Origin of the sequence: Burkholderia sp. PAMC 28687 (assembly GCF_001577465.1) — a bacterium.
Lineage (GTDB): Bacteria > Pseudomonadota > Gammaproteobacteria > Burkholderiales > Burkholderiaceae > Caballeronia.
In genome coordinates this window covers 685,378-741,259 of sequence record NZ_CP014507.1, presented here as the reverse complement: position 1 = coordinate 741,259, position 55,882 = coordinate 685,378, and the positions used below count along the sequence as shown (strand labels likewise).

57 protein-coding genes and 5 pseudogenes (2 of these 62 running past the window's edge) are annotated in these 55,882 nt (G+C 58.2%); 34 read left to right on the top strand and 28 right to left on the bottom strand.

Annotated elements, in window-relative coordinates; genetic code table 11:
- From AX768_RS26260 to AX768_RS26205, 12 genes are all read left to right on the top strand, one after another.
- Positions 1 to 696, top strand: partial view of a Zn-dependent hydrolase gene (locus AX768_RS26260; RefSeq protein WP_062003009.1) — the 3' portion only. 594 nt of this gene lie to the left of the window's left edge; 696 of the gene's 1,290 nt are visible here — the last part of the coding sequence; its start codon lies off the left edge, out of view; the stop codon is at positions 694 to 696.
- A 4-nt stretch (positions 697 to 700) separates the two neighbouring features.
- Entirely contained in the window at positions 701 to 1,636 is a 936-nt protein-coding gene (locus tag AX768_RS26255; RefSeq protein ID WP_082779094.1) for a phosphotransferase, read from the top strand.
- Positions 1,637 to 1,649: 13 nt separating this feature from the next.
- The gene (locus AX768_RS26250) at positions 1,650 to 2,591 is read left to right on the top strand and encodes a choline/ethanolamine kinase family protein (RefSeq protein WP_062003688.1); all 942 of its coding nucleotides are present in this window, start codon (positions 1,650 to 1,652) and stop codon (positions 2,589 to 2,591) included.
- Positions 2,592 to 2,799: 208 nt separating this feature from the next.
- Positions 2,800 to 4,032 carry an urea ABC transporter substrate-binding protein gene (locus AX768_RS26245; protein ID WP_062003007.1) on the top strand — a complete coding sequence of 411 codons (1,233 nt, stop codon included), beginning with the start codon at positions 2,800 to 2,802 and terminating at the stop codon, positions 4,030 to 4,032.
- An 84-nt stretch (positions 4,033 to 4,116) separates the two neighbouring features.
- A complete protein-coding gene (locus tag AX768_RS26240; protein ID WP_062003006.1) occupies positions 4,117 to 4,986 on the top strand; it encodes an ABC transporter permease subunit in 870 nt (289 codons plus the stop codon).
- A gap of 60 nt (positions 4,987 to 5,046) precedes the next feature.
- Entirely contained in the window at positions 5,047 to 6,063 is a 1,017-nt protein-coding gene (locus AX768_RS26235; RefSeq protein ID WP_231941645.1) for an ABC transporter permease subunit, read from the top strand.
- Complete coding sequence (locus AX768_RS26230) at positions 6,060 to 6,773, top strand: ABC transporter ATP-binding protein (RefSeq protein ID WP_062003004.1); 714 nt, start codon at positions 6,060 to 6,062, stop codon at positions 6,771 to 6,773. The genes AX768_RS26235 and AX768_RS26230 overlap by 4 nt, the downstream gene beginning before the upstream one ends.
- On the top strand, positions 6,770 to 7,477 hold the full coding sequence (locus AX768_RS26225; protein WP_062003003.1) for an ABC transporter ATP-binding protein: 708 nt from the start codon (positions 6,770 to 6,772) through the stop codon (positions 7,475 to 7,477). Before AX768_RS26230 ends, AX768_RS26225 begins: the two co-directional genes overlap by 4 nt.
- 12 nt (positions 7,478 to 7,489) lie before the next feature.
- Complete coding sequence (locus AX768_RS26220) at positions 7,490 to 8,476, top strand: acetamidase/formamidase family protein (protein ID WP_062003002.1); 987 nt, start codon at positions 7,490 to 7,492, stop codon at positions 8,474 to 8,476.
- A 42-nt stretch (positions 8,477 to 8,518) separates the two neighbouring features.
- Complete coding sequence (locus AX768_RS26215; protein WP_062003001.1) at positions 8,519 to 9,673, top strand: transporter substrate-binding domain-containing protein; 1,155 nt, start codon at positions 8,519 to 8,521, stop codon at positions 9,671 to 9,673.
- Between the two features lies 1 nt (position 9,674).
- Positions 9,675 to 10,340 carry an ANTAR domain-containing response regulator gene (locus tag AX768_RS26210; protein ID WP_062003000.1) on the top strand — a complete coding sequence of 222 codons (666 nt, stop codon included), beginning with the start codon at positions 9,675 to 9,677 and terminating at the stop codon, positions 10,338 to 10,340.
- A 10-nt stretch (positions 10,341 to 10,350) separates the two neighbouring features.
- Positions 10,351 to 11,115: an SDR family NAD(P)-dependent oxidoreductase gene (locus AX768_RS26205; protein WP_062002999.1), complete on the top strand. Its 765-nt coding sequence runs from the start codon at positions 10,351 to 10,353 to the stop codon at positions 11,113 to 11,115.
- Between the two features lie 55 nt (positions 11,116 to 11,170).
- Here the strand turns inward: AX768_RS26205 and AX768_RS26200 are convergent, their stop codons facing one another.
- Positions 11,171 to 12,127, bottom strand: coding sequence for a GlxA family transcriptional regulator (locus tag AX768_RS26200; protein WP_062002998.1), 957 nt, complete (start codon positions 12,125 to 12,127; stop codon positions 11,171 to 11,173).
- A gap of 174 nt (positions 12,128 to 12,301) precedes the next feature.
- On the opposite strand from AX768_RS26200, the gene AX768_RS33005 reads away from it, so the two are divergent.
- The 4 genes from AX768_RS33005 to AX768_RS26185 all read left to right on the top strand — a co-directional run bounded on the left by AX768_RS33005 (position 12,302) and on the right by AX768_RS26185 (position 14,899).
- Entirely contained in the window at positions 12,302 to 12,457 is a 156-nt protein-coding gene (locus tag AX768_RS33005) for a hypothetical protein (RefSeq protein ID WP_231941616.1), read from the top strand.
- An 81-nt stretch (positions 12,458 to 12,538) separates the two neighbouring features.
- A complete protein-coding gene (locus AX768_RS26195; RefSeq protein WP_062002997.1) occupies positions 12,539 to 13,255 on the top strand; it encodes a hypothetical protein in 717 nt (238 codons plus the stop codon).
- Between the two features lie 77 nt (positions 13,256 to 13,332).
- Positions 13,333 to 13,875, top strand: a complete 543-nt coding sequence (locus AX768_RS26190) for a carbonic anhydrase (protein WP_062002996.1) — start codon at positions 13,333 to 13,335, stop codon at positions 13,873 to 13,875.
- A 127-nt stretch (positions 13,876 to 14,002) separates the two neighbouring features.
- Entirely contained in the window at positions 14,003 to 14,899 is an 897-nt protein-coding gene (locus AX768_RS26185) for an NmrA family NAD(P)-binding protein (protein ID WP_062002995.1), read from the top strand.
- Positions 14,900 to 14,974: 75 nt separating this feature from the next.
- Here the strand turns inward: AX768_RS26185 and AX768_RS26180 are convergent, their stop codons facing one another.
- Both AX768_RS26180 and AX768_RS26175 read right to left on the bottom strand, forming a co-directional pair.
- Complete coding sequence (locus tag AX768_RS26180) at positions 14,975 to 15,664, bottom strand: type 1 glutamine amidotransferase domain-containing protein (protein WP_062002994.1); 690 nt, start codon at positions 15,662 to 15,664, stop codon at positions 14,975 to 14,977.
- Positions 15,665 to 15,786: 122 nt separating this feature from the next.
- Positions 15,787 to 16,392 (bottom strand): TetR/AcrR family transcriptional regulator, encoded by a 606-nt coding sequence (locus AX768_RS26175; RefSeq protein ID WP_062002993.1) that lies wholly within the window; start codon positions 16,390 to 16,392, stop codon positions 15,787 to 15,789.
- Positions 16,393 to 16,733: 341 nt separating this feature from the next.
- Between AX768_RS26175 and AX768_RS26170 the strand changes: the two genes are divergently transcribed.
- Positions 16,734 to 17,375 carry a glutathione S-transferase family protein gene (locus AX768_RS26170; RefSeq protein ID WP_062003687.1) on the top strand — a complete coding sequence of 214 codons (642 nt, stop codon included), beginning with the start codon at positions 16,734 to 16,736 and terminating at the stop codon, positions 17,373 to 17,375.
- A gap of 505 nt (positions 17,376 to 17,880) precedes the next feature.
- Here AX768_RS26170 and AX768_RS26165 read toward each other — a convergent pair.
- The 4 genes from AX768_RS26165 to AX768_RS26150 form a co-directional block, all read right to left on the bottom strand.
- Positions 17,881 to 18,534 carry an RNA polymerase sigma factor gene (locus AX768_RS26165; RefSeq protein ID WP_082779093.1) on the bottom strand — a complete coding sequence of 218 codons (654 nt, stop codon included), beginning with the start codon at positions 18,532 to 18,534 and terminating at the stop codon, positions 17,881 to 17,883.
- Between the two features lie 591 nt (positions 18,535 to 19,125).
- On the bottom strand, positions 19,126 to 19,404 hold the full coding sequence (gene catC, locus AX768_RS26160; protein ID WP_062003686.1) for a muconolactone Delta-isomerase: 279 nt from the start codon (positions 19,402 to 19,404) through the stop codon (positions 19,126 to 19,128).
- Positions 19,405 to 19,440: 36 nt separating this feature from the next.
- Positions 19,441 to 20,568, bottom strand: a complete 1,128-nt coding sequence (locus AX768_RS26155) for a muconate/chloromuconate family cycloisomerase (protein WP_062002992.1) — start codon at positions 20,566 to 20,568, stop codon at positions 19,441 to 19,443.
- A 104-nt stretch (positions 20,569 to 20,672) separates the two neighbouring features.
- A complete protein-coding gene (locus AX768_RS26150) occupies positions 20,673 to 21,596 on the bottom strand; it encodes a LysR family transcriptional regulator (RefSeq protein WP_062002991.1) in 924 nt (307 codons plus the stop codon).
- Between the two features lie 177 nt (positions 21,597 to 21,773).
- On the opposite strand from AX768_RS26150, the gene catA reads away from it, so the two are divergent.
- From catA to benD, 5 genes are all read left to right on the top strand, one after another.
- Positions 21,774 to 22,706: a catechol 1,2-dioxygenase gene (catA, locus tag AX768_RS26145; protein ID WP_062002990.1), complete on the top strand. Its 933-nt coding sequence runs from the start codon at positions 21,774 to 21,776 to the stop codon at positions 22,704 to 22,706.
- A 108-nt stretch (positions 22,707 to 22,814) separates the two neighbouring features.
- Positions 22,815 to 24,173 carry a Rieske 2Fe-2S domain-containing protein gene (locus AX768_RS26140; RefSeq protein ID WP_062002989.1) on the top strand — a complete coding sequence of 453 codons (1,359 nt, stop codon included), beginning with the start codon at positions 22,815 to 22,817 and terminating at the stop codon, positions 24,171 to 24,173.
- Positions 24,170 to 24,658 (top strand): benzoate 1,2-dioxygenase small subunit, encoded by a 489-nt coding sequence (gene benB, locus AX768_RS26135; RefSeq protein WP_062002988.1) that lies wholly within the window; start codon positions 24,170 to 24,172, stop codon positions 24,656 to 24,658. Before AX768_RS26140 ends, benB begins: the two co-directional genes overlap by 4 nt.
- A gap of 40 nt (positions 24,659 to 24,698) precedes the next feature.
- Complete coding sequence (gene benC / locus AX768_RS26130; protein WP_062002987.1) at positions 24,699 to 25,721, top strand: benzoate 1,2-dioxygenase electron transfer component BenC; 1,023 nt, start codon at positions 24,699 to 24,701, stop codon at positions 25,719 to 25,721.
- A complete protein-coding gene (gene benD / locus AX768_RS26125) occupies positions 25,718 to 26,494 on the top strand; it encodes a benzoate diol dehydrogenase BenD (RefSeq protein ID WP_062002986.1) in 777 nt (258 codons plus the stop codon). Before benC ends, benD begins: the two co-directional genes overlap by 4 nt.
- An 81-nt stretch (positions 26,495 to 26,575) precedes the next feature.
- Here the strand turns inward: benD and AX768_RS26120 are convergent, their stop codons facing one another.
- The 9 genes from AX768_RS26120 to AX768_RS26085 form a co-directional block, all read right to left on the bottom strand.
- Positions 26,576 to 27,235 (bottom strand): FMN-dependent NADH-azoreductase, encoded by a 660-nt coding sequence (locus tag AX768_RS26120; RefSeq protein ID WP_062002985.1) that lies wholly within the window; start codon positions 27,233 to 27,235, stop codon positions 26,576 to 26,578.
- Between the two features lie 170 nt (positions 27,236 to 27,405).
- A complete protein-coding gene (locus AX768_RS26115) occupies positions 27,406 to 27,696 on the bottom strand; it encodes a DUF427 domain-containing protein (protein ID WP_062002984.1) in 291 nt (96 codons plus the stop codon).
- Positions 27,697 to 27,784: 88 nt separating this feature from the next.
- Positions 27,785 to 28,219 (bottom strand): DUF3429 domain-containing protein, encoded by a 435-nt coding sequence (locus AX768_RS26110; RefSeq protein ID WP_062002983.1) that lies wholly within the window; start codon positions 28,217 to 28,219, stop codon positions 27,785 to 27,787.
- Between the two features lie 121 nt (positions 28,220 to 28,340).
- A complete protein-coding gene (locus AX768_RS33000; protein ID WP_144022302.1) occupies positions 28,341 to 28,577 on the bottom strand; it encodes a hypothetical protein in 237 nt (78 codons plus the stop codon).
- A gap of 369 nt (positions 28,578 to 28,946) precedes the next feature.
- Entirely contained in the window at positions 28,947 to 29,207 is a 261-nt protein-coding gene (locus AX768_RS26105) for a hypothetical protein (protein ID WP_062002982.1), read from the bottom strand.
- A gap of 37 nt (positions 29,208 to 29,244) precedes the next feature.
- Positions 29,245 to 30,678: a dipeptidase gene (locus tag AX768_RS32230; protein WP_082779092.1), complete on the bottom strand. Its 1,434-nt coding sequence runs from the start codon at positions 30,676 to 30,678 to the stop codon at positions 29,245 to 29,247.
- 374 nt (positions 30,679 to 31,052) lie between these two features.
- On the bottom strand, positions 31,053 to 32,219 hold the full coding sequence (locus tag AX768_RS26095; RefSeq protein WP_061999926.1) for an IS256 family transposase: 1,167 nt from the start codon (positions 32,217 to 32,219) through the stop codon (positions 31,053 to 31,055).
- Positions 32,220 to 33,215: 996 nt separating this feature from the next.
- Complete coding sequence (locus AX768_RS26090; protein WP_062002981.1) at positions 33,216 to 33,965, bottom strand: SDR family NAD(P)-dependent oxidoreductase; 750 nt, start codon at positions 33,963 to 33,965, stop codon at positions 33,216 to 33,218.
- 220 nt (positions 33,966 to 34,185) lie between these two features.
- Positions 34,186 to 34,941: a glucose 1-dehydrogenase gene (locus AX768_RS26085; protein WP_062003684.1), complete on the bottom strand. Its 756-nt coding sequence runs from the start codon at positions 34,939 to 34,941 to the stop codon at positions 34,186 to 34,188.
- 108 nt (positions 34,942 to 35,049) lie between these two features.
- Between AX768_RS26085 and AX768_RS26080 the strand changes: the two genes are divergently transcribed.
- Positions 35,050 to 35,940 (top strand): LysR family transcriptional regulator, encoded by an 891-nt coding sequence (locus tag AX768_RS26080; protein WP_062002980.1) that lies wholly within the window; start codon positions 35,050 to 35,052, stop codon positions 35,938 to 35,940.
- 99 nt (positions 35,941 to 36,039) lie between these two features.
- Here AX768_RS26080 and AX768_RS26075 read toward each other — a convergent pair whose 3' ends face one another.
- From AX768_RS26075 to AX768_RS33915, 6 genes and pseudogenes are all read right to left on the bottom strand, one after another.
- Positions 36,040 to 36,252: a DUF1993 family protein gene (locus AX768_RS26075; protein ID WP_231941614.1), complete on the bottom strand. Its 213-nt coding sequence runs from the start codon at positions 36,250 to 36,252 to the stop codon at positions 36,040 to 36,042.
- An 84-nt stretch (positions 36,253 to 36,336) separates the two neighbouring features.
- Positions 36,337 to 37,556 (bottom strand): IS3 family transposase gene (locus AX768_RS26070; RefSeq protein WP_231941613.1). Its coding sequence is split into 2 segments (ribosomal slippage): positions 36,337 to 37,271 and positions 37,271 to 37,556, totalling 1,221 coding nucleotides; the frame shifts between segments, so codons are not numbered across the junction.
- Between the two features lie 59 nt (positions 37,557 to 37,615).
- The gene (locus AX768_RS26060; protein ID WP_062002977.1) at positions 37,616 to 37,870 is read right to left on the bottom strand and encodes a DUF1993 family protein; all 255 of its coding nucleotides are present in this window, start codon (positions 37,868 to 37,870) and stop codon (positions 37,616 to 37,618) included.
- A gap of 88 nt (positions 37,871 to 37,958) precedes the next feature.
- Entirely contained in the window at positions 37,959 to 38,624 is a 666-nt protein-coding gene (locus tag AX768_RS26055; protein WP_062002976.1) for a peroxiredoxin-like family protein, read from the bottom strand.
- A gap of 418 nt (positions 38,625 to 39,042) precedes the next feature.
- Positions 39,043 to 39,794, bottom strand: a pseudogene (locus AX768_RS26050) (SDR family NAD(P)-dependent oxidoreductase).
- A gap of 112 nt (positions 39,795 to 39,906) precedes the next feature.
- Positions 39,907 to 40,032: pseudogene (locus AX768_RS33915) on the bottom strand (phosphohydrolase); the annotation flags it as partial.
- Positions 40,033 to 40,168: 136 nt separating this feature from the next.
- Here AX768_RS33915 and AX768_RS34545 point away from each other — a divergent pair.
- From AX768_RS34545 to AX768_RS26020, 6 genes and pseudogenes are all read left to right on the top strand, one after another.
- Complete coding sequence (locus tag AX768_RS34545) at positions 40,169 to 40,294, top strand: helix-turn-helix domain-containing protein (RefSeq protein WP_442857274.1); 126 nt, start codon at positions 40,169 to 40,171, stop codon at positions 40,292 to 40,294.
- Between the two features lie 12 nt (positions 40,295 to 40,306).
- Positions 40,307 to 41,067 (top strand): annotated as a pseudogene (locus tag AX768_RS26040) (LysR substrate-binding domain-containing protein).
- A gap of 92 nt (positions 41,068 to 41,159) precedes the next feature.
- Positions 41,160 to 41,768 (top strand): annotated as a pseudogene (locus AX768_RS26035) (aconitase family protein); the annotation flags it as partial.
- 25 nt (positions 41,769 to 41,793) lie between these two features.
- Complete coding sequence (locus tag AX768_RS26030; protein ID WP_062002973.1) at positions 41,794 to 42,159, top strand: hypothetical protein; 366 nt, start codon at positions 41,794 to 41,796, stop codon at positions 42,157 to 42,159.
- A gap of 192 nt (positions 42,160 to 42,351) precedes the next feature.
- Positions 42,352 to 42,552 carry a hypothetical protein gene (locus tag AX768_RS26025; RefSeq protein WP_062002972.1) on the top strand — a complete coding sequence of 67 codons (201 nt, stop codon included), beginning with the start codon at positions 42,352 to 42,354 and terminating at the stop codon, positions 42,550 to 42,552.
- A 331-nt stretch (positions 42,553 to 42,883) separates the two neighbouring features.
- Positions 42,884 to 44,284, top strand: a pseudogene (locus AX768_RS26020) (ISNCY family transposase); the annotation flags it as partial.
- Positions 44,285 to 44,446: 162 nt separating this feature from the next.
- Here the strand turns inward: AX768_RS26020 and AX768_RS32220 are convergent.
- On the bottom strand, positions 44,447 to 44,905 hold the full coding sequence (locus AX768_RS32220; protein ID WP_335340493.1) for a TetR/AcrR family transcriptional regulator C-terminal domain-containing protein: 459 nt from the start codon (positions 44,903 to 44,905) through the stop codon (positions 44,447 to 44,449).
- A gap of 363 nt (positions 44,906 to 45,268) precedes the next feature.
- Between AX768_RS32220 and AX768_RS26015 the strand changes: the two genes are divergently transcribed.
- From AX768_RS26015 to cysC, 5 genes are all read left to right on the top strand, one after another.
- Positions 45,269 to 46,417 carry an FAD-dependent oxidoreductase gene (locus tag AX768_RS26015; RefSeq protein ID WP_062002971.1) on the top strand — a complete coding sequence of 383 codons (1,149 nt, stop codon included), beginning with the start codon at positions 45,269 to 45,271 and terminating at the stop codon, positions 46,415 to 46,417.
- 708 nt (positions 46,418 to 47,125) lie between these two features.
- Positions 47,126 to 48,100: an NADPH:quinone reductase gene (locus AX768_RS26005; RefSeq protein WP_062002969.1), complete on the top strand. Its 975-nt coding sequence runs from the start codon at positions 47,126 to 47,128 to the stop codon at positions 48,098 to 48,100.
- Positions 48,101 to 48,353: 253 nt separating this feature from the next.
- Entirely contained in the window at positions 48,354 to 49,469 is a 1,116-nt protein-coding gene (locus AX768_RS26000) for an FUSC family protein (RefSeq protein ID WP_062002968.1), read from the top strand.
- A 180-nt stretch (positions 49,470 to 49,649) separates the two neighbouring features.
- Positions 49,650 to 50,792 carry a hypothetical protein gene (locus AX768_RS25995; RefSeq protein ID WP_231941611.1) on the top strand — a complete coding sequence of 381 codons (1,143 nt, stop codon included), beginning with the start codon at positions 49,650 to 49,652 and terminating at the stop codon, positions 50,790 to 50,792.
- A gap of 41 nt (positions 50,793 to 50,833) precedes the next feature.
- A complete protein-coding gene (gene cysC / locus AX768_RS25990) occupies positions 50,834 to 51,436 on the top strand; it encodes an adenylyl-sulfate kinase (protein WP_062002967.1) in 603 nt (200 codons plus the stop codon).
- Between the two features lie 52 nt (positions 51,437 to 51,488).
- Here cysC and AX768_RS25985 read toward each other — a convergent pair whose 3' ends face one another.
- The 5 genes from AX768_RS25985 to AX768_RS25965 form a co-directional block, all read right to left on the bottom strand.
- Positions 51,489 to 52,073 (bottom strand): hypothetical protein, encoded by a 585-nt coding sequence (locus AX768_RS25985; protein WP_062002966.1) that lies wholly within the window; start codon positions 52,071 to 52,073, stop codon positions 51,489 to 51,491.
- 405 nt (positions 52,074 to 52,478) lie between these two features.
- Positions 52,479 to 53,840, bottom strand: coding sequence for a sensor histidine kinase (locus tag AX768_RS25980; protein WP_062002965.1), 1,362 nt, complete (start codon positions 53,838 to 53,840; stop codon positions 52,479 to 52,481).
- On the bottom strand, positions 53,833 to 54,555 hold the full coding sequence (locus tag AX768_RS25975; protein WP_062002964.1) for a response regulator: 723 nt from the start codon (positions 54,553 to 54,555) through the stop codon (positions 53,833 to 53,835). Before AX768_RS25975 ends, AX768_RS25980 begins: the two co-directional genes overlap by 8 nt.
- Before the next feature lie 25 nt (positions 54,556 to 54,580).
- The gene (locus AX768_RS25970) at positions 54,581 to 55,258 is read right to left on the bottom strand and encodes a response regulator transcription factor (protein WP_062002963.1); all 678 of its coding nucleotides are present in this window, start codon (positions 55,256 to 55,258) and stop codon (positions 54,581 to 54,583) included.
- 9 nt (positions 55,259 to 55,267) lie between these two features.
- Positions 55,268 to 55,882, bottom strand: the 3' portion of a protein-coding gene (locus AX768_RS25965) for a MipA/OmpV family protein (RefSeq protein WP_231941610.1). The gene runs 201 nt beyond the window's last position; only the last 615 of its 816 coding nucleotides appear in the window; its start codon lies beyond the right edge, outside the window; it ends in the stop codon at positions 55,268 to 55,270.

Sequence of the window (55,882 nt, the reverse complement as noted above, 5' to 3'; positions counted from 1 at the left end):
GTGGAGCAGGGCGGGCTGCTGGAAGCGGACGAGGTCCCCATCGGGATCGTCACGCGTAATTGGGGTGCCGCGAAAATCGACGTGTCGTTCAAAGGTGAACAGGCGCATACCGGTCCCGCGAAAATGGGCGCGCGACGCGACGCACTGTTCGCCGCAGCACAATTGATCTGCGACGTTCGGGCCATTGCGGACAAATGGCCGGACCGGATTCATACGTCCGTGGGAAGGCTCGTCGTGCAGCCCAACTCGCCTAATGTCGTGCCGTCGCAAACGGATTTGTCCATTGAGTTGCGCGCCGTGGACGACAGCATTCTCCAGGAAGCGGAAATCATCGCGATGCAAGCCATCGATACTGCGGCGCAGCGCGCCAACGTCGCCGTCGAGATCGGCAATCGCACGAGCCGTTCGATTCGCGTGCTTCCGCCGGCAGTGGGCGAACTCGTGAAGCGTTGTGCATTGGAGGCAGGGGTGCGCAGCCGGGAGATCGATACAGTGTCCGGCCACGACGCGCTCAGTCTGCTGGATACGTGTCCGACGGGACTCGTGTTCGTGCCGAGCGTTGGCGGTATTGCGCACAACGAAAATGAGGACACGCATTCGGATGATCTCGACACGGGCATGACTGTGCTCATGCGCGTGGCGACGCGCCTCTGCCAGTCGGGCGGCGACCCGGTTGCAGCGGCGAGCGGAGGCTGAGGTCATGCTGCCTTCGCCACATGTGGAAGCGGCCATCCGTTCGATCGCTGCGTGGGCGAGCGGACCGGTCAGCTACGAAGCCGCGCTTACGCCTGTCATGTCGCCGATGCATCGCGGTGTATCGAGCGAATGTCTTCGCGTGGGCATCGGTGACGCGCCACCCGCGTTCTTCGTCAAGATCATGCATCGGGATCTCGCGGAAACGGTAGACATCGGCGCGTCCTGGCGAGCGGCTGCTGCGGTTGCCGCGATCGGCCTCACGCCAGGCCCGCGTCACCTGAATGAGTTGTTCGGGATAAGCGCGTTCGATCTGCTCGACGACACCTGGCAGACAGCCCATCTCGATGACCTTGCAAAGCCCGCCACACTCGAAAAACTGCTTGCGGCCAAGCGCGCGATTCATGTGCTCCCCGCATTCGAACGGAATTCAAACGTGTTTGACCGCGTCGGCCATCTCGCCGCATCCGTGACGTTGACCGCGGACGTTGCAGAGCTGGTTTTAACCGCGTCGCGCATGAGTGCTGCAATCACCGCTTCAGGCATCGACACATGTCCGTGTCACGCGGACGGTGTGACTTCGAACGTGATGCTGCGCGCCGGCGGCCCGGGTGCCGATTTGCAACTCGTCGATTTCGACGAGGCATCGAACACCGACCCTGCGTTCGATATTGCGGTGACGCTGAACGAAGTCCTGCCCGAGCTTTCCACGTGGCCGGCGGCGCTGGAAATGGCGAATGGCCACGTTACGGACGCAGCGCTCGCGCGTACCCGGTGCTATGCATTCGCCGACGACCTGCGCTGGGGTCTGTGGGGATTGAAGATGAACGCGACGTCGCCGCGCCGGAACATCGAGTTCCTGAAGTATGCCCAATGGCGTCTGCTGCGCTGCTCGATGGCCGCGTCGCGCATGGACACCGATGACTTGCTTCCCCTGCTTTGAAAGGGCAATGACGATGCAGACGAAAATGCTGGGTACGGCTTCAAGCGAGGCCGAACGGGAAATCGAAGCCGTACTGCGCAGCGTCCAGCCCTGGAACGGCCGTGCGTTGAGATACGCGCCCGTTCCCGGCGGCATCAGCAACAGCAACTGGCGTGTCTGGCTGGATAGCGAATCAACGAGCTATTTCGTCAAGGTGCCGGGGCGTGGAACGGAGCAGTTCATCGATCGCAAAGTGGCGTTTGCGGCAAGCAAGCAGGCCGAGACCATTGGCATCGGGCCGCGCCTTTACGACTTTGCCGCCGAACTGGGTGTGGAGATCAACGACTTCGTGGAAGGGCGCACGACGTGTTCGAACCGCGATTTTTTTGACGCACCGGTTCGTGCTTCGATCATTGCCGCATATCGTGCATTGCACGCCTCGCCATTGTTGCCGCTGACTAAGACCATCTTCAATCTGATCGACGAACATGTGGAGCAGGTGCGTGAGGTCGGTGGCAAACTGCCCGCGGATTTCGCGCGCCTGCACGGCGAGTACACTCGCGCGCGCGCAGCGCTGGAAGCGTCGGGACTGGATATCGTTGCTTGTTTCAACGACCCCATGCCCGGCAATTTTCTCCGCGATGAAGCCGGGACAGTGCTGTTGATCGACTACGAATACGCTTCGAACAACGATCGTTGCTACGATCTCGGCGCATTGAGCGGCGAGATGTTTTTCACGCGCCAGATGGAAGAGGAAATGGTCGAGTCCTACTTCGGCAGCGTGAGCGAAGCGAACATGGCGCGCGTTATCGTGCACAAGGCGCTCGCCGATCTCAAATGGGCGACCTGGTCCATGCTTCAGAACGAGATATCGACGCTCGACTTCGACTACTTCAAGTATGGCGCGTGGAAGTTCATGCGCGCTTGCTCCGTGATCGACTCGCCTGAGTGGAACGTGCTCCTGCGCAGCGTCTGAACGCGGTTTTCCCGGGGCGAATTTTCGCCTCCTGAGTCAAAGAGCATTGACACCGCGTTTTTTGGCGTCCTAAGATTGCTGCAAGATTCCTCATGTCGCCAACGATGCCGGCACGAGGACATGGCACCGAAGCCCTTCAACGAACCCTGGTTCGTCGGAGGGCTTTTTTTCGTCTTTTTTTGATCGAATGAATCCAAGGAGATAACGCATGCTGGCTGACAAGTCATCCTGGTTGCGCATGGCCGTTTCGGTCGCGCTTGCCTGTTCTTCCGTAGTCGCGATTGCAGCGGACCCTATCAAGCTGGGTTTACTCGAAGACGCATCGGGAAATTTCGCGTTGGCCACCATTCCCAAAATACACGCAACCGAACTTGCAGTGGACGAGATCAACGCGAAGGGCGGCATCATGGGCCGGCCGATCAAACTGATTGCCTATGACACGCAGTCGGACAACACCAAGTTCCAGGAACTGTCGCGCCGCCTCATCCAGACCGACAAGGCCGACGTGATCTTCGGCGGCTTCTCGAGCGCGTCGCGTGAAGCGATCCGCCCGATCATGGACCGCGCGCACCAGCTCTACTGGTACAACAACCAGTATGAAGGCGGCGTGTGTGACTCGAACGTGTTCGTTACCGGCGCGGTTCCCGAGCAGCAATTCTCGACGCTGATTCCATGGATGATGCAGAAGTACGGCAAGAAGGTTTATACGATCGCAGCGGATTACAACTTCGGCCAGATATCGGCGGAATGGGTTCGCAATATCGTTGAGGAAAATGGCGGCACAATGGTCGGCGAAGAGTTCATTCCGCTCAGTGTCTCGCAGTTTGGACAGACCATTCAAAACATCCAGAAAGCGAAGCCGGACTTCGTGATGACCTTGCTGGTCGGCGCGAATCAGGCGTCCTACTACGAGCAGCAGGCGTCCGCCCATCTGAACCTGCCGATGGGAAGTTCCGTGAACGTAGGCCAGGCCTATGAGCACAAGCGCTTCAAGGCGCCGGCGCTGAAGGACATGTTCGTCACCGCGAACTATGTGGAAGAAGTTGATTCGCCCGCGAGCAACGATTTCAAGAAGCGCTTCCACGCCAAGTATCCGAACGAGCCCTACATCAATCAGGAAGCAGCGAACGCCTACGACGCCGTGTATTTGTACAAGGCTGCAGTGGAAAAGGCGAAGTCGACCGATCAGGCTGCAGTGGAGAAAGCGCTGGATGGCGGCAACATCTGCACGGACGGACCTTCAGGGAAGGTCTGCATCGATCCGAAGAGTCATCACCTGAGCCACACGATCTATCTCGTGCACGTGAAGGAAGATCACTCGGTCGAGATTCCAAAGGTATGGAACGACGTCCAACCGTACTGGCTCGGGCAAGTCGGGTGCAATCTTCCCGTGAAACCGGATCATCGTCAGTACACGCCGTCGAGCCTGCCCAAGTCCTGATGCAATGACGTGGTCGCCTCCCGTTTCATGGCGGGGCGATCATGCTCATGCCGATACCCAAGCTTCAACGAGATCTTCTTCGCGATGACAGCACTCTCCGCACTGTATTCGGTCATCTATCAGTTTGGCGACAACTTCGCCTACCTTGTGCTTGCCGCGCTCGGTCTGGCCGTCATCTTCGGCATGATGGGCATCATCAACCTGGCGCATGGCGAGTTCATCATGTGCGGTGCCTACGTGACCATCATCTGCGCGAAGCGTGGCGTGCCATTGCCTCTTGCCATGCTGTCTGGCGCGCTCGCGGCGGCTATCGCGGGCGTTGCCATCGAACGGCTTGTGATCCGGCATCTCTACAACCGGCTCTACGATTCAGTCGTGGCGACCTGGGCGATCAGCCTGATCGTGCAGCAGACCATGCTGCTCGTGGCCGGTCCGTCCATGGAAGGGATCAGCACGCCTTTCGGGTCGTTCGCTCTCGGCGAATATTCGTTCTCCACATACCGCGCCGTGTTGCCGGTCATCGCGCTGATCATTCTCGGCTTGCTCTACCTGTTGTTTTTCAAGAGCAACTACGGGGTGTGCGCGCGAGCCACGATTCAAAACGCGAACATGGCGCAATCGCTCGGGCTGCGCACGGACCGGCTCTATACGCTGACCTTTGCGCTCGGCGCCGGGCTCGCTGGACTCACGGGCGCACTCTACGCACCGACCATGACGGCGGTCCCGACGATGGGCACGAACTTCATCGTGCAGGCGTTTGTCTCGGTCGTGGTGGGCGGCGCCAATGTGATCGCCGGAACCACGCCGGCCGCCGCCGCGCTCGCCGTCATTCAAACCGCGCTCACGGCGTCGTATGGACAACTGTTCGGACAAATCGGCTTGCTGCTGACGGTGATCGTCGTGATCCGTCTGATGCCGCAGGGACTGGGCAATCTCTTCAGTCGCGCACGCTAGGAATCGCCGATGAATCAAGCAACTTCCAATGCCCCGGCGCGACGCCTCGTTCCGACGGTCATGCGACTCGCGCCGTGGCTGCTGGCCTTGTGTCTGCCGCTTGTTGTCGACAGCACTGCGAGCGGCAACTTCGCGTATTGCCTCGTCTGGTCATTTTCGGCAATAGGGCTTCCCGCAATGTGGGGCCAGGGCGGCATTCTGTCGTTCGGACAAACCGCATTTTTCGGCCTGTCGGGCTACACCTACGGAATCGTCACGATCAATCTTGGCGATGGCTGGGTCTCGTCATGGAGCGGGTTGCTGATCGGGCTCGCGGTGAGCGTGGTCGTCGCGGCGCTCCTCGGTTACATGATTTTCTACGGCAAGATCAAGGGCGTGTTTATCGGCATCGTGACGCTTTCGGTGACGCTCGTCCTGGAGACGTTCATGGCGCAAACGGCGGGACCGCAATGGGCCATTGGTGAGGCGCGCCTCAACGGATACAACGGCATGTCCGGCATGCCGCCTTTGTCGATACCGTGGTTTGGCGGCGAAGTGACGCTGGAGAATACGCGCTTTTACTATCTGGTCGTCGTGCTGCTCGCGCTTGTCTATGGAATTACCCGGCGCCTTCTGGATTCTCCTTTTGGGCTGACGCTCGTTGCGATCCGTGAAAATCCGCAACGGGCCGAAATGCTGGGCGTCGACATCCGCCGGCATCAGCTCCTCATCTTCGTATTCGGCTGCGCACTCGGCGGCTTGTCCGGCGCGCTTTATACGATCTGGGGTTCGTACATCACGCCATCCGCAATGGGATTGACGTCGGCCGCCATGCCGATCATCTGGGTCGCAACGGCCGGGCGCCGAAGCATTGGTGGCGCGATCATCGGCACTGCGCTGCTCGTGTGGCTGTCGCAATGGCTCGCAATCTACGGAAGCCAGTACGCGCTGATCCTGATGGGCGCCATCCTCCTGTTCGTGGTGCTGGTGGCACCTGAAGGTTTGCTGCCTTTGACGTTCAAGCTCGTGCGGCGCGGCACTGCGCGCAAGGCGCATCCGACGCAGTCGTTCAAGGCACGCACGAGGAGTGAACCATGAGCACCAACCTGCTCGAAACCCGTGCGCTTGCCAAGCATTTTGGCGGCGCGCACGTGATCAACGGTATCGACTTTGCAATCGGCGCGGGTGAGATCCGCTGTGTGATCGGGCCGAACGGTGCCGGGAAAAGCACTTTCTTCAAGCTCATCACGGGCGAGCATCGTCCGAGTGCCGGGTCCGTTTCGTTCCTTGGCCGCGATCTGAATCATGTGCTGCCTCATGAGCGAATCCGCATGGGGATGAGCATCAAGTTCCAGATCCCGGGCATTTTTCCGGAACTCACCGTGCGCCAGCATGTGCAGCTCGGTTTGCATCGGGCGAAAGACGATCGCATCGAGTCGCTTGGGCAACTGCTTCATCAGTTCTTGCTGACCGAGGAAGAACACGTGCTTGCGGGCAACTTGTCACACGGCAAGAAGCAATGGCTCGAGATCGCGATGGCCGTATCGCTCAAACCGAAGCTTCTTTTCCTCGATGAACCCGTCGCCGGGATGTCCGCGGAAGAAACGCACGCAACGGGCGAGTTGATCATGGGCTTGCGCGAGCGCGGACTCACCATCATGGTCGTCGAGCACGACATGGCCTTCGTGAGGCAGGTGGCGACGCGCGTGACGGTATTGCACGCGGGCCGCCTTTTCGCCGATGGCCCGCTGGAGGAAATCCTCGCACGCGATGACGTCGCCGAAATCTACCTGGGCAAGAAGAAATGACGACTCTGCTCGAAATCGCCGGCGTTGAATGTGGCTATGCTGGCGGCAAGGTCCTGAACGGCGTCTCCATGACGGTCGAGCGCGGAGAGATTCTCGCGTTGATCGGGCGCAACGGTGTTGGCAAGACAACGCTGATGCGCGTGTTGATTGGCCTCGTTCCATTGATGGCCGGCAGCATTGCGCTGAACGGCGAAGAGATTGGCGACTCGCGTCCGTATTCGCGCGCACGGCACGGCGTGGGATACGTACCGCAAGGCCGTGAGGTATTTCCGGCTTTGACGGTGCGTGAAAACCTCCAAGTGGGCGCTCAGTCGAATCGCGCGCACCTTACGGAAATGCTCGACAAGGTCGTGAGCTATTTCCCCGTGCTCGGCGCACGCTTCCAGCAGAAAGCCGGCACGCTGAGCGGCGGAGAACAGCAGCAACTTGCGATTGCGCGTGCGTTGATCGGGTCGCCCAAGATCCTGTTGCTCGACGAACCGTCCGAAGGCATCCAACCTTCAATCGTGGATCTGATTGGCGAGACGTTGACCCGGATAACTCATGAAACTGGAATTGGTGTGTTGCTGGTCGAGCAGAACATGGGAATGGTTGAAAGCGTCGCGGCGCGCTGCTGCGTGATGGACAAGGGGCGGATTGTCAGCACGCTCGACCGCGCCCAACTCGCCGACGAAGAATTGATTCGCCAGTATCTGGCACTTTAGAAAGGACACGGCATGCAATGGCTTAAGGATTCGATCATGATGCAACGCGGCGTGGGCGCGAATCGCGAAGGCACGACCCATCACCTGACCGAAGCGCTGCAGGACACGTTTCATTACACCATCGGTCCGTATTCCACACCGGTCATGCACGTTCAGCCTGGCGATACGGTCGTGGTCGAGACGCGTGATGCGTTCGAAGGCAAGATCACGTCCGAGACGGACAAGCCGTCGCAGATCCTGAAGATGCCGTTCCTGAATCCGCAGAATGGCCCGATCATGATCGAGGGGGCGGAGAAGGGTGACGTGATTGCGGTGTACATCGAAAAGATGGCGCCGCGTGGCGATGATCCCCATGGCTTTTGCTGCATGATCCCCAACTTCGGCGCGCTGACGGGTACGGACTACACGGCCTTGCTCAATGAACCGCTGCCGGAAATTGTCCGCAAGATCAGGATCGACGAAGACAACGTCTACTGGAGCCGGCGCAATACCCTGCCGTACAAGCCGCATATCGGCACGTTGAGTCTTTCCCCGGAAATCGACTCCATCAATTCGCTGACACCGGATTCCCACGGCGGCAACATGGACGTACCCGACATGGGGCCGGGCAGCATCACCTACCTGCCGGTCCGCTCGCCGGGCGCCCGTTTGTTCATTGGCGACGCGCATGCGTGCCAGGGCGACGGGGAGGTCTGCGGAACGGCAGTTGAATACGCAAGCACGACCACCATCCGCGTGGACCTGATCAAGAACTGGGCCATAGCGTGGCCACGTCTTGAGAACGAGGACGCGTTGATGAGCATTGGCAGCGCGCGGCCGCTCGAGGACGCGACGCGGATTGCGTATCGTGAACTCGTGCTGTGGATGGCTGCGGAATACGGATTCGACAAATGGGATGCCTATATGATGCTGAGTCAATGCGGCAAGGTGCGTCTCGGCAATTTTGTCGATCCAAAATACACGGTCGGCGCAATGATCGCGAAGCACTACCTGAAGTGATGCCAACGCTGTCCCATGAATGTTTGATCTGAAAAGCGCTCCATGTCTTTATCCGAACCTGTCAAGATCGGGCTGCTCTGCTCGACTACCGGTGCAACTGCGCCGCTGGAGATGTCGCAATGGCGAGGTTCGATCCTGGCCGTGGAGGAGATCAATCAGCGCGGCGGTGTAGCAGGGCGTGAGTTGTCGGTCGTGCACTACGATCCGGGCTCGGACTCCACACGCTTTCGGGCGCTTGCAGAAAAGCTGATTCTCGACGACGGCGTCAACGTGATCTTTGGCGGTTACACGTCGTCGAGCCGCAAGGCGATGTTGCCCGTCGTGGAGAAACATAATCGTCTGCTGATTTACTCGCAGCAATACGAAGGTTTCGAGTTTTCCGAGAACATCATCTATAGCGGCGCTTCACCGAACCAGAACGGCTTGCAGCTTGCAGACTTCATGACGTCGACCTACGGCGCGCGGTGCTACATGGTCGGATCGCGCTACGTGTATCCCTATGAATGCAACCGGACAATGCAGGAACTGTTGCTGCAGCATCCCGACGGCGCAATTCTCGGCGAACGGTATCTGGATCTGAACGCACCGTTCGAACATTTCGCCGATGTCGTCGCGGACATCCGGAAGAAACGCCCCGACTTCATTTTCTGCACGGTGATAGGGCGTACCGTGCCATATCTCTACCAGGCATTCGCGCATGCGGATCTGGATCCGGCGCGCATGCCAATAGGCAGCCTGAATACATCGGAAACCGAAATATCGTTGATGGAACGTGGCGTCGCGACCGGACATATCACTGCGGCGCCGTATTTTCAAAGTATCGGCACGCCTGAAAACAGGACAGCGCTCGCGCGCCATACAGAGCGGTTTGGACGCCAGCATCCCACCGACATGAACTGGGAGGCGGCGTACTACCAGATGCACATGTATGCAAATGCCTTCAATAAGGCAGGCTCGGACGATATCGGTACGATCATGCCGCATTTGCTTGGCGCGCAATTCGCAGCGCCGCAAGGGCTTGTGCATATCGACCGCGTCAATCATCACATGGCGCTGTATCCGCGGATCGGGCGCGCGGAAAGCGACGGGCAGTTTTCCATCCTGCGCGAATCGGCCAGCGCGGTGCCCCCGGACCCGTACATGGCATCACAGAGCCTGGGCGACTGGGTGACGAAGCTCAGCACGCGGGAGTACTGACGTGACGTCACAACGTGAGGGTCGACAACGCAGCCTGACCGGTTCGGTACTGAACCGGGGACTGTCTGTCGTCGTCTTTCATCCCGACGACAACGACGGCGCGACCCTCACCAATCACCTGAAGCGCATGGGCTTTCAGGTGACGGCATTCTGGCCGCCGCTCGAAGTGCTGCCGGACAAGGTCGACCTGGTTTTTCGCGCGCTGATTCCGGAAGAGCAGGCGCCCAGGGATGCATGGCTCGGGCCGGAAGCGCCACCGGTGATATCGATCATCTCCTATGAAAATCCAACGTTTATCGACCAGGCTTTGAAGATGGGCTCGAACGCGATCATCACGACGCCAATACGTGCCTCAGGCTTGCTGGCAACGGTCGTGTTCGCCATGCAGAATGCCAGGCAAAACCGGCAGATGACGGAGCGGATCGCGAGCCTCGAGCAGAAGGTGAACGGTGCGCGGCATCTCAACGAGGCCAAGTCGATCCTGATGGCAATGCATCAGATATCGGAAGCTGAAGCTTATGAAATTCTCCGCGGCCAGGCGATGGCCAAGCGCGTCAGCGTCGACGACATGTGCCACTCGATTATCCAGGCGGGCGAATTGCTGAAGGTGAAACGCACGGCCATCAAGCCCTGTCCCGACGATACACATACCCAGCCGGACCTTTAAAGGACCCAAAATGGATTTGCAGCTAAGAGGACTGAAGGCGATTGTCACGGGCGGCACCAAAGGCATTGGGCTGGCGATTGCGCAAACACTGGCAAAGGAAGGGGCAATGGTTGCGATCTGCTCGCGCGACGCGCAGGCCGCCGAGCAGACGGCTACATCCCTTGGCGCTTTGAGCGGGAGCGCGGCGCTGGGAGCGGGCATTGACGTAGCCGACGGCGCAGCGCTCAAGCAGTGGGTGGAAGACGTTGCACAGCACTGGGGCGGCCTCGATATCGTCGTTGCAAATGTGAGCGCGCTTTCCATCACGAACGACATTGAATCGTGGCGCAAGCAGTTCGAAACGGACATGCTCGGGACGGTCAACCTGGTCGATGCCGCCATGCCTTATCTCGAAGCCAGTCAAGCCGCTTCGATCGTTGCCATCTCGAGTGTTTCGGGTCGGGAAGTGGACTTTGCCGCGGGGCCGTACGGCACGTTCAAGGCGGCGATCGTGCATTACGTGCAGGGCCTTGCTTACCAGCTTGCGGCGAAGGGAATTCGAGCAAACACAGTGTCGCCGGGCAACGTCTATTTCAAGGGCGGCGTCTGGGACTGGATCGAGAACAACAATCCGGCGCTCTATGCGGAAGCGCTTGCGCTCAATCCGACCAAGCGCATGGCGACGCCACAGGAAATCGCGAACGCGGTCGCGTTTGTTGCAAGCCCTGTTGCGAGCTTTGTCAGCGGCACGAACCTCGTGGTAGACGGTGCACTGACGCGGGGCGTGCAGTTATAAGCAGGACGTGAGCGCGATCGCCGCGTCTTCGGAAAAGCCTTTCGCCGGCCGGATCTCATCTGTCGGCGACCGGTTCTGTTCTGGCATTTCGACGCAGCACATCTGCCGAAACACCGAACGTCCGAAGGAAAGCGCGGCGCATGCGCTCCCTGTCTGCAAAGCCCGTTTCATCGGCTACCACATTGAGCGTGTGCCGGCCTTGCTCGATCATGAATCTGGCAGCCTCGAGCCGAAGCTGTTCCACCGCTTTTGCCGGTGGCACACCAGTCTCAGCCACAAAGGCCCTGCTGAACTGGCGAGGACTGAGATTGGCCACGGCCGCCAGCTCCCCGACCGTCAGCGGACTGCGCAGATTGCTCCGGATGTGCACGAAGACCGATTCGATGCGATCGGACTTGGGCGTCATGTCGAGCAGTGCCGAATGCTGCTTCTGTCCACCTAGCCGACGCTGATTCATGACGAGAAGCCTGGCAACCGTTTTTGCGGCGTCGGGGCCGAGGTCATGGTCGATCAACGCCAACACAAGGTCGATCCCGGCGGTCATTCCCGCCGAGGTCCAGACAGGGCCATCGTTGACGAAAATCCGGTCTTCGTCTGTTGCGACCTCGGGGAAGCGTGCCCTGAACTCGGCCGCATGTGCCCAGTGCATGGTTGCACGCCGGCCATTCAACAGGCCGGCCTCGGCGAGAACGAATGCCCCGCTGCAAATCGAGGCGATCCGTCTGGACGCTTTGGCCGCTTCCTGCACGAACGCGATCATTGCTGGTTCGAATGGCGGCATTTTCAGCTCGGTGATCGAACCGACGATGACCGTGTCGAAGCAGGGATCGCCAAACTTTTCGGTTTCCAGTGTCATTCCGGCCGACGAACGCACCGGTCCGCCATGTTCTGACAGCAGATGAATGTCGTAGCACTCGCCGGTCGGGGGCAGGTTCGCTATTTCGAACGCCGTAAGCGCCGCGAGGCTCATCAGCTGAAACCTCTGAGGCACGATGAATCCTATCCGATGCATCTTTCCTCCAGCAGTCTGAAAGTTCCGCAGATGGCGACAGGGCGGCCACGTGCTTCGCTCGCCGCTGCAAACGTCTTAAATGGTGGCAATTACGACATGCATCGTAACGGCCGGACGCGTTAAGGTACAAGCGCTTTCCCTGTTCACCTTGTACCGGCCGAAAGGAACGCCATCATGTCGAAGATTCTTCGAGCGGGCTCCGTACAGATAGCGCCCGTCCTCTACAGTCGGGAAGGCGCGGTCGACAAGGTCGTTCGAAAAATCCTGGAGCTGGGCAAGCAGGCCGTTCAGTTCGCGATTTCCGGCAGATCTACAAGAGGAAGCGCATGATGGATTTGCGCGGGCATTGCAGTCGTCCGGACGTGCTCGGGCTCGCGATTGACCGGACTGCATTCCGTCTAAATTAAACACATGCCTACCGTGTCACTGTCGGCCGTTTTTATCGCCTATCTTGTGCTGGTCGACGCCGCGGCTGCGATCGCTGTATGCGTGAGGCTCGGCTCTCGCGAAGCGACCACGACGCTGGGTTTTATCGCGATCTGGTTGGTATTTGGTGGCTGGATGGGCGTGACAGGTATCGTGGGGCGGCATGCGAACACATTCCCTCCCGGCATCGCGCTACTCACGCTGCCGGTGCTGGCCGCGGTGCTGGCTGTCGTGCTGACCCGAGGCGGCGCCATGCTCGCCGAGCAGATTCCGCTTGGTGTCCTGATCGGATTTCAGGTATTTCGCGTCGGCGTGGAAATGTTCCTGCATCGTCTCTGGAGTCTTGGCCTGGCGCCGAAACTGATGACCCTCGAGGGCGGCAACATCGAGATAGTAGTGGCTGTTACCGCGCCCGTAGCCGCATGGCTCGCATCGCGCGGTACGGCTGGTCGCCGGATCGCATGGGCGTGGAATGTCATCGGAATAATTTCGCTGGCGAACATCGTCGCGCGTGCCGTGTTGACGGCGCCAGGACCGCTTCGACTGATCGATGCAGATCCGCCCGACACGGCAATCCTGATGTTCCCGTACACGTTCATTCCGGGGTTCTTCGTGCCCCTGGCGCTGGCCTTACATATCCTCGCGTTTCGAGCGTTTCGTCCGGGCGCGACCAAAGTACGCAAGCAGCGACTATCCGGCTGACGCGACAAGTCGATAGCCGAATCGCGATCGAAATTCCAGCCGGACAACTTTTCCCCAACATGCAGGAGTGGAGACAAATGAACTTCCATGACGACATGCTCGAACGTAACGCCAGCTTTTCCACAACGGGCTTTAAGCCTGACCTCAAGATGATGCCGTCGACAGGAACGATCGTCGTGGGCTGCGTCGACCCGCGTGTCGATCCCGCGAACGTGCTGGGCCTGAAGCTGGGCGAAGCGGCGGTGATTCGTAATGTCGGCGGCCGGGTCAACAATGCGTTGCTCGAAACGTTGGCAGTGCTGAGCGTTGTAGGAGCCGCGGCCGGACGTCCCGGAGGGCCACGCAATCTCGTTCTGCTTCAGCATACTGATTGCGGCATCATCGGCTGCTACCGGCATGCACCTGCGGTGCTCTCCAAGTATCTCGACGTCGAGTCAGCCGCTCTGGACGATATGGCGATCACGGAGCCCCACAAGGCCATCCTCCTCGATATCGCGACACTGAAGACGCGTCTCGAGCTTCCAGACGGCCTGATGCTGTCGGGTCTGGTCTATGACGTGAAAACCGGCCTGGTCGAGACTGTGGCGGCCCCAGCGCCTCTGCGGACGCCCGCCGCTTAGCGACGGTGTGCGAATCGGCACGAGCAGGTCCCGCATAGCGAGCAGGCCGGCACTCGTCCGAACTACCGGTCGCTTCAGTCTCGGCGCGTGACAGTCCTGCCGATGAACTCTTCTATTGGAGTATGAGATGAACCCTGATTTATACCTGGTCACAGGCGCCACTGGAGACACGGGCAGCGCCGCCATTGCGGAGTTGCTGTCGAAGGGCGCTCGCGTGCGGGCGCTCGTGCATCGCGAAGACGAGCGTGCGTCCGCGTTGCGCGAGAGAAACGTCGAGATCGTCATGGGCGACCTGCTGGACAGTCATGCTGTGCAAGCGGCGCTGCAGGGTGTCGCTGGCGCGTATTTCGTGTACCCGGTCATGCAAGCGCGGCTCATCGATGCGACAGCCTATTTCGCGCATGCGGCAAAGCTTGCGGGCGTTCAGTCGATCGTCAATATGTCGCAAATCTCGGCCAAGGACGACGCGCGCAGCCAGGCTGCGCTCGCCCACTGGTATGGCGAGCGCGTGTTCGATTGGGCCGGTGTTCCGACAACGCATCTGCGTCCGACGTTCTTCATGGAATGGCTGACGTACGGTTTCCAGTTGCCGCTTATCGCCAACCACGACTTGCTTCGTGTGCCCGCAGGCACCGGCCGGCACGCGCCGATCGCCGCTGCCGACCAGGGCCGCGTGATCGCCAGTATCCTTCTGGATCCCGCGCCTCATGCGGGCAAAACCTATCCGCTGTTCGGTGCTGAAGAAATGAATCACGAGGCGTTGGCGAAGGCGGTGGGCAAAGCGCTCGGCCGACCGATCCGTTACGAGGACGAGAGCTTCGAGTCGTTCGAAGCACGGCTCACGCAGCTCGGCCTGTCAGCGCATTTCATTCAGCACATCGCTTCAGTGTATCGGGCTTATCGGGCGGGCGAGTTCGCAGGCACGAACGACAATGTCGAACGAATTACCGGCAGGAAGCCAATGTCAGTGAGCGATTACGTGACTGCGAACCGCGCGGTTTTTCAGGGGGAAAAAGAGCAATAGCTTTTTCCATGCGATGAACCCGAAGAATTCGAGCATCGTTTGTCGCCGCGCGCCTCCCACTTCGCGCGGCTTTTTTCACTTCGCGGCGAGCGCGGGGTGCTTGAGCAGAAGAGCCGCAGCCGGCGCCGATGAAGCGGGGTTTTGCCCCGTGATCAGCAACCCGTCGCTGACGACGTAGGGCGCCCAGTCATCGGACTTCGAATATACGCCGCCCTTCGCCTTGAGTTCGTCTTCCACGAGGAACGGCACGATATCGGTCAGCCCGACTGCAGCTTCCTCTGAGTTTGTGAAGCCGGTCACTTTCTTGCCTTCGACCAGCGGCTTGCCGTTCGCCGACCTGACGTGGCGAAGGACGCCTGGGGCGTGGCAGACCAAGGCGACTGGCTTTCCAGCGGCGATGAACGATTCGATCAACGCAATCGAGTTCTTGTCTTCGGCGAGGTCCCACAGGGGACCGTGACCGCCTGGGTAGAAGACTGTATCGAAGTCCGACTGCGAGACGCTGTCGAGGCGCACGGTGGTCGCGAGTTGCGCCGTTGCCTGCGAGTCGGCTTCAAAGCGATGCGTCATTTCGGTCTGGTTCGCGGGCTCGTTGCTTTTCGGGTCGAGCGGCGGCTGGCCACCCTTGGGCGAAGCCAGCACGATGTCCACGCCGGCGTCCTTGAACGCGTAATAAGGCGCTGCCAGTTCCTCGAGCCAGAAACCGGTCTTGCGGCCGGTGCTGCCCAATTGGTCGTGCGAGGTCAGAATCATCAGTACTTTCATGGTGTTTCTCCGTCGGGTGAGTAAGTGAATCGGTATAGCGCTAACGGTTGTAGTAGACCAGTCGTCTATAAAATGAGCCTAAAAAAGCACCTCCGGAAAGGTGCACTTGCCGCGCCGATCTTTCAGGTGGCAAGGTGAAGCATCTGCTGCGTTGTCGTCGTTGCCATTGCGAAGGGCTGCACATTGCGAACGATCTTGACCATGATACTGGCGCCCAGCCATAGCTGGTAGAGGCTTTGCGCAACGTTCTGCGGGTCACCCTCAATTGCAAGCGATCGTTCCGTCACGCCAGTCTCGATAGCGCGCGCCAGCCGGCTGACGATGCCTGCCGTGCCGCGATTCAATGCGGCACGCATTGCTTCCGACATGTCCGCCACTTCGGCGCCCAGCTTGACCGCAAGACATTTGCCCTGGCAGTCATAGAACGATTGCGTTTCCTGCCAGATGCGGAAGTAGTCCGCCAACCGCTGTGCCATATCCAGACCGGGCTGAGCAAGCGTCCGGTCGAGATCGTCCAGATAGTCCTCGAAGTAACTCTCGAGCAGCGCCACGCCGAACGCATCTTTCGAACCGAAGTAATGATAGAACGATCCCTTCGGCACGCCGGCCTCCGAAAGAATTTCATTCAGGCCAACGGCAGAAAACCCTTTGGCGCCGATCAGCCGTTGACCGACGGCGATGATGTTCTCGCGGACGTCGGTGGTTTCAGATGTGTTTGCAGTGGCCATGTACGGACTATAACGCGTAGTAGACCAGTCGTCTACGAGTAGTTTAAAAAAAGTGTCTTGACGTTTGCGAGGACAGAGGCAGGCCATCAGCCCCAAGTCGCCGTTCATAATGCGCTTTTCGGCCATATAAAATAGGGTGGCGCTTCCCGCAGGTTGCGAACCTCGTCGGTCATTGCCTATCTTGGTGCGGGTTCATGCGCGTTCAGTTTCGCTCGTCGACGACGCTCGTGGAAATCGCGAAAGCTGTAATCCATCGTTCGCAAGCGTTCCAAGCCTCGCGCTATCTAGCGTCACTATCGACTGGCTTCGGCCTGTCTTCACATTCTCGCCAGGAAAGCTTCATGCTGAAAATCCATCACCTCGGTCATTCTCAATCGGAACGTGTCGTCTGGCTTTGCGAAGAACTCGGCGTTCTTTACGAGCTCGAAAAATACACGCGAGACGCGGTCACCCGCCTTTCGCCGCCGGAACTGAAAGCGCTGCACCCGCTCGGCGCTGCGCCGCTTGTCGAAGTCGAAGGTATGTTGCTCGCTGAGTCGGCCGCTATTGTCGAATTCATTCTTGCGCGCTATGGGCACGGACGATTGCAGCTTGCGCCCGACCATCCGGATTTTGCCGCCTACCTTTACTGGTTCCATTTCGCCAATGGAAATCTTCAACCGGTGATGGGACGATCGATGATGGTGGGACGCTGCGGCCTGGCGCCCGATCATCCGATTCAGGCATCGGTGCAAGAACGGCTGGACAAGGTGCTCGCGCTGCTCGACGCGCGGCTCGCGCAGAACGATTATCTGGCTGGAAGCGACTTCACCGCCGCCGACATCATGAGCGTGTTCTCGCTGACCACCATGCGCCTGTTTCATTCTGTCGACCTTACGCCTTATCCCTACATACTCGCGTATCTGCAGCGCATCGGCGCACGGCCCGCATACCAGCGGGCGATGGCTAAAGGCGATCCGGACTTGACGCCGTTGCTTACTTGAAGCGGGTCGACGCTTGCTCAAACTGGCCGTAATTGTTGAGCTTGCTCAGCCGGGGCATGTCATCCCAACTTGGTCAATTAACTTGGGACTCTGCGCGCACCGTCCAACGGACGACGCGTCAGCCTGGATAGCGGAGGTGTCGTCCGGTGCGGCAGATAGTGGAAGCCGGTGTCAAGGTGGAGAAGATGGATAAGACTCATGCTTTGACTCGCTTCGGATTCAAACGTTGTGCAGAACACCTTGGTGGGCAAATCGCCGGGTCTGGAAATGACAAGCGGCCATTGTCCAATGCATTCAGAGTAACTACAGCACCGGAATGGAAACGAACTACGTAGATCGTCGCGCGCCCGGGTTCCCGGATGAGCGAAATGGCTTTAATCTGGGACTTGACTGAATGACTGCTTTGTATGGATTTGATTGACCGTTTCGGGTCGGCCTGCGTCCGATGTGTCGGGCTGTGGACGCCTTGGACAAGTCTCCAGGACCCGAGCTCATAGACGTATGCCTAATTGATTACCCGTACCGAACTTAAAGAGAGATGTTTCGCAGTTGCCGGCGACGTTGATGAGACGGTCCCGCCATTCGTGCCCAGACTCACCTTGAGCGCTTCGGTCCCACGACGCAACCATGCCTTGACCGTCCCAAGCGGTACGGTCATTTCCTCCGCTATCTCCCTGTGCGTTAAATCATGAAAGTACGCTAGCTCCAATGCACGCCTCTGATTGGTTTGGAGGAAGTTCATGCATGTTGCCAAGTGTCGCGCTTGCTGATTCAAGGCCGCAAGTTCACAGGGATCAAGTGTTTCAGCCGTCAAGATTTCGTCAAGTTTATCGCTCCACTCTATCTCCGGCCCCGCAGAGGATTTGCGTCGTCTTAAATAGTCGAAGGTGCGACTTCTAACAATCACCGCCATCCACGCCATTGGCGGGGAAACGCTGCTGTTATAGTCAGGAGCGGACTTCCAGACGCTGACGAATGTGTCTTGTAGTACTTCTTCAGCAAACTCCCTGCGTCGCAGTATGCGAAGTGCGATCACAAGCAGGTATGGAGAGGTAAGTTCGTAAAGAGTCCTTAGCGCTTTTACATCGCGGCTTGAAATGCGTTCGAGAAGTTGGACAAGTACAGCGGCACCCGGATCAACAGGGAATATGGTTTGCATTGCGATCTCGTGTGAGGAGACAGCGATGCTGCCGCGCAAACATCATGATTTGTCCCCGAAAACACATGTCGCAACCGCCGTGCCCGCAAGAAGCCTGGATCCAGTTTAGAACCCTTGCCGGACGGTCTGTTGAAAACCCGCGCGACGTCGGTCGCTTGCGAAGCGTCTGCTTGTAGCACGCGCCAAGCCTGTATTGCAGCGACCGCATGCAAGCGAAAACGCGTTATTGCAACATACGACCAACACGCTAAGCGTTGAAGCTCAGTGACAAGCGCCATCGAATACGCCATACACGGCGTTCCTGTGCAACGAGAGCGCATCGCTTTTGTTCGATGCGAGACTGGAGACGAGCGGCTTGAGGTATGAACCGAGCCGTAATAGAAAAATTGGGATCTGTTGTTGCAACTGGCCGTCGACGATTGGACGTTGATTTCGTGCCGCCTAGAGAGCATCCCTAGACCTCTAGCCCGCGCAACTTCGTCGCCATGCAAGTGGACAGACGTGGTTGGGAACAACGGGTGACGCAACTGGTCTCTGACAGGTGCGAATTGCGCGCGGCGTCAAGGCTTGCGAGTGCGTGCGTTCGCAGCTTCAGCGGATCGACGACGGGTGATGTGCGAGCGCCGTCACGTTCATCGTCATGTATGGAAACAACGGCAATCCGGAAAGGATCGCATGCAGTTCGTCGTGTGAGTCGACGTCGAAAACGCTGTAATTCGCATACTCGCCAACAACGCGATGCAGTTGCTGCCACTTCCCGGAGCGTTGCAGTTCTTGCGAGTAGGCTTTTTCTCGTGCCTTGATCTCGTCGGCCTGAGCCGTTGGCATATCGAGTGGCAGGTGTACATCCATTCTCACGAGATATAGCATGAGTTTCTTATCGTCCAAAGGTACAGGGTTGTGGGCTTAATTGCGTTTGTCGCGCCGGTAGAAAGCGAGCTTTTCCTCATCGATATGAAGACCCAGCCCCGGCCCCTCCGGCAAATGCAGATCGAAGTCGCGGTATTGGGGACGCGCGGTGACGATGTCGTCTTTCAACAAAAGGGGGCCGAACAACTCCGTGCCCCAGTCAAGTTGGGGAAGCGCGCTGAAGCCGTGGGCTGACGCAACCGACCCGACGCTGCCTTCAAGCATGGTTCCGCCATACAGGGACACGCCGGCTGCATCGGCGATGGCGGCAGTGCGCATCATTGCGTAGATGCCGCCGGATTTCGCAATCTTCAATGCGAACACGTCCGCGCATGCACCGCGCACGAGTTCGAGGGCGTCCTCCGGGCCGGTCACTGCTTCGTCGGCCATGATGGGAACAATGAAGCGCGACGCAAGTCTGGCGAGCGCTCCACGTTGTTCTCGTGGAGTGGGTTGCTCGATGAGGTCGACGCCCGCAGCTTCGAGCGCCTCGATCCCCAAGGTTGCGTCGACCTCGCTCCATGCCTGGTTCACATCGACGGTGACCTTGGCTCGGCCGCCAAGTGCGGCCTTGATTTTCGATACATGCGCCACATCCTCACGAACGCCGCGCCGGCCGATCTTCAGTTTAAAGGTGTTGTGACGACGTTCGGCAAGGAGCATTTCCGCTTCCTCGATATCGCGTTGGGTATCGCCACTCGCGAGCGTCCACAGGACCGGAAGTGTCTTGCGCACAGCGCCACCCAGCAGCGTTGAAACCGGAACGCCCAGGCGCTTGCCCTGAGCGTCCAGCAAGGCCGTTTCCAGTGCGCATTTGGCGAACCGGTTGCCCCGTGCGACCTTGTTCAACTTTAGCATTGCACCGTTGACATTGGTCGCATCCATTCCGATCAGCGCAGGTGCGAGGTAGGTGTCGATGGTCAGCTTGATGCCCTCGGGACTCTCCTCACCGTAAGCGAGGCCGCCAATGGTGGTGGCTTCGCCAAGACCCTCGATATCATCGCTCGAACGCAGGCGCACAATGACAAGCGTTTGCTGCTGCATCGTCGCCATTGCCAGTTGATGCGCGCGAATGGTCGGAAGGTCGACCAGGATTGCTTCGACGGAGATGATTTGGGCATTCATGGCGGATGGGCAAAGTTTATGAGTTGCTCAAGTATTACGCGCCCCATGATCCCGTGTCCAACACCGTCGACGTCTAGTGCCATACCTCTGCGGTATGACGAGCATCAGCCCCCGGAGCCGGTGCGGGGTACGTAGGGTATGTGTTCCTCTTCGTAGAGCCGGTAAATAAGCTCCAGAATTTCCTTGATGTCTTGCGACTCGTCAAGCAAGCGCGTGCTCATGATGATGGGCGATACAAGGGTGGGATCATCCAGTTCCTTATAGCTCACGTCGCTGCGTTTCAGGCCATGCACGCTGCTCGGCACAACAGACACCCCTTCGCCGGCGGCTACCAGCCCGAGCGCGACTTGCAGTTCCCGCGTTTCATAAATCCGGTGAGGCTTCAGACCCCTGTCCTGGAATGCGGAGAGGACCTGGTCGGCGTAACTAGGTCTCGGCGTTTTCGGAAAAATGATCAGCGTCTCGTTCACCAGGTCCCGAAGCGCGAGGATGGGCTTGCTCATGGAAAGCGCATGCCCTTCCGGCAAGGCGACGATCATCTTTTCCTCGCGAAGCACTACTCGGCGTATGTTTGCGTCTTCGAGCCGGATACGGCCGAACCCGATATCGATGCGCCCGTCTTTAAGCGCCCTGAGTTGGTCCATTGTCGACATCTCGTGGAGACTCAACTCGACCGTCGTGTTTTCATCCCGGAAACGCCGGATGATTTTCGGCAGCAGTCCATACAAGGTCGAGCCCACAAAGCCAACTGAAAGGCTACGCTCGATATTGCCGACCCGCCTCGTCATGGATTCGAGCTCGGCGGTTTGCGCCAGCAATTGCACGGCATGGAGATAGAAGAACTTGCCCGTTTCCGTGAGCTTCAACGGGCGCGAGTTGCGCTCGAACAGTTGCACTCCGAGTGTCTCTTCGAGTTGCTGTATCTGCCGGCTCAAGGGCGGTTGGGCCATGTGAAGCCGCTGGGCCGCTCGCGTGAAATTGCGCTCTTCGGCTACCGCTACGAAGTAGCGCAGATGCCGGAGTTCCATCTCGATACCTCCTTGATATAGCCCGATACTAAATCAGTGTTGGACGGGCCTTTCCGACTGGACTTATTCTGTTTTTACGCTCTGTTCAACGCCCGATTATACCTTTCAGGCATTCTGCAACTGCGTTGAAACAGGGGTTAACCCCCACCATAAGCACAAAAGATTCTGGAGAAGACAATGACGAAAGTTTTCGCTACGAAAGAAGCGCAAGACCTGTTGAAGGCTGCTGCCAACGTTGAGAGCCAGAGCGGCAATGCTCGCGCCAAACAGATTGTCGGCCGCCTGCTGAGCGATTTATTCAAGGCAATCGACGACCTCGATATGACACCCGATGAAATCTGGGCCGGCGTCAATTATTTCAACAAGCTTGGTCAGGATGGCGAAGCGGCGTTGCTCGCCGCTGGCCTCGGCATTGAAAAGTACCTCGACATTCGCATGGATGCTGCGGACAGGGAAGCCGAGATCAACGGGGGCACGCCGCGTACCATTGAAGGCCCGCTCTATGTCGCCGGTGCGCCAGTGCACGACGGGGTATCCAAGATCGACAGCGACCCCGATCAGGAAGCGGGCCCTCTGGTCATTCGTGGCACCGTGACCGGACTGGATGGCAAGCCCGTTGCAAATGCGATTGTCGAGTGCTGGCACGCCAACTCTAAAGGCTTTTATTCGCACTTTGATCCGACCGGAGCGCAGAGCGAATTCAACTTGCGCGGGGCGGTGAAAACGGGTGTCGACGGCAAGTACGAGTTTCGTACGCTGATGCCGGTCGGCTACGGTTGCCCGCCGCATGGCGCGACTCAGCAACTGCTGAACGTGCTCGCGCGCCACGGCAACCGTCCGGCGCATGTGCATTTCTTCGCCGGCAGCGACAAGCACCGCAAGCTGACCACGCAAATCAATATTGAAGGCGACCCGCTGATCTGGGACGACTTTGCCTATGCGACCCGCGAGGACTTGATTGCGCCTGTGGTCGAGAGGACCGGTGGCATTGCGCTCGGCCTCAAATCCGACGCATACCGGGAAATCGAGTTCAACTTTGCGTTGACGCCGCTCGTCCAGGGCAAGGACAACCAGGTCGTCCATCGTCCGCGCGTATCAGCTACGGCTTGATCGCCTGAAGCGGCTGCCCGGTATCGCTGCCGTCGCTTGATCCCTCGAAAAAAATCACTGACACCGGTGCACGGCTCCATGCTCGGAGCCTGCACAGGGAGAGCCTCTATGTCCGTAATCATCGAAAAGTCCGTGCTGCTGGATGAATTGCTGCACGCCGCCGTCCAGGACGACAAGCAGACTGGTGTATTTCGCTGCCGCCGCGATATTTTTACGAATGCCGATTTGTTCGAACTGGAGATGAAACACATCTTCGAAAACAACTGGGTGTATCTGGCGCATGAAAGTCAGATTCCCAACAATAACGATTACTACACCACATGGATTGGCCGTCAGCCAGTAGTCGTCTCGCGAGACAAGGCCGGAGAACTTCACGCGGTCATCAATGCCTGCGCTCATAAAGGCGCCATGATTTGCCGGCGCAAGCATGGCAACAAAGGCAGCTTTACGTGTCCGTTTCACGGCTGGACATTCGCCAACACCGGAAAGCTCTTGAAGGTGAAAGATGAGAAGACCACGCAATACCCCATTCAATTCAATTCGAACGGCTCGCATGACCTGAAAAAGGTACCGCGGTTTCAGAGCTACCGCGGCTTCCTGTTCGGCAGCCTCAATGCCGACGCCATGTCGCTGGAGGACCACCTCGGCGAGACCAAGGTCATCATCGACCAGATCGTCGATCAGGCGCCTCACGGGCTTGAAGTGTTGCGTGGCAATTCCTCGTACATCTATGACGGTAATTGGAAAATGCAGATGGAGAATGGATGCGATGGTTACCACGTCAGCACCGTGCACTGGAATTACGCCGCGACCATGGGCCGGCGCAAGGTCGATGGCACCAAGGCTGTCGATGCGAACGGCTGGAGCAAGTCGGTTGCCGGCGTGTACGGATTCGACAACGGTCACATCCTGCTCTGGACCAATTCGATGAATCCGGAAGTGCGCCCGGTCTATCAACAACGCGAAGAAATAAAGGCCCGGGTCGGCGGCATAAAAGCAGATTTCATCGTCAATCAAACTCGCAATCTCTGCCTGTATCCGAACGTCTTTTTAATGGACCAGTTCAGCACCCAGATTCGCGTGGTCCGTCCGTTGAGCGTTGGTCAAACTGAAGTCAGCATCTTCTGCTTTGCACCAAAAGGCGAGAGTGCAGCCGACCGCGCCACCCGCATTCGCCAATACGAGGATTTCTTCAACGTCTCGGGAATGGGCACCGCAGATGACCTCGAGGAGTTCCGCGCGTGCCAGGCCGGCTACGCAGGCACCACTGCACTGTGGAACGACCTCTCGCGCGGCGCTCCGTTGTGGGTCGATGGCCCGGACAGAAATGCGAAAAGCATGGGTCTCAACCCGCTCATCTCGGGTGAGCGCAGCGAAGACGAAGGGCTCTTTGTAACCCAGCACGAATACTGGGTAAGACTGATGCGCGATGCGCTGAAAAAGGAGCAAGGGGAGGCGGTCGTATGAGCTTCGACTACCACACCATATGCGCGTTGCTGTACCGTGAGGCGCGCTTGCTCGATGACCGCGAATGGGATGACTGGCTCGCCTGCTACACCGAGGACGTTACCTATTGGATGCCGGCGTGGGATGACGACGACCGGCTGACCGATGACCACGAGAGCCAGATCTCGCTGATGTATTACCCGGATCGCGGCGGCCTGGAAGACCGCGTGTTCCGTATCAAGACCGAACGCAGTGGTGCTTCCATGCCTGAACCGCGTACCAGCCACAACGTGACCAATGTCGAGGTGCTGGCCGAACGTGGCAACGAAGTGGACGTGCGTTACAACTTCAACACGCTGAGTCATCGATACAGGATCACCGACTATTTTTTCGGCACCATGTTCGTCACCTTGCGCAGGGTCGGCGACGACCTGTTGATTTCCAACAAGCGAATCGTGCTGAAGAACGACTATATCCGTCAGGTGCTCGACGTGTACCACGTCTGATGGCAAGCGCCGGTAATACATTTGCAGAAAAGGAGGCAACATGCCGAGCTACAACGTGGCACTCAACTTCGAGGACGGCGTCACTCGCTTCGTCGTATGCAAGCCGGGGGAGAAAGTGCTCGATGCAGCCTTCCGCGCGAAAATCAATCTGCCGATGGATTGCTCGGACGGTGTCTGCGGGACGTGCAAGTGCCGCGCTGAGAGCGGCAGCTACGACCTTGGCGACGATTACATCGAGGACGCGCTGAGCGATGACGAGAAGGACAGCGGGCTCGTACTCACGTGTCAAATGGTCCCGGAAAGCGATTGCGTGATCGCCGTGCCGGCATCTTCCACCGTCTGCAAGACCGGGAAGAGCACGTTTGCCGCGACAGTAACGAAGGTGGAACCGCATAACGACGCGGCCGTCGTTCTCGAACTGGAGGTGGACGGTGCGGCGCCCGCGTTCCTCCCGGGGCAGTACGTCAACATCGACGTTCCTGGCAGCGGCCGACACCGCTCGTACTCGTTTTCATCGCCGCCGGGTGAATCCAGAATCAGTTTCCTGATCAAGAAGATTCCGGGAGGCGTGATGACCACCTGGCTCGAATCGGCACAACCAGGCAACATGGTCGAGCTGACCGGGCCGCTTGGCAGCTTCTATCTGCGCGCCGTTGAGCGGCCGCTGCTATTCATTGCCGGCGGTACGGGACTGGCGCCGTTCCTGTCGATGCTGGAAGTGCTCGCGCGAGCCAACTCGCAACAACATGTTCACCTGATTTATGGCGTGACCCGAGACCTCGACCTGGTGCACGTCGACGCCATTGAGATGTACAGGAAGAAGTTGTCCAATTTCAGCTACGACACCGTTGTGGCCGATGCGGATTCAGCCCATCCCCGCAAAGGTTGGGTCACGCAGCATGTGCCGGCCGGGGCGTTGAATGATGGCGATGTCGATGTCTACCTGTGCGGGCCGCCGCCAATGGTCGACGCGGTGCGCAAGTATTTCGACGACAGCGGCGTGAAGCCTCGCAGTTTCCACTATGAGAAGTTCGCCCCCAATGCAGAACTGGAGACGGCATGACCATGAATAGATTCAAGGGCAAGGTCATGGTCGTCACCGGCGCGGCTCAGGGCATTGGGCGCGGCGTGGCGCTGCGTGCGGCCGCCGAAGGTGCCAGGGTGCTCTTTGTTGATCGGGCCGATTTTGTAGCCGAGATCGCCGCCGAGGCCAACGACGGGGAGACGGCTGGGTTTGTAGCCGACCTCGAGACCTATGCCGGTGCAGCCGCAGCACTGGCATTTGCAGTGCAGCGATTCGGCGGGATCGACATCTTGATCAACGGGGTCGGCGGCGCGATTCGCATGCGCCCCTATGCCGAGTTCGAACCGGAGCAGATCGATGCGGAAATTCGCCGCTCGCTCATGCCTACCCTGTACACCTGCCATGCCGTATTGCCGTACTTGCTTGAGCGCGGCGCCGGAACCATCGTCAATGTTTCCTCGAACGCCACGCGCGGCATACGCCGTGTCCCGTATTCGGCGGCCAAGGGCGGTGTCAACGCGATAACCCAGTCGCTCGCGATGGAGTACGCGGAGCGCAACATCCGCGTTGTGGCCACCGCGCCGGGCGGGACCGACGCACCCCCGCGCCGCGTCCCGCGCAACGCTGCCGGCGACAGCGAACAGGAAAAGACCTGGATGGACGAAGCGGTGCAGCAGGTCACTGAATCGACCTTTTTCAAACGATACGGCAGCCTTGAGGAGCAGGTTGCGCCCATTCTGTTCCTTGCATCGGACGAGGCCGGTTATATCACCGGCACGGTGTTGCCGGTCGCAGGCGGCGACACGGGCTGATCATCGCAACTATGTGGCAATCATTTTTATCGAGCTTCTCAGGTTCACGGGCGCGCAACGGGACTTTCAGATGCATCCCCTTCAAACCTTCAGCCTTTGTGCCAAACCCAGCGCCGCATCGCGCCCGGCTGCTCGCGACTTCGAGTCAACCTCGGAGCCGTATAAAGTCTTCTCTACGACGATGTCGTGGTGCTCCGTTATCCCCACCATCTCGTACCACGTGGACATATAGGCACCCTGGTGTTCAGCGAATGCGCCCAGCTCGGCGCCGCGCGCTGAGATCGTTACGCCTTTGACGCCAGTCAAAAGCCCCTGTAATCCACGCTCGTCAAAAGTGAACAGAAGGTCTTTCTGGCTCACCACGTCTATCAGGTGTTTCAGCCTGTACGGGATTCCGAAGTTCCACATAGGAACGCTGAACACGATCAACTGCGCGTTACGAAATCGGTCTGCCAATGCGGTTATCGCTTCCCATACCTCGACCTCCTGGCTTGTCCGCTCCCGGCCTTCCAACGCGGCATATTTAGCGCCCAAAGCATAGCCGTCGAATTCGGGAAGTTCAGTGCTCCACACGTCGAGGGTATCGACTGTACCGTTGCTATTTGCCGCGAGCCATGCGGTGATGAATGAATCCGCGACTTCGCGCGAAGCAGAACGCAACTCCCTTGGCGACCCTATCACGTGTAAGAGGCGGGGCGCGTGGTTAGCAGATGTTTGCGTTTGATCGGACTGGTCGGTCATAGGTTGTTCCGTATGTAAAGGTGTGAGGGTTAACTCAAGAACCGTCTAGATGATGACTCAGGGCTCCTGAGCGACCTGAACCGGCATCACACTGGTACTTTTCATCAACCCGCGCGCGCAGGAGTTGCATCGCCCTGATCGAGCATTGAGCCAAGTCACTTGAGAAGATGCTAGTCCTCGATACGGACGCCGCGCCAAAATGCGACGTGTCCGGCGATCTCGCGTGCGGCGTCGAGAGGGGTTGCGTAGTACCACGCCGCGTCCGCATTCGTCTGGCCGTCTACGACTACGTCGTAATAATGTGCTTCGCCCTTCCATCCGCACGTCGAGACCTTCTCGCTCGGCTTCAGATAATCCAGTTTCAGCGCGTGGGGCGGGAAGTACAAATTGCCTTCCACCATCTTGATCTCGTCATCGGCGGCCGATGCGATTACCGTTCCGTTCCAGGTTGCGCGTTTCATGAGCTTTTCTCGATGGTTCAGGTCAATGGGTTTCGATGTCGAACACGAGTAAGGGACGGCGGCTGCCACCCGATCAGTCTTTCAAGGGTTACGCGCCAAAGGTTCCTGCTATCAACGAAAGCGCGCCCACGGTAGTCAGTGTAATCCGCATTCGCACGTACCATTGCGGAAGGTCGCCAAGCTGGCGGAAACGAAAATCTGCAATCAGGCAGGATACAAGTACTGCCGCCATCGCGAGGCAAGACAGTCGATCGTTGACGCTAAGGACGACCCAGGCAGCGATCGAGGGAACAACGCTCCATAAAATGCCAGCCGCGCGCTTGCCATTTGTTGCGAGCCATATGCCCCAGTGAACGGCGCCCACGAACGACACGATGCATGCGCCATAGCCCAACAGCGCATGCCTCATTACGTCTTGATGGTTGGCGAGCATGTGCACAAGCAGTGCTAGCCCGATAAATGGGATCGCGCCGCCGTAGCCGAGCAGTTTGGGAAGCGGCGTGTTCGCTTCGAGCGTAGTCATGACAGCTTCACCTCAGGTTGAAACGCGCCCACCTTTGAACTGTTCTGGTCCTCGTGCGTGCATTCGGTGCGGGCGACTGATTTTTTACGTGGGTAGGGCGTGCAACTTGCCCCGCAATGCCTCACTCTTCCGGCAATGCATATCGATTCCGCGCGTCCGAAAGAATGCCTGTGACCGTCTCAATGGCTTTGCTGTCGCCACTCAGCAGATCCATGAAGTGCCAATTATGTCCATCCGGTGTACCCGGCGATAGACGAACCGGAACTCCAACCCGATAGGAAGAGCCCAACCCGGCCTTTTCGAGGTCTTGGTTGATCGCTTGCTGGATTTCACTTGCCGATAAAATTTGCTTGTTCAAAATTGATTCCCACGAAGAAAGTTTGGTTGTACGCGATGCGCTGCACCCTTGCGCGAACCAGATGGATATCCAATCAGAAGGGTCTGGCGAATGAAACGCATGATGCAATGGCTGCACTGCTTCAAGGGCAATTAGTGTGCCGCATCTTTTCGCGCTTATCGGGGTTCGGTGAGTCTGCCAAATCAACGCTGCGATGTCCTTAGTATCTGTGGAATGGTCCCAACACATGGCTGGACGATAGCTGAACACGTCACCGTCGCCGGTGGAATTTGCAGCGAACAGACACCGATCTGTTTATCGTTTGCGCGCCTCAATGAACTTGAGTATGTGCCTGGGACGTTGGCGCCCTGGCTGTTTGCGTCCCTGACCTTATCCCTGCGTGACGTACACCTCGAAATACACCGAGCTGTCGTCGCCGCTCCACAAGTCCAGCTCCACTCGTTCGACAATGTATCGTCCGCTGCCTCCATTCACCCCCAATACCACGATCGTGCCAGTGTCCAGGTGCGGTATGGGAACCCGCTTTGTAACCTGGGCGAGAGGCGTCGAAGGGTCTGTGTTGCCGACCTCATGAAATTCGTAGAAATAATCGGCGCGCATTGCATCCGCCGGCGTAAAAACATCGTCCATAGTCACTCCCGTAAGCAGATAAGCGATTCATTGAGCTTTAGCCCACCGACTCCGTGAACACGCGCAGATAATTCGCACCCAGTATCTGGGTCACATCGTTTTGCGTGAAGCCCGCAGACAACAGGGCGCTCGCAAGCGATGGCAACTGCTCGTAGCTGCGAAATACCGGCGGCGATATGAATCCCAGCATATCCGAGCCGAGCCCCACATGTTCGACTCCGACGACATCGGCCATGCGCTTGACGCCTTCGGCCATCGCGTGGATATCGCTGAACGTGCCGGAGCTTGGCCAAACGCCGATCACACCGCCCGTGTCGGCAATCGCGCGCGCGTGATCAGGCGAAATCAGGCGGGAGCGGGCGCCCGGATGCGTGGAAAGTGCCGTATGGGACAAGACCAGCGGCTTGGTCGATGTGGACGCAGCCCGTTTGACGAGCGCATATGTGCCGTGGGCGACATCGACCACGATGCCCAGGCGGTTGCATCGGCGGATAACGTCGGCACCGAAATCCGTGAGACCACCGTGGACGGGCGGCTCGGTTTGAATGTCGCCAAGCTCATTCACGCGGTAGTGCGTGAGCTGCAAATGGCGCAGTTGATGCTGGGTGAAAGCTTCATCGAGCGCGTCTATATTTCCTTCCAGGAAATCGCCGCCCTCTGCGGCGATGATCGCGCATGGTCCGGAGAACGCCTGCGCCTGAAGTGACGCTGCGGTCGTCACGACCCGCATCTTTTCGCGGGCGACAAGCGCGTGTGCTCGGGCGAATTCTGTTTTTCCCAGCGCGTACAACTCGCCGGGCTGCGGCGTTCTCCACGCTTCGAAACGCTTGCGGTCGCTGGACACGTGAGTCACTGTCGTGTCCGTCACTATCGCGAGGCAGATCACATTCATTGCGCCGGCCCTCATGGGTGCGGACAGCGGCACGAATGGGCGATTCGCGCCGACCAACGGGTCCCGCGACACGATCACACGCCCGGCGTGGCTATGCATGTCGATGGTGGGCGACGTGGTCGACGGCTGCCACTGCGGCGCGTCGCTGGCGTCGTCCCGATACCCCGCGAAACGTCCAGGTACGCAGGCGGCGAGGCCGAGCGCGGCGCTCGACGCAAGGAACGCGCGCCGGCCAATGGATTGGTGGGAAGGAGAGGAAGCAGGGTGAAGATCAAATGCATCGACCAACCGGTAAATCCAGCCCGCGGGGTCTTCAAACAGCGGCTGCAAGCGGCCACGCAAACGAAGCATGTCACCTGTCACTGTAAAGGGCTGTGTAGCGAACACTTCGATACCCGACAGCGGATTCGCCTGGATACAGCCGCCACAACAGGGTTCGTCGACGCTCAGCAGGAAATAATCGACCTTGAGTGCCGATCGATCGAGCGGCGTCATCCAACCGCTTATCTCGATCACCGAATCGTGCAGTGCTTGCGCTGCACCTGTCTGAATCGAGGACCAGTCAAAAGAAGCAATCATGAGTGGTTTGGAAGGCAAAGTCCGAAGTGCCGGGACGGCGTGAGGTTAGATTTGGCCTTTGTTGATGCCACATGAGGCAGTTAGCGTTGGCCTATTTACTGTGTGCAGACGCAACTCCCCTTGAGGATGATATTTTGCATAAGTATATTGGGCAACTTTGCATCAGTTTTACGAACGAATTGGCTGGCTGCTGCATCGAACAGAGTCCGAACTCCAATGAAAGCATGTTGAGTCTGTGAATCACATGACACAGCGGTTCATAAATCACAAAGAGGGCGGCGGTGCCGGGCGGTGGAATCGGCGGAAGCATAACGTTTGGTTGTGCAACTTTTTTTCTGTAAAAGCGTTCAGGCGATTCCATCGAGAAGCGGAGATCAGGCGTTCATGTTGAGATAGATTTTTCCGCTCATCCACTCTTCGTCGCACTCGGCCAGCAAGGCAGAGACAAGACGAAGGCAGGATGGGGCGTTCGGGAAGATCGAGGCGACGCGGGTGCGACGCTTGAGCTCGCGATTGATCCGTTCGAGGCCATTGGTGGTGCGCAGGCGGATCCGATGGGCATGCGGCAGCTCGAAGATGGCAAACCCTTCAGGCAGATTGTCTTCGGCCCAGGTAGCGAGCGCAGGCGCTTCGACGGCCCAGAGTTCGACCGCCTGCTTCAGCAGACGTTGGGCTTCGGCGCGATCCGGGGCATTGAAGATGGTCCGGATACGGAGCGCCACGGGTTTGCGCTGATCGAGACGAGCAACGTAAGCATGCGCATTCTGCTGCAGATGGAACTGGCAGCGTTGCCAGGGCACGCTTGGCAGCGTCGCGCGACGGGCAGCCTTAAGACCGGCATGATCGTCGGAGACGATGAGCTTGACGCCCTTGAGGCCGCGGCGAACCAGGCTGTCGAGGAAGGCTCGCCAGTGAACTTCAGCTTCGGACAGGGCAACCGACACGCCCAGGACCCGACGATGACCGCCTGCCGTGATGCCGACGGCGACGAGCACGGCGCAATCGACGAGGTGACCCGCTTCACGAATACGCTCATAGCGGGCATCGAGAAAGACGTAAGGCGTTTCATCAAGGGGACGCTCACGCCAGATTGCAAGACCCGCGTCGAGCTGTTCGGCAGCCCGGCTGACCTGAGTCGAGGAGATCGACACCTCCGGCCCCAGCAGCTTGACCAGGACGTCGGTGACCTTGCGGGTGGAGACGCCCTGGACGTACATTTCGGCCAGCGCGAGATTGACCGCCTGCTCGGTGCGAGTTCCTTTTTCGAGCGCGCTGGGGTAGAAGCCGCTGCCGCGCACCTGGGGAACATTGAAGGTCAGTTCGCCGACGCGTGTCATGACGGTTTTGGGTTTGAAGCCGTTCGCATAATCGATTCGTTCCGCGGTTCGTTCATGAGACTGGGCATTGAGATACTGCGCCCGCTCGATCTTGCTTGCTTCGTTGACCAGGATGCGCAGGGCTTCGCCCGCGCCGTCCAGGCCGTTGAGCAGAAGCGCTGCAAAAGCGTCTTCAAGGGGATGATGTTCTACGCGTTGCGCCATGCTGTCGACTCCTTCGTCAGAGTGAGTAAGAATGCTCCGAAGGAATCGCCTGCGACTATGACGCTGCGAGCGTTTTGCCGCGCGGCTATGCCGTCCTCCGCTCTTCGGGCGCTACGCGCCCTCATCACGGCGGCCGTCACAGCCACGCAACACCAGCAGCTACGAATTTACAGAAACAATGTTGCACTAACTAACGTTTGGCGATAACCGCTAGCGTGAACCCCCGACTGTCGTGCGAGGTGCTGACGTCCGCACGGTAAGAATGCTTCGGATGGTAGCTGGAGAACTTTCGGCCACCGGACTTGGCGCCTCTCACCGTGGAATCGAAAACTTAGGCGTTTTGATTTTCAGTGCCTACAAACGGCGCAGAGATAGGGTTTGCGCGGTTTTGCGCATCGTTTGACAGCATGACCAATGGCCGCGTCACCGACATGCCGACGCAGCCATTCGAGCGTTCGACTGACTCGTTTGTGTATAGCGTGACCAAGAGGTCCATTTTTGCCCGCTGGCATACTGTTCAAACTTACAGCACAGGTTATATATACAGCGATATTGAATATCGCAAGTTCGCCACCGGTCGTGTGGTCGTGCCCTCTGCCACAAGGAACCCCAAGGCAAGAATCTCTCCACGATGCGGAGAAAATCGACGATCCACATGGCCTTGACGAAATGGGGCAGAGTTACCACAGCAACCAAAGGAGGGCCTACAAACTTGTCCTATTTAAAGCTTCATTTATGGAATTGATTGGCAAGCAAAAAATTCAGCCTGCGTCAGTTGCTTTGAATCGTCATAGCACGGGAAATTAGCGGTGGCATATTGACGGGTGAGCGCCACTGAGTACTAGCCGTCGAGTGTCGCCCATCGAGCAACTTTCCGGCTATCAGCCGAGCGGAAGGGGCAGGGTGCAGTTACTTGTGCGAATCCATGCTGCCTGCAATTCCCTCCGTACCGCCGCCTGTCAAATCGAAACGGGATCTTGATTAACCCAAGCCTTCCTAGACTTGGCCGGCGCCCCCGTCACCCATCAAATCCGAGCCGGTCATGTAAGAACTCTGGTCAGACGCCAAAAACAGTGCTGCGTTGGCCATCTCCTCGGCGCGGCCGAGCCTGCCGAGCGGAATCATTCCGAGGTACATGTTCACCAAAGCCTCGCGCGCTTCGGGCGTGGGTGCCTGCGAGTCGAGAATTGGGGTATCGATCACGCCTGGACTGAGGGTATTGACGCGAATGCCGCGGTCCTTGAATTCCGCAGCCCAAGTGCGGGCATAGGAGCGCAACGCCGCCTTGGTGGCCGCGTACGCGGTGTGGCCCGGAAAGCCTTTGAGGTGCATCGCCGACGAAACCAAGACGATCGAGCCACCCCGTGTCATCAGCGGCAGAAGCTTCTGGACCAGGAATACCGGGGCGCGGGCGTTGAGGTTGAACGTTTTGTCGAAGTGGGCAGGCGTGAGGGTTTCAATCGAAGCCTCCTCCGTCAAACCCGCGTTGGACACGATGATGTCGATTACACCCTTCTTCGCCCTTATGGTCGCGGCTACCTGATCAATATCAGCGAACTTTGTGACATCAGCTTGCAAAGCCGTCGCGTTTGGCCCGAGCAGCTCGGCGGCCTGATTAACTTCGGCCTGCCGGCGACCGAAAAGAAAGACATGAGCACCCTCGGCGACGAACCTTTGTGCGATAGCCAAACCGATACCGGACGTTCCGCCGCTAACAACGGCAACCTTGCCTGAGAGAGTGGACATTTTAAGACCTTGAATGTTGGAGAGATCAAGAAAGAACTGCTGAGACCACCCCGCATTTGTTCGTTGGGTTTTTCAATTACGACGCAAATGCGGGTTCGTCCTTGGCATTTCGAAGACAGGCCTTCGGCACAGCGCTTACGATTCAACGCACGGCATTCGCCAGCCCTATTCGCGCGGCCCGCCTTTTACTTCGGGCGGGTCGGGTCCGCGATGAATCGGCCTATCGCGAACCGCCTGCAGCATCGATAAGCGAACCAGTAATCCAACCAGCATCGGCGGAGGCGAGGAACGCGACGATGGTGGCGACATCGCCGGGTTTTCCTGCGCGGCCAAGCGGCGTTGCAGCGATCATCATTGCTTCGAAGTCGCCCTCAAGGCCAGCCGATTTAAAGCCCTCTGTCTTCACTGCGCCCGGGTTCACGGCGTTGACGCGGATTTGCTTGGGTCCTAGCTCTTTTGCGAGAACTCGCGTAATCGAGTTCACTGCACCCTTTGTGCCGGAGTAGACGACCGAAGTCGGCGGCGTCAGCTCACCAACCACCGATCCGATATTCACAATGCTTCCGCCTTCGGCAGGGAACAATGCCAGCGCAGCCTTGCTCGCGAAAAGCAGACCCGAGACATTGGTGCTGAACATGGCCGTGATGCTTTCACTAGTGACAGATTCCAGTGGAGCGAACGAGTAGATTCCGGCGTTGTTGACAAGAATGTCCAGCTTTCCGTATGTCTCTTTGGTAGCGGCAAACAACCGGGCGATGTCAGATTGAACAGCAACGTTGGCCTGAACTGCAATTGCCTTTCCGCCAGCGTTGACGATATCGCCCACAACGCGGTCACCGTCGACCTTGCTCGACGAATAATTGACCACGACCGAAGCGCCTTGGGACGCTAGTTCCTTGGCGATAGCGGCGCCGATACCTTTTGAAGAGCCAGTAACGATGGCGACTTTATTTGCGAGCTTTTGTTGCTGTGACATGGTCAATCCTTTGTGAGAGAGCCAACGGAGTTGGCGTTGATTGAGCATCACCCCTTTATCGAACGTTGATAAGGCGCACAATCGAACTTTCTACTATTCATCCCAGACATGACCGACAGTATTTCGGCGCTGAAACTCTTCGTGCGTGTGGTTCGGACGGGGAGCATTTCGAAAGCCGGATGTGAGTTCTCGCTGTCACAGCCCTCGGCGTCGCGCGCTATCGCCATGCTCGAAAAGGACGTGGGTGCCCCGCTGCTTATGCGTTCTACCCGTGCCGTGGTCTTGACAGAGGCGGGCGCGGACTATCTTTCACGCATCGAGCCTATCCTTGCCGCGCTCGACGAAGCGAACCAGGCGGTGCGCGGGGCCGACCAGCTCCAAGGAGAGCTGCGTGTGGCGTTGCCGGCGACATTTGCTACACGGGAGGTCATACCGAAACTTCCAGCCTTCCTTGACAGGCATCCTGCACTGCGGATCAATCTCTTGATGGACGATGCCAGGCAAGACTTGCTTCGCGAAGGCGTCGATGTTGCCATTCGCTTCGGTACGCTTGCCGATTCGAACGCAACGGCTCGGCTGCTATGCAGGAACCAACGAGTGATGGTAGCCTCGCCGGAATATCTAAGTCGCGCGGGTGTTCCCGATTCGCCGCCTGACCTTTCAGACCATCAAATAATTATTGGGCCGTCCGCGAGCATGGCAAGCTGGTCGTTTGAACGCGACGGTCGAGCGCAATCCATTCGCCTCGAAGGACGTGTTGCGACAAGTTCCAACGACGGTGCCACGGCTGCCGCAGTAGCAGGACTCGGAATCGTGGGTACAGGATTGATGGGATGCAGCGCCGAATTATCGGACGGAAAGTTGATAAGGGTTCTGAAGGACTGGGATATGGGGACAACTGAGATCCACGCGGTTTTTCCTGCTGGGCGGGCTGCAAAACTTGCGGCGAAGACGTTCGTTGAACATTTGATAAGTTTTCTTCAAAGCCACGAGCAGTAGATACTTTTCGACACCACGGTGCGAGGTGCTTACACGATGTGCGCGGCATTGTCTTTGTCGCATACGAAAGGCGGAGTGTGGCTTTCGGGTTGGTCAGCGTTAATGCAACGGACCGAGATACTCTTTCTTGCCAATTGCGACACCTTGATGTCGCAAAATCGCGTGGGCAGTCGCGATATGGAAATAAAAGTTGGGCAACAGGAAACGGGTCAAATACTCAAAACCGGTCATGTCGCCGTTGATGCTTAGAAATCGCAGTTGAATAAGGCGCCGTTCGGCTCCGGCAAAGTCCTCACCGGTGAGCGTTTCCAAATGCTTCGCTGTGTTTCCAAGCCTAGTCTTCAGTTGCTCGATGTTTAAAGTGGACCCGTCCGTCAAGACAGCTTTTGATTGGATTTAAGCTGTACTCAGATCCACGCTTGCAGCGGAACAGCGCTGCCCTGTTTTTTCTTTTCCAGAGCCAAACTTGTCGACGATGAGAGCGCCGCCACCATGCCCGCTCGCGTACACGATGTTAGGTGTTTGGTAGTCCAGTGACTGGTGCGGTCGTTCGCTATTGTAAAAATCGAAGTAACGCGTCATGCCGAGCGTGAGCTCGCCCATCGTTTCATATCCGTTCAAATACACGTCCTCGTGCTTGACGTTGCGCCACAGTCGCTCGACAAAGATGTTGTCGAACGCTCGGCCGCGCCCGTCCATGCTGATTGCGATTTGTTCGCGTAGCAGCACCCCCGTAAAGGCCGCACTTGTGAATTGCGACCCTTGATCGCTGTTGAAAATCATCGGCTTGCCATGCAGAATAAGAGCTTCTTCCAGGCAGTCCACGCAAAACGACACATCCATGTTGTTGCTGATACGCCAGGACAGCACGCGACGCGAATACCAGTCGATCACTGCTACCAGATACGCGAAGCCACGTGCGAGCCTGATATACGTAATATCCGTGCTCCACACATGGTTGGACCGTACGATCGGCAAACCGCGCAGCAAGTACGGATAGACCTTGTGCCTCGGATGTTTGACGCTCGTCGCGGGGCCCGGCGCCATGCCTGTCAGACCCATTGTGCGCATTAGACGCTGCGCCCGTTTTCGGTTGACCAGATGGCCCTGCCTTAGCAAAAATACCACCATGCGTCGGCTGCCATAAAACGGATGCCGCGTATATTCCTCGTCAATCAGGGCACACAATTGCAAATCGGTTTGATCAGCTTCATGCACCATGCCCAGGCGATATGCGCTCGAGCGCGCGACGCCGGCCAGCTCGCACTGCCGGACAATCGGCAGGGTCTCGTCATGATCAATCCAGCCAAGTCGGACCAGACGACTTACAAGCCGGACTTTTTTTTAAGCCAGTCCAGCTCCATCTTCAGCCGCCCGATCTCGCCATACAAACGATCCTCGCCGTCTCGTGCCGCCTCCGGTTTCGGACCGCGCTTGTTCTCAAACAACGCGCCGGCGTTAGCGAGAATTTCCTTCTTCCATTGCCCAACCATCACTGGATGCACGTCATACAGCTGCGCTATCTCGTTGATCGTCTTCACGCCGCGCACCGCTTCCAAGCCCACCTTCGCCTTGAACTCTGCGCCGTGAATCTTCCTCTTTTTGCTTTCCACCATTCGCCTTCATCCACTTTCAGACCACAGCTTAAACCGTTGTCTCAAAAGCAGGGGCCACTTTAGTTTGCTTCCGTATCGGGGAAGACAGGCGCAACGGTGCCGGTCAACCTCGCAACGCCATTTTTAGCATTGTCACTCGCGCGCTGAACTTGGGCGCTGAAGGTCATCATGCCGGGGGCAAGCCGTGCTGCAAGAAGTGCGTCAGGAGCAATCCCGTAGTCGATGATGTGCTTCTGGGCATGATCGAGGTAGCCCGACATTTGCTGCAATCCACGCTTGAGAGGCTCGATGGTTAATTCCGTCATGGTAATCATTTGTCGTCCTAGTTTTACTCGTGAACCTGGTGGTGAAACATACAAGCCCCGACGACGGTCGACGCCGATCGTCGAAGTCGCCTTGGCCCTACCTCTCTCTGCTTCGCGCTAACTGCCTGAGAATCGGGAACAGCTCGGCTGGTTCGGCGCGAGCGGTGTAATCCGGATTGACGTCTGACCAGGCGATGTACCCGTCCTGCCCGATTACGAATTTCGCGGGCATGGACAGCGTCCATTCAGAATCGCCATTGAAGATGGAGAGGTCTGCACCGAGTAGCTGATGCACCTCCTGCAACTCGACCGGCAATAACCAACGAACGCCATACGCAGCGGCGACGCGGCCCAGTTTGTCCACCAATATTGGGAAGCGAAGATTGTTGTCCTGCCGTGATTGTTCGCTAAAGGTAGCTCTTTGCTGGGAGACGGCCACGAGGGTCGCGCCCAACTCTTCAATCTTTGGACGGGCTTGCTCAAAGGCGCTCAACTCAAGACTGCAATACGGACACCAGGCACCGCGATAAAACACCAAGACGACTGGCCCCTTGGACAGCAAGCCTCTAAGCGAAAGTTTTGTTCCCGCGCTGTCCAGAAGAGAAATATTAGGCGCGATGACGCCGGCCTGGAGCGCACGGTATGCGGCCCTATCTCTGATGAGTCTCGCGACTACGCCATACAATGCGTCCGATGAAGCGGCGTTTGTAGGGTCTAGTTCAAAGTGTGTTCTTACCTCGTCAAGCTGGTCCTGGAGTTTCACGTTAGTCCCTTATCCGGCATTGTAGAAACTTTGCCAGAGCAGGGGGTCTCAGACTAGATAGCTAAAACGCATAGTTGAAATGCACTTCACAGGGGTGAAACTTGCTGATCGCAGTCGGTTACGATGACGTCGAAATAATGCCGTGGAAGCAGCGTAGATGCTGTGCCCTGGCAGGCCTTCACCGCTTAGACCGGACGATATCGACGATTGCGTCTCCCGCTGCCTCAACGGAAGAATTCTCGGAACGCTGAAAGATGCTCCTTGCGCGTCAGCTATTTGACGAGCCTTGTCCTGTGGGGCCGCGATGAAATATGCTGGCGCGTTCTTCCTTCTTCCCGAAACGTCGGTAGGCAAAGCGGACGTCTCCAGCGGTAACGAATGCGTTGGTGCCGGCGCAAGGGCATGGGGGGTCATCGATTTACACCCCAGCCCCACCGGAAACATAAAGGGTTTCTCCGGTTATCCAGCCGGCGTCGTCTGACGCGAGGAACACGACAGGTTTCGCGATATCCGCCGGTTGCCCAGCACGACCCAGTGGAGTCATCGCCACCATTTGCGCCTCCATGTCCCCGCCAAAAATCCCAGCGGTGTGAAGGCCTTCGGTGAGGACTAGTCCAGGATTGACAGCGTTTACACGGATATTTTTGGGTCCGAGTTCCTTCGCGAGCGTTTTCGTGATCGTATCAATGGCGGCTTTTGTGCCGGCGTAAATACTTCCCGTTGGCGGGGCCATGGTGCTGACCACTGAGCTGATGTTGATGATGCTGCCGCCCGTCGGGGCGAAAAAAGGCAGCGCAGTCTTGGTGACCAACAGCAATCCAAAAACATTGGTGGTGAACTGTCGGTTGAAGTCTTCAAGTGTCACAGCTTCAATCGCCGAGAACGCATACACGCCGGCGTTGTTCACCAAAATATCCACTTTCCCGAACGCCTTTTGCGTCGCCGCGAGCATGGCGACGACCTCGCTTTCGACGCTCACACTGGCTTGTACCGCGATGGCTTTTCCGTCCGCCTTGACGATTTCGGCGACAACTTTGCCTGCCTCTGTTTGTCAGTGGCGTAGTTGACGACAACTGACGCGCCTGCCTCTGCCAGATGCTTGGCAATTAATGCGCCGATACCCTTCGATGCGCCTGTTACAACCGCAACTTTGTTTGTCAGCGTTGACATTATGCTTTCCTTTTACCTGCTTCGTGCTTTGTGGATAGATGGATGCTTAGTGTTCGTCGCAGCGTGCCGCGACTCGACCTTTCTGTTCTTGCTTCGACGCAGCCCTGATCTGCTAGCCGTCCCAGCCAGAGGCTCGAATGATGTCGCAAAAATTGACGCGCTTGAACGCGGCGTCTTTGTCCGCGAGCACATCCGCATTGATGTTTCCAAAGGTTGTCTCAGGTTTATGCTTGATACCAACGAAGCGAAATAGAAGACCCTACTCGAACGATTGAACAACAGATGAGCTTCTGTATCGCGAACGAATTGGCGTCGTCTTCTAACAGGCGTTGTAAGATCGACCTACCCAACTTGAATCGTTCCGACGTCCACCCATGAGAATCGATCCGTATAGCCTGGAGCTTTTTCTCGCAACTGCCAGAGAGGGTTCAATCGCACGGGCGGCAAAGCGGGAGCACATTGCAACATCGGCGCTCAGCCGTCGGATTGCCGATCTCTAGCTCGCCATTGGCATGCCGCTTCTGGTGCGTTCTCCGGCCGGCGTAGAGTTGGCGGAAGCAGGGCGGCACGCTTTCATCCGTGCGACCAGGCTGCACGATGACCTTCAATCTCTCGGTCGTGACGTGCAATCTCTCAGCGGACAGGTATCCGGCGTCGTACGCCTGGTTGCCAATGCGTCCGCCGTCGTAGGATTTCCGCCCGAGCGACTTATGAGCTTCCAGGCGGAGTATCCCCGTGTCGAGATCGCGTTGAACGAACGCATCAGTGACGACGTGCTGCGCGCGTGTCTGGAAGATCGTGCCGACGTTGGCGTGTGCGTTGCGCCAGCGTCTGTACCGTCTGGCCTTGAATCAAGGCATTTCGCCGACGATCCGTTAATGGTGGTGCTTCCTCCCGCGCACGAACTCGCTAACGCGGATAGCTTTCTTTCTCCGATGTCATTAGATTTCCGCTGGTTGCACTTCAGGCGGGGGGATCACTCGATCAACTCCTCAAAGAGCGTGCCGACGCGGCGCGTGGTTCGCTTAGGATCAGTGTCACAGTCAATAGTTTCGACGCGCAATGCCGGATGGTTGAGGCCGGATTGGGGATAGGCATCGTACCGACGAGCGCGGCATCGGCGTTTGCAGGCACGCGCAACTTCGTGAGACGTCCGCTCGACGAACGCTGGGGACAGCGGGAATTGTGCGTTTATGCGCTACGTAAGTCGCCGCGCCTGAAAGCCGTTCAGGCGCTGATCGAGCGTCTGTCACAAACGCGGGATGAGGGTTAGCACGGACATCGTAATCGGCGATGCCCCGTTTGCCGAAACAGCACTTCGTTGCAACGCCTTCGCCGGGCTAGATTGCCAGATGGGAGACAAACATGGCAATTTCAACTCTAGCGGGCCGCGTTCTTTTTCTGAGCGCGGAACCACGTCTCATCGAACGGCAATTGGCGGGCGAAAACCTGACGCTATCGACGGCGCACGAGCTACGCGACGACGTATCGACCGACGAGATCACGCCGATGAGCGTGCTAACGCAATATGATGAACGTCTTGGCCGTTATCCTTACGTTGGCCTGCGTGTGGGCACGAAGTGTCCGATTGGCGTGGACGACATCAAATCAAACGGCTTTTGTGTCACGGTTGCGGGCAACCGGTATGGAAAGGGTTCGTCCCGCGAACACAGCCCAGTCGCGGAGCTCAACGCTGGTATTCACCTGGTTATCGCCAAAAGTTTCGAGCGCATCTACCGACAGAACGCCGACAATCTGGGACTATTCACATCGACCGATTTTAGTCTGGTCGAGCGCATCCAGCGCGGCGAGCCGATCGACATCGACGAACTGGTTGCATCGCGCGACGCGCTGGCAGCCGCGATCTTGCGTAGTGGCGGGCTGTTGCGGTACGGCGCGACGAACATGCGTCATGTCGCGGTCACAAGTCTTGGCGCGCGGGTGGATGCCGTGCCACGCACGCTCGCCGAAAAGACAGGTCGCCAACGACGGGGAACAGATGCGCTACGACGACGCACTGCCCAATGGTTTTCACATCATTGCGCTCGATGCAGACCCTGAACAGCATCTGGACGCCGTCTCGCAGGCAGCGCTCGCCCGGATCGGCGCGCAGACCGTTGGCATCACCGCAGACGCGGACAAGACCGTGCGGGGGCGCGTGCTATTCGACGTGAGCGGCAAATACCAGCAATTCTTCGATGAACATGGCGTGAAGGCAATCCTCGTGCGCCCGGATTATTACGTGTTTGGTGCGGTGAAGACGCTCTCGGCTTTGTCTGGGTTGGTGGCAAACCTTTCGACTCGGCTTTCCCTCTTCAATCTCCCTTCCGGTGAAAAGCCGATGACGAAAGTCATTGCTGCATAAAGCAGTACGCAACGGAGCGACGCCGTCGCTCCGTTGCACTTTGTAGGAGGGAGACGAGATTCTTTGCGTCATTGGGATTTAAATCAAAGACATCCATAATATAAAGGAGTCCAATATGAAAAAGACGGAGACATGCTTGACCGTGCCGTTTGCCATCGCTTCTGAGGCGCACGCGCAAAGTCCAAATACTGGTTGTTCGAAGTCACGTACCTCGCAGTAAAGACCGGCAAACCGGTTTCGCCGGCTTCGCCGGAGCACCAGATCGACATCCATAACGGCCGCGTCGTGCAACACAACTTCGATACGTATCGCGTAGCGCGGATGAGCGACATCCCGGTCATTGATATCGACATCGTGCAGGGAGACCTCGCCAAACTGGGCGTGGTGCGGTAACGTGCTAATTCTTTGCGGACGATGAGGCAGCTCCGGTGGAGAGCGTTGCAAACGTGTGTTGTTTGCGAAAATCCTGCTCGAAAATAAAGCGCGGGTTTTTAGGCAAACGCGATGGCCATAACGCGCACAGCGCCAGACACCCCAGCTGACATAATTGTTCCAACTCCATCGCCGTGAATGAAAGATACCTAGCATACTTGACATAATATAAATTATCCACTTTTCGACTGTAGGGGCAATATCCTAATGTCGTGTTTTAGCAATATAGAAATGCTGTGTTTTGCTGTTGGTGCCAAGCTGGGAACTTCCGATCAGACGATGGGAGTTCGCCATGAAACCAACCGGACTGGTGACACTAAATATGCGCGAACTCGATCGTCTCAAAGTGATTCAGGCTGTCGTGGACCGGATGCTCAAACCGGGCCTGGCGGCTGAGCGTTTGAATTTGACGGTGCGCCAGGTCGAGCGTTTGGTGCTGCGGTACAAGCAAACGGGCGCAGCCGGTGTGGGCTCGGCAGCGCGAGGTCGTCCAGGCAATCGAAAGCTTGATGAGGTAACGGCATGCCGGGCACTGGTTTTGATTCGCGACCGATACGCCGACTTTGGCCCAACGCTTGCCTGCGAGAAGCTGCGCGAATGCCATGGTTTTACGCTTTCAAAGGAAACGGTTCGCCACCTGATGACCGACGCCGGCCTGTGGATTCCACGCAAGCAGCGCCCGCCCAAGATCCATCAGCCGAGGAACCGGCGTTCGTGCCTGGGCGAGCTGATCCAGATCGATGGTAGCGATCACCGATGGTTTGAAGACCGGGCGCCAGCGTGCACGCTGCTGGTGTTTATCGACGATGCCACAAGCCAACTGATGACGTTGCACTTCACCGCGACCGAATCGACGTTCAGTTATTTCGAGGCCACGCGCAAATACATCGAGGCGCACGGCAAGCCCGTGGCACTCTATAGCGACAAGGCCAGCGTGTTTCACTGCAACCAGCACGCGAGCACGCCCGACAAGGGCGTGACCCAATACGGGCGGGCCTTGTACGAGTTGAACGTGGACACGCTGTGTGCCAACAGCAGTCAGGCCAAGGGGCGCGTGGAGCGGGCCAATCTCACCTTGCAGGACCGGTTGGTCAAAGAGTTGAGGCTGCGCAAGATCGATACGAAGGAGACCGCCAACGCGTATGCGCCCCACTTCATGGCCGACTTCAATGGGCGCTTCGCGAAGATCCCGAAGAGCGCATTTAACGCGCATCGGGCGCTCAGGAGCGATGAAGACCTCGACCTGATTCTGACGCACCGGGTATTGCGTTGCGTGTCGAACAGCCTGACATTGCAGTACGACCGGGTTATTTACATGCTTGACGACACGCCGCAAACACGTGCCCTCGCCCATCACTACATCGATGTCTATGAATACCCGGATGGGCGTATCGAAATCCGGGCACATGGCAGCGCGCTGGCGTATCGTCAATACGACAGGCTATCGGCGATGGACCAGGGTGCCGAGGTCGACAACAAGCGCCTTGAGCATGTGTTGGCGCTATCGCGCCAGGTGCAGATGGAGCGCGACAACCGACGTATCTCGGGCTCGCCATCGAGGACCAATCAGGGTGAACCGGTGAAACCGAAGATGCGGGCCAACAACACGCGTAAGCAACGCGAGCTCAAGCAGATTGACCTGGATGCAATGATCTTGCGGACCTCTGAAAGGCAGGCAGCCGCGGTGGGGAAACTGCCTTCTACAGAGATAATTCTCGACCTAAAACCGGACATTTCAACTAAGCCCGAAGGCGGACATCTGAACTTAGCCTCGACATTTTCACAGGACGCTTCACATTTCAATCCAAGAACCGTCCCCAGTGGACTTTCCGCTGCGGGCGTTCAGCGCTCCATATCAACGTTCGCCCGCGCCCGCGACCCCGCGAAGGATCAGATCAATGCCGGCAATAAAGTCGGCACGGTCGTCGTGAGAAGGCAACTGGCTGGCAACGCTACGTGCGAACGGGTATTCGACCGGATCGAGTTCAGACCAGACGGTCGAAACCGTCTCCAGGAAACTGGCTCTGTCGAGGTTATGCGTTCGAGCGAATTGCGTATTGTCCGCGTTCTGCCCAGCGACACCGATTATGTAGTTCAGTAACGCGGACACCGTCGTCCACTGTTCCTCGTCCGGCACGCCAAGAGCGCAAACCTGCTGGCCGATGCGCTCGAGAACGCGCACTATGGGCAACTGCCCCGGAGCACGCGTAAGCGTCGAGCCTACCCAGGGGTGCGTATCAATCGCGTCATACAGGCCGAGCGCAAGGGATCGAATGATCGCCTCCGGTGTTCCGCTGGCCGTGGGCGCGTTCATCGTGCGAGCGACAATGGAGTCGCAGGCGGCGGTCAGCAACTCGCTCTTGCTGTCGATGTGCCAATAAATCGCGCCGGGACCCGTGACGAGCCGCTCTGACAGGGCGCGAAATGTGAGCCCACTTTCTCCACTGCTGTCCAGTAGTTCGATCGACACCTCAATGACACGCTCCCGTGAGAGCGACTCTTTGCGTCGTTTAACGCTCGGTACTTTTTTGGGCATACCCCATTTTGGCAGATATGGAATAACGTTCCAAGTTGACACCGATGGAATGGCGTTCCAAAATGAATGGAATACCGTTCCATAGCAGTCGCATTAGCCGGGACACAGTCTTGCGGCTGCGAAACTGACAATCAAGGCTCAATGAACACGTCGATCAGGAATACTTCAATCGCTATCATCGGTGCGGGGCTGGGCGGGCTGACACTCGCCCGAGTCCTCCATGTCCACGGCATTGCCGCGACGATCTATGAAGCGGAGACCTCGGCGAACGCGCGCTCGCAGGGGGGCATGCTCGATATTCACGAACACAACGGGCAAGTCGCGCTCAAAACAGCGGGCCTCTTTGATCAGTTCCTGAAGGTCATTCACGCTGGCGGCCAGGCAACGCGCGTACTCGACAAGGACGGCAACCTGCTGCTTGACGAACCCGACGACGGTACCGGCGGTCGACCCGAGGTACCTAGAGGGGAACTACGCCGTATCCTGCTTGACTCGATCCCTTCCGACACGATCCGGTGGGGACACAAGCTCGTAGCGGCGTCTGCGCTTGGTGGCGGCCGGCACATGTTGACCTTCGCTGACGCCTCCACCGTGACGGCCGACCTCCTCGTGGGGGCCGACGGAGCCTGGTCGAGAGTTCGTCCCCTTCTCTCCTTGGCGGAACCGGCGTATGTCGGCACGTCATTCTTCGAGACACATCTGTACGACGGCGACACTCGACACGCGGCAAGCGCCCAAGCGGTTGGCGACGGAGCGCTATTTGCGCTCGCGCCGGGCAAAGGCATACTGGCTCATCGCGAGCCCAATGGCGTGCTTCATACGTACGCGCAGTTGAACAAGCCCGCGGACTGGGTTGACAGCATCGACTTCTCCGACCCGGCAGCGGCCAGAGCTTGCGTTGCCAGGGAGTTCGACGGGTGGGCTCCGGAACTCGTAGCGCTCATCACCGACGGTGAGACGGACCTTCTGCCCCGCCCCATTCACGCGCTTCCAGTCGAGCACAGATGGGACCGCATACCGGGGGTGACACTGCTCGGCGACGCCGCTCACCTGATGATCCCGTCCGGTGAGGGGGCCAACCTTGCAATGTTCGACGGCGCTGAGCTCGGCAAGGTTATCGCCGCCAACCCCGATGACGTCGAGGCCGCGCTCATCTTGTATGAGCAGGACCTCTTCCCCCGCAGCGCGTCCGAGGCCGCGGAGGCGGAAGACGTACTCAGGGTGTGTCTCGGTCCCGACGCGCCTCAGAGCCTTGTCGATTTTTTTACCTGGAACCGGCCGGCGAAATAGTCCACCTGCATTCCAGCATGACCTCGTTGTTCATAGCACGGGGACGACCCGCATCGTTTTCGTGCCGTTCGAGCTGAACCTCACCTCGGCGCGCGCAACGTCACCTCGCTATCAACAAGTGCACTCGTCGTTGCCCGCATGCGGGACGTATTGCGCATGTTTCTGTCGAACCGCGATAGCGTTACGTACACGCCATAAGACGCCAATCCTGATTGATCAATTCTTGGTCTTGATCGGTAAACCGCATTGACCCGGTTAGGTATGCCAAATAAACACCACTTGTCCATCGGTCAGTCTGCATGGCGTTGTCACTGACAAGGACGCGCATGCACTGATTCATCCAGCAATTGCGCGTTGTACGCTGCCAGAAAAAACACCAGGCTGTACAATATTTCGCAATGAACTTTCCGTTTTTCAGGTTTATGGCGCTTTTCCCAGCTCACCGACCAAGCAATTCATATATGCGTTTTCTCGACGGTGACGCGCCTATTCAACAAGACCTGACGAAAGCAGCCGGCCTGCTGAATTCAACGTCGAACGCTGTACGGGCGATGGCGCAGATGCTCGGATTTGATCGAACCACGGTCGCGAATCAACATGCAGGCGGTTTTGCCCGAAGGTCGTCTTACGGGATCGTCTTGCGCGCGTGATGCGGCTATACACGGGTAACGCAGCCCATCCCGCCTGCAAATTCAAGGAGAAATTCAGATGAAAGCTGCATGGTATGAGCGCAATGGCGCGGCGCGTGAGGTGCTTACGGTCGGCGAACTCGACAATCCCGTTCCCCAAGAAGGCGAAGTCTGCGTGCAGGTCAAGGCGTCCGGCGTCAATCCGTCCGATGTCAAAGGGCGTTCCAGCCGTCCCCCCATGGCGGCGCGCATCACACCGCACAGCGACGGCGCGGGCGTCATCACAAGCGTGGGAAGGGGCGTCCCGGAGAGCCGTATCGGCGAGCGGGTCTGGCTCTGGAATGGTCAATGGAAGCGTGCCGGGGGCACGGCTGCAGAGTACATCGCGCTGCCAGCGGAACAAGCGGTGGACCTGCCCGACAATACCTCGTTCGATGAGGGCGCGTGCCTGGGCATTCCTGCACTCACCGCGCTTCGCGCACTCACGATCGACGGCACCGTGCTTGGCAAGACTGTGCTCGTCACAGGGGGCGCAGGCGCCGTGGGCGCATATGCGATTCAGTTTGCGCGGCTCCTGGGCGCGGCTCGGGTCGTCACCACCGTGAGTTCGGATGCAAAGGCACAGATCGCGAAGGGTCTCGGCGCCGACGATGTCATCAACTACCGCAACGAGGACGTGGTTGCGCGTGTGAAGGCGCTGACGAACGGACGCGGCGTGGACAGAATCGTGGAGGTCGACGCCGCCGCGAACGCCGCACTCTACCCCGCGGCCCTAGCGCGTGACGGCATGGGCGCGATCTATGGGGCGGGCAAGCCGCAGGTGCAGTTCGACTTCCTGCCAATGATTCAAAGTGGCGCCGCAATACGTTTTTTTATCGTCTACGAGCTCTCGCCCGCAGCGCGCGCCGAGACTGTGAGTGCGCTGAATGGTTATCTGAAAACCGGCGCGCTCAATCACAACGTGGCAGAGCATTTCTCCCTCGAGCACATTGTCGAGGCGCACGAGGCTGTCGAAAGCGGTCGACTGACGGGCAACGCCGTCGTCACGTTGTGAGCATGCCTTTTCCGCTCTTCAGCGTTCCCTTGCAATATGCCGCGCCGCGTTTGTTCTTTGCCCGGTAACCCGCGAGCACCAGACTATTGCAGGGGTGGCACGCCGTACTCGGATCGGGTCGGCTGAACCATATTCGGCCGTTCGCCATTTTTTTTGCGCGGATCCGGCGGCGGTCGGACTTCGCGGCAGGATCGCGCGAAGTTCGGCATGGCCAACCTTGCGTCGTCCGCGGAAATTGTTTGACGGAAATTCAATGCCACATCTCGGCCGATTGCAACCGGCGAATCTGATCAAAAGAGCTGCCGATGGTTGGCACGCGCGCCGTGCCGATTCATTGCGCATAGCCTTGCAGTCACTTGTCGCGAGCCTTCTGAGCTACGCTGTCCTCGCGGCCATTGATCCTTCGAATGCCACATGGGCTATCTTTTCCAGCCTCTTTACCCTGCAGAAGAATTTCGACCGAAGCATGCGATATGGCCTTGGGCAAATGGCGGGTGCGGTATTCGGCACCGCTGTCGGTCTGGCAGCAATACACGTTTTTCCCGGCAGCGAGCAGTCGATGTTGCGACTTGGGCTGACCACGCTTGTGACCTGCAGTGTGACCGCGGTCTGGCCCGCGACAAGCTACGGCGTCGTGGCGGCCGCTGTGATCGCGCTTGCCCCGTCTGCCGGCATTTCTGATGCGATCAGTCGTGCTGGGGCGATCATCCTCGGTTCCGGCATCGGGATCGCGGTGTCGATGTCGGTATGGCCGCAACTCGCCCGCCAACGCGTGTTCAATTTCATTGCAGCGGCACTCGACGATTGCAGTGAATTGCTCAACCATATTTCCATATTCGATCAACCACACGACCGTGCCGCGCTCGACGCTCTACACGAGCGATTCCTGGGACATCTTGAACTGGCTCGATCCGTTTCAATCGACACGCGCATACGCGCGCACTTTCAATCAGGCCTGACGCTGTCGTCTGCTCTCTCGGCAACTGAACGCCTTTGGCACGGCCTTGTTCTTCTGGATCGAATCGGTTCCGCCCATGGCAGCCATTTCACGATGGGAGATCGAGAAGTGATGATGGACATCGGCAACAACGTCAAAACGTGTGGGGCGCTTTATCTTTCCAGGCTGGCCGCCTATGTAAGAGGAGGTCATGCGGCACCGGATCCTGACGCATGCAGCCGAGCGCTCAATGAAGCGCACGAAACATTGCGGGAAGAACTTGACTGCTCGGCCGCACGCGAAAGCTACGACCGGTATCGTTACTTGCATTCAGTTATCTTCGGATTCGAGCAAGTCGGTGAAAATCTGATCGACCTGCATCAACTGTTGCTTCGCAATACCTCAGCGAATTGCACCGGTAATGGATCGTAACCGTCACGACCCTTGTGGTAACGCGGAACACGACGCGTGGAACTACACTACCTGTCGTTCACCATCCGCTCTCTGATATCCGCAGACGCACAATCGCCTTTCACTGTGGCTCTCATTGCAAGCCTTTAGTCCTTTGATCGCGCAAAACACACCCTTCCCTTCGGACTGTAGAGAAAGCTGATGATGCATCCATCAAACAGTGCTTCGCATATCACCGATGACAACGGGCAGACATCCGCAGACTCCCGCAGTCAGGAAACTGTCGTGCGAGAGAAAGGACAGGCGGGTGGAATTTTTCTGCATGCCGGCTGGAGAAGCGCGGGAACGTGGGTATGGTCTCGCTTTCGGGCCTTGCAGACCGTGACGGCGTTCTATGAACCGCTTCACCCCATACTGGCCGACCTGCGAGCCGCTGACATACCCGCCTTGGAGCCGACCTGGACTTCGGGTCATCCGAAACTTACAGCGCCTTACTTCACCGAATATAGGCCGTTCATTCGAGACGACTTACATGGTGTGGTGGGCTATCGAAAAAGTTTTAGTGCGGATCGATTCGGACCCGTGGCGGATGCTGGCTTCTCAACATTGCAGGCGTACCTGAAGAGCCTCCATGACCAGACAAGGAAGCAGGGGAAGATACCTGTCTTCAAATTTTGTCGATCCCTTGGCCGGTTGCCATGGTTAAAGGACGCGTTTCCTGAGGTGATGCACGCAGTCGTCCTGCGAAATCCCGCATCGCAGTTTGCCTCTGGATGGTTGCTTCATCAGCAATGGAGCAATCCCTTCTTTGTTGCTGCTCCGTTTCGGATATTGGGCCTTAATCAAAACGAGCCTATCGTCAAAGAGGTCATTGAAGTGTGCGGCGTTCGCTTGCCGCCCGCTCCCGTCACCTCGATCGATGAATATGCTGCGGCCTGCGAGCAGTTCGTGCGTACGGTCGACGGCGACAACGCATATCGGGCGTTTTTAGCGGTGTGGATGCTGTCTGCACTGCGCTCGGCCGACGAAGCCGATTTGCTGGTCGATGTTGACCGGCTGGGACAGTCTCCCGAATACGCCTCGGCATTACGGGCACGAGTTCGAGGCCAGGTCGCAATAACGCCGGACTTCAGCGCTGCAAGAGATCTCGTTGCACAGATGAAGGGTAACGCTTCGCTCATGAAGGAAATCGACGGACGCTCGATCAAATCCATTCACGCCTCAGCATTGGGTTTCATGGTATCGAAAAGAGGTGTATCGGGACCTGGGACGGATGGTGCTGAGCTCATTAAGGAAAAGCTGGTGCTCGCTCGAGAACTGTCAGAACAGTGGCGCTACTACTGACGCAGGGTCATTCATGGTGGCATAAGCAATGAGGAGATCAGATGGACTTGCCAACCGACAATTCATCTCACGTTCACCGTCATGCGTTTTCACTCGGCGTCGACGACCGCTCCGACTTGCTTGGGCAGAAACCTGGCATAGTCTGGTTCACCGGTTTGCCAGCGGCTGGAAAGTCCACCCTCGCCGACGCCCTCGAAGTTACGCTCCATGACGCCGGCAAACACAGTTTCCTACTGGATGCCGACACCGTGCGTACCGGGCTATGCCGGGATCTTGGATTCTCCGATGTACATCGACATGAAAACATCAGGCGGTTGAGCGAAGTCGCTCGGCTGATGGCTGACGCCGGGCTGCTGGTGTTGGTCTGCGCCATTTCACCCTTCTCGGCAGATCGGCAAATCGCACGGCTCACTGCCGGGCCTCATCGGTTCGTGGAAGTGCACGTACATGTTCCCGTTGCAATCGCTGAAAGCCGCGATCCTAAAGGACTGTATAAGCTCGCAAGACAGGGAGTGCTCAAGAATCTCACGGGTATCGATTCCCCCTACGAGGAACCGATCGCTCCCGACGTTCGCATCGACACCACTCAATGCTCGATAGCTGATGCAATAACCTTGATTACTCAGCGGTTGATCCATGAGTGAGCCGCTTTATACCAGGCTCCTCGAGAAAGACGCCCGGGGTTGAACCAGTTCTTTAGTGCGTCGATGCAACCTTGCGCCGCATCTGCCCGACGGCTAGCCACAACGCCGAAACGAGAAAATATATCGCACCGACACCCGCATAGCCGGCGATTTGGATAAGCGCGGGAGGTGCTGTTGAATGGGCCTGCGCGATAAAAAACACGCCCGCCAGCGCCGACTGGCCTCCGCTCAAGATCATTGCCCATTGCGCACCAAACCGCTTCCAGCGGCGCACGGCAGTAGCGAGCTGAAGCAATCCGGATAGAACGGCCCAGACTCCGAATACGTCAAGGATCAGGCCTGTGTCGACGCTCAACACCACCATCACCGCAATCGCTATTACCAGGCTTGCAAAGACGTTGAAAGCCTGAGTGAGGTTTTCGCGCGCCCCACCGCTACGCGACATGTCGATGTAATTAGCCAGCGCGTCCCACAGGGGATAGACAATGAGCAATGCCGCACCGATCGCTGCGGCATGCTGACCGACGGCGAACGCGAGCGCGACCCACACCGCGGAAAACGCTGCACGTGTGAGGTAGTAGTGTTTGAGCCACCGCTCATCCTGAAGGCCGGTGGTATCTGAAAGACGAGTAGCCATTGAAATTCCCTTTGAAATTTGATCGGCCGCGTCGCCGTGGCGACACGCCAGGCGCTCGCTGTGACGGGCTGTCGGCAGGACCGCACAGCGTTATCGCGACAAGTAGGCCTGCATGGGTGGAGATCATGGCATTCGGTTTGTCTTGTCGGTATCGGTCAAATGACCGATGCGCTCCAAAGGTGGGGTGTTTGTGTTGATCGAAGACCGCCAAGGCAGGACCGAGCGGATTCGTGGTGACGGGCGCCTTGGTTGGCGTTTCAAAATGGGCAACTGAGGGGGCAACCGAGGCAGAGGCGCTTTTTGCGGGGATGGTCGACCGGGACGCCCTGTTACCTTCGCAACGTCGATTCGATGATCACACGAGGGAAAATCCACCGTGCGCAGCCGGGTAACGACCGCTTCTCTTCAAGCGTTGAACACCACGCTGAAAGCTGTTCCTACTTGCAACCGTCTCACGTTGATCTGCCAGCCGTGAGCACCGGCAATCTCCTTGCAGATTGCAAGGCCGAGACCCGCGCCATCGTGTTGGACATCAGGGGCGCGCCAGAAACGCTGAAACAAGAATGGCAGATGTTCCGGGTCAATGCCATGACCCTCATCGCTCACCCGGATAGAACTGCCGTCCACCGATACCGTCACCCTGCCGCCCGCAGGCGTGACGTTGATCGCGTTTTCCACGAGATTTTTGAGCAGGATAAACAACGCGCTTCGATCAGCCTTGATGACCGAGGCAATGACGGGCGAGTCTAGCTCAAGCGATACATTCTCCGTGCTGGCCTTGAGGGCGAAGTAGCCCGCGACATCGTCGGCTACGTCGGCCCAGTTGACATCGCTGAACACGAAGTTTTGCGACTCGCTGACTTCGGCGAGGTGCAGCAACTGGCGCACTTGCCTCGCCATCAGGTCGATCTCGCGATAGATCAGTTCCTTCTTTTCGATCCCGGGCTGCAACTCGATTTGTCCGCGGATCAGCGTCAAAGGCGTCTGCAACTCGTGAGCTGCCGACGCCAGAAAAGCCTGCTGGACAATGAAACCGTTCTCAAGCCTCGACAACGCGTCGTTGAACGCCGTGATCAATGGTTTGATTTCGCTTGGCATGCCTTTGTCGGAAAGACGCATCGTGAGACTGGACGGCGTGATCGACGCCGCGGCGCGAGATGCCGCCCTCAGCGGCCGAAGCAGCCGGTGCACGGTGAATGTCAGAGTCAGACCAAAAATGATCGTGGCAAGCGCGATGGTCCATCCCACTATGCCGGGAATCGGCTTGACCTTCATGCTCAGCACGGCCTTGTTGAACGCGACGCTCGTTGCAACCTGGACCACGAACCGCGCGTTGCCGCGCTGCGTTTCTCGCGTCACCAGGTCGAACGGCCGTCCGTTTATGGACACCTCGCGATCTTCACGGCTCTCCTCTGCAGGATTGCCCTTCTCCCACTGTTCGCCGCCGGCTGCCTTGCCCGACGCCAGAAGCAAATGACCGCGGTCATCGAGCACGCGGTACATCAGGTCGTTCGTCGCGACGTTGAACAGCCACGCGCTCTGCTCATCGAGCGCGACAGCCACTGGCTGTCCGTGGCTGTCGAAACGCAGTCCGTCAACGATGCGCTGCGCGGCGCGAATGTCGGCGTGACGCTGCAACATCCGCGGAGGCGAATGACTGAACGTGTACATGGTGATCGCAGCGATCACGCCGAGGCAGATCACCAGCGCCGTCACGCTGGTGAGCCATAGTCGCGCCGAAAGGCTGCGGACCCAGTACCTAAACATGTTGGGCGCCTTTCGAATCTGCATTCCCGCAAGGGTGAAACGCATAACCCTGACCCTGAACCGTGAGTATCTGCTCGCATGCGCCCGCGGCCAGCCTGATCCGCGAGCGCAGCCTGTGAACCCAAATACGAACGCTCGAGTCAAGTACGCGCGATTCCATCATCTGTGCTATCGCACTGACCGAAATCACCCTGCCGGGCGAGGAGACAAGCAGTTTCAGAAGCGAATATTCGGTTTCCGAGAGTGCAACGGGCCGCTCCTGAAAGCTCAGGCTGCGCGCCAGGAAGTCGAGCTTGAAACCATCGAACCGATAAGGCATTCCGCACGCCGGCTCCCGAATCGGCCGATGCCCGACACGGCGCAGCACATTGCGGGCCCTGACCAGTACTTCGTCGACATTGAACGGTTTCGACACGACATCGTCCGCACCGCATTCAAGTGCGACGATGCGCTCCGTGGCGTCGTCGTCCTCGCCGAGCATGATGACGGGCAAGTCGTCGTCGCTATTGCGCAAGCGCTTGATCTCGGCCAGTCCGCCGCTCATGCACAGACCGCTTGCAACGAGCGCCAACGCGGGCCTCTCCAGTGTCAGCCGATGTGCGATCCCCGCTGCATCATAGAGAACGGATACGTCGAAGCCCGCCGCGTGAAAACGGTTGCGCAACACGTCGCGGCAGCCGGGGTCGGCATCGACTACAAGAATCAGGCGCTTCATGGAACCTCCTTGAAACAGGTCTGCCTCAGGCCGGCGCCTGCAACACGAAACCCGCGCCGCGAACATTGGCAAGACGCGTCCTCGCGTTGATCGAAGAAAGCTTCTTGCGCAGTCTATGCACCGTGACTTCCAGCGCGTTTGGCGTGACCGCCTCGGCAAGTCCCCAAGCAGCGTGCTCCAGGGCCGCGTGCCGCACGGTCTGGCCGGCCACTTTCATCAGGGCCAGCATGATCTGGAGTTCGGCCGGCGCGAGCAGGATCGACTGCTCGCCGCGTCGCATGGCGCGCTGCTGCGGATCGACGGAAATATCGGCAAAAGTTTGGATGAGCGCAGTGAGCTCCTGCGGCCTGCGCATCAGCGTGCGAACCCGCGCGACCAGTTCGCTCATCGCAAACGGCTTGGTCACGTAATCGTCCGCGCCGCTTTCCAGCCCGTCGATACGATCGTGCAACGCGTCGCGGGCCGTGAGCATCAGGCAAGGTGTCATCTGTCCAGCGGCGCGGAGGTTTCTCAGGAAAGCGAGGCCATCGCCATCCGGCAATCCGCGATCGACAACCAGCACCGCATAATCGCCCCGGCTCATGCCATACGCGGCCTCTGATAGCGTGCAGAAGGTATCGGTCTCTACGCCGGCGCCCAGCAACGCCTGCCGGATCATTGCCGACAACCGGACATGATCTTCTATGAGTGCGACTCGTGACATATCACCCGATCAATTGAACTGGTACAGATAGCCAAATCTGGCTTCGGGAATGAAGCGCTTGCCCACGATAGGGCTATCCGTGATGCTGCTTCCAAGATGCTTCGCGCCGACGTCGAGCGTGACAGACTGCTGGCGCGTGAACCGATAATCGAAGCGCGCGCCAGCCGACATGTCATATGTCGATGTGCCCGAGTAAGCAGGACGTCCGGCGCGGACTTCCGACGAGCGGACGCCGTAATAGTAGTCGACATACTTGCTGCTCAGCCATTCGGCCCCTACATGCGGTTCAACGGAGAAATTGCCGTAGTCAATGCGCTTGCCGAAATTGACGCTTGCCTTCTGTCCCTTGTTCCCGCCTTCGAGCACATCGCCAGTCAGCGTTCCAAAACGGGTCTTCCACGCCAGTGCCGGCCCATACCAGAACGCGCTATTGCGTGTCTGCATGCCGTTGAGGCTGGATGCATCCGAGCCCTCGTACCCGTCCCCGAGCGCATATTGACCGCGAAGGGTAAAGCTCACGTTGTGCCACGTCCCGACCTTGAAATCGATAGTCGTTCCGATAGCATGAATCCATTTGTCGTCAAAAAAGAATAACGGGATCGGGTCGAACTTCGAGCCGTAGTT

What these genes read in the sequence shown, in the direction of transcription:
- AX768_RS26255 (WP_082779094.1), top strand. Translation starts at nt 701, where the DNA reads ATGCTGCCTTCGCCACATGTGGAAGCGGCCATCCGTTCGATCGCTGCG.
- AX768_RS26250 (WP_062003688.1), top strand. Translation starts at nt 1,650, where the DNA reads ATGCAGACGAAAATGCTGGGTACGGCTTCAAGCGAGGCCGAACGGGAA.
- AX768_RS26245 (WP_062003007.1), top strand. Translation starts at nt 2,800, where the DNA reads ATGCTGGCTGACAAGTCATCCTGGTTGCGCATGGCCGTTTCGGTCGCG.
- AX768_RS26240 (WP_062003006.1), top strand. Translation starts at nt 4,117, where the DNA reads ATGACAGCACTCTCCGCACTGTATTCGGTCATCTATCAGTTTGGCGAC.
- AX768_RS26235 (WP_231941645.1), top strand. Translation starts at nt 5,047, where the DNA reads ATGCGACTCGCGCCGTGGCTGCTGGCCTTGTGTCTGCCGCTTGTTGTC.
- AX768_RS26230 (WP_062003004.1), top strand. Translation starts at nt 6,060, where the DNA reads ATGAGCACCAACCTGCTCGAAACCCGTGCGCTTGCCAAGCATTTTGGC.
- AX768_RS26225 (WP_062003003.1), top strand. Translation starts at nt 6,770, where the DNA reads ATGACGACTCTGCTCGAAATCGCCGGCGTTGAATGTGGCTATGCTGGC.
- AX768_RS26220 (WP_062003002.1), top strand. Translation starts at nt 7,490, where the DNA reads ATGCAATGGCTTAAGGATTCGATCATGATGCAACGCGGCGTGGGCGCG.
- AX768_RS26215 (WP_062003001.1), top strand. Translation starts at nt 8,519, where the DNA reads ATGTCTTTATCCGAACCTGTCAAGATCGGGCTGCTCTGCTCGACTACC.
- AX768_RS26205 (WP_062002999.1), top strand. Translation starts at nt 10,351, where the DNA reads ATGGATTTGCAGCTAAGAGGACTGAAGGCGATTGTCACGGGCGGCACC.
- AX768_RS26200 (WP_062002998.1), bottom strand. Translation starts at nt 12,127, where the DNA reads ATGCATCGGATAGGATTCATCGTGCCTCAGAGGTTTCAGCTGATGAGC.
- AX768_RS33005 (WP_231941616.1), top strand. Translation starts at nt 12,302, where the DNA reads ATGTCGAAGATTCTTCGAGCGGGCTCCGTACAGATAGCGCCCGTCCTC.
- AX768_RS26195 (WP_062002997.1), top strand. Translation starts at nt 12,539, where the DNA reads ATGCCTACCGTGTCACTGTCGGCCGTTTTTATCGCCTATCTTGTGCTG.
- AX768_RS26190 (WP_062002996.1), top strand. Translation starts at nt 13,333, where the DNA reads ATGAACTTCCATGACGACATGCTCGAACGTAACGCCAGCTTTTCCACA.
- AX768_RS26185 (WP_062002995.1), top strand. Translation starts at nt 14,003, where the DNA reads ATGAACCCTGATTTATACCTGGTCACAGGCGCCACTGGAGACACGGGC.
- AX768_RS26180 (WP_062002994.1), bottom strand. Translation starts at nt 15,664, where the DNA reads ATGAAAGTACTGATGATTCTGACCTCGCACGACCAATTGGGCAGCACC.
- AX768_RS26175 (WP_062002993.1), bottom strand. Translation starts at nt 16,392, where the DNA reads ATGGCCACTGCAAACACATCTGAAACCACCGACGTCCGCGAGAACATC.
- AX768_RS26170 (WP_062003687.1), top strand. Translation starts at nt 16,734, where the DNA reads ATGCTGAAAATCCATCACCTCGGTCATTCTCAATCGGAACGTGTCGTC.
- AX768_RS26165 (WP_082779093.1), bottom strand. Translation starts at nt 18,534, where the DNA reads ATGCAAACCATATTCCCTGTTGATCCGGGTGCCGCTGTACTTGTCCAA.
- catC (WP_062003686.1), bottom strand. Translation starts at nt 19,404, where the DNA reads ATGCTATATCTCGTGAGAATGGATGTACACCTGCCACTCGATATGCCA.
- AX768_RS26155 (WP_062002992.1), bottom strand. Translation starts at nt 20,568, where the DNA reads ATGAATGCCCAAATCATCTCCGTCGAAGCAATCCTGGTCGACCTTCCG.
- AX768_RS26150 (WP_062002991.1), bottom strand. Translation starts at nt 21,596, where the DNA reads ATGGAACTCCGGCATCTGCGCTACTTCGTAGCGGTAGCCGAAGAGCGC.
- catA (WP_062002990.1), top strand. Translation starts at nt 21,774, where the DNA reads ATGACGAAAGTTTTCGCTACGAAAGAAGCGCAAGACCTGTTGAAGGCT.
- AX768_RS26140 (WP_062002989.1), top strand. Translation starts at nt 22,815, where the DNA reads ATGTCCGTAATCATCGAAAAGTCCGTGCTGCTGGATGAATTGCTGCAC.
- benB (WP_062002988.1), top strand. Translation starts at nt 24,170, where the DNA reads ATGAGCTTCGACTACCACACCATATGCGCGTTGCTGTACCGTGAGGCG.
- benC (WP_062002987.1), top strand. Translation starts at nt 24,699, where the DNA reads ATGCCGAGCTACAACGTGGCACTCAACTTCGAGGACGGCGTCACTCGC.
- benD (WP_062002986.1), top strand. Translation starts at nt 25,718, where the DNA reads ATGACCATGAATAGATTCAAGGGCAAGGTCATGGTCGTCACCGGCGCG.
- AX768_RS26120 (WP_062002985.1), bottom strand. Translation starts at nt 27,235, where the DNA reads ATGACCGACCAGTCCGATCAAACGCAAACATCTGCTAACCACGCGCCC.
- AX768_RS26115 (WP_062002984.1), bottom strand. Translation starts at nt 27,696, where the DNA reads ATGAAACGCGCAACCTGGAACGGAACGGTAATCGCATCGGCCGCCGAT.
- AX768_RS26110 (WP_062002983.1), bottom strand. Translation starts at nt 28,219, where the DNA reads ATGACTACGCTCGAAGCGAACACGCCGCTTCCCAAACTGCTCGGCTAC.
- AX768_RS26105 (WP_062002982.1), bottom strand. Translation starts at nt 29,207, where the DNA reads ATGGACGATGTTTTTACGCCGGCGGATGCAATGCGCGCCGATTATTTC.
- AX768_RS32230 (WP_082779092.1), bottom strand. Translation starts at nt 30,678, where the DNA reads ATGATTGCTTCTTTTGACTGGTCCTCGATTCAGACAGGTGCAGCGCAA.
- AX768_RS26095 (WP_061999926.1), bottom strand. Translation starts at nt 32,219, where the DNA reads ATGGCGCAACGCGTAGAACATCATCCCCTTGAAGACGCTTTTGCAGCG.
- AX768_RS26090 (WP_062002981.1), bottom strand. Translation starts at nt 33,965, where the DNA reads ATGTCCACTCTCTCAGGCAAGGTTGCCGTTGTTAGCGGCGGAACGTCC.
- AX768_RS26085 (WP_062003684.1), bottom strand. Translation starts at nt 34,941, where the DNA reads ATGTCACAGCAACAAAAGCTCGCAAATAAAGTCGCCATCGTTACTGGC.
- AX768_RS26080 (WP_062002980.1), top strand. Translation starts at nt 35,050, where the DNA reads ATGACCGACAGTATTTCGGCGCTGAAACTCTTCGTGCGTGTGGTTCGG.
- AX768_RS26060 (WP_062002977.1), bottom strand. Translation starts at nt 37,870, where the DNA reads ATGATTACCATGACGGAATTAACCATCGAGCCTCTCAAGCGTGGATTG.
- AX768_RS34545 (WP_442857274.1), top strand. Translation starts at nt 40,169, where the DNA reads ATGAGAATCGATCCGTATAGCCTGGAGCTTTTTCTCGCAACTGCCAGA.
- AX768_RS26030 (WP_062002973.1), top strand. Translation starts at nt 41,794, where the DNA reads ATGCGCTACGACGACGCACTGCCCAATGGTTTTCACATCATTGCGCTC.
- AX768_RS32220 (WP_335340493.1), bottom strand. Translation starts at nt 44,905, where the DNA reads ATGAACGCGCCCACGGCCAGCGGAACACCGGAGGCGATCATTCGATCC.
- AX768_RS26015 (WP_062002971.1), top strand. Translation starts at nt 45,269, where the DNA reads ATGAACACGTCGATCAGGAATACTTCAATCGCTATCATCGGTGCGGGG.
- AX768_RS26005 (WP_062002969.1), top strand. Translation starts at nt 47,126, where the DNA reads ATGAAAGCTGCATGGTATGAGCGCAATGGCGCGGCGCGTGAGGTGCTT.
- AX768_RS26000 (WP_062002968.1), top strand. Translation starts at nt 48,354, where the DNA reads ATGCCACATCTCGGCCGATTGCAACCGGCGAATCTGATCAAAAGAGCT.
- AX768_RS25995 (WP_231941611.1), top strand. Translation starts at nt 49,650, where the DNA reads ATGATGCATCCATCAAACAGTGCTTCGCATATCACCGATGACAACGGG.
- cysC (WP_062002967.1), top strand. Translation starts at nt 50,834, where the DNA reads ATGGACTTGCCAACCGACAATTCATCTCACGTTCACCGTCATGCGTTT.
- AX768_RS25985 (WP_062002966.1), bottom strand. Translation starts at nt 52,073, where the DNA reads ATGGCTACTCGTCTTTCAGATACCACCGGCCTTCAGGATGAGCGGTGG.
- AX768_RS25980 (WP_062002965.1), bottom strand. Translation starts at nt 53,840, where the DNA reads ATGTTTAGGTACTGGGTCCGCAGCCTTTCGGCGCGACTATGGCTCACC.
- AX768_RS25975 (WP_062002964.1), bottom strand. Translation starts at nt 54,555, where the DNA reads ATGAAGCGCCTGATTCTTGTAGTCGATGCCGACCCCGGCTGCCGCGAC.
- AX768_RS25970 (WP_062002963.1), bottom strand. Translation starts at nt 55,258, where the DNA reads ATGTCACGAGTCGCACTCATAGAAGATCATGTCCGGTTGTCGGCAATG.